This window comes from Psychrobacter sp. CoH-33_TS_01, assembly GCF_058189395.1.
This window is the reverse complement of the sequence record NZ_JBVGQI010000003.1, coordinates 230,687-286,198: the sequence shown is the minus strand read 5'-3', so window position 1 is coordinate 286,198 and position 55,512 is coordinate 230,687. Positions and strand designations below refer to the sequence as shown.

Below are 55,512 nucleotides of genomic sequence, written 5' to 3'. Positions count from 1 at the left end.
CCAATACCCATTCACCGAGGGCGGAATTGGCAGGGTTGCTTTGAAGAATGGTTCGGTCATTTGGTGACCTCGCTATCTGTGCAAACATACATTTTCTTGCCGTACTTAAACTTGCCATAGTCATCACAGTCTGATGCCGCTGAATGCCTTCCAAGTGAGAATCCATACAGCAGCCCCACAAGCAAACAAATCAGCATGAAGAACATAGAACACCAAAAATCACCCATCACCTACCCCCTAATAATCTGCTCATAACTCTTACGGCTCATAGTCTCTTTAGTCCCATCGTGATATGTCAGCACCACCGTATCGCTCTTAATCCACTCTTCTCTTTTGACCGTCTTCTTGTTATAAACGTTTGTTTTCATACACTCACCCTCGCCCTACACCGGTTCTCATCCCAATCAGCATCTTTGTTGCTGCCCATAATAAAATCCCCTGCTTCTTTGATTGCGTGCCATGCCTTGTGTACCGTGTCCGGCTTAATCATCACCGCACTGGCTTCGATGTAGTCATTGGTGCCAACCTGGTACATACGCACTGTGATTCTAAAATTCCGCTTTTTCCTCATGACTTGACGACCCTGTGTTCTCCAGTGCCCGGTAAAAAGACTTGCTGCTCGCATCTCCTCAAAAGTCTCTTTGTTGAGCGGTACTGTTAGCGAGCCTTTTTTGGTGCAAGGTGGTAGCTCCTTAACCTCTTTTGCTGTCAGCCATCTAAAATTTGATATATCGAGCAGCGCAAAGGCTCGTTTTAATTCTTGGTCTAGTGTCATGCTTGCTGCTCCTTGCGTCTAAACTTATTCAAAAAGTCGTCAATCTCAGCGGACTTAGGACTATCTGGCTTAACTGGGTTATGGCTGTGCTCAATCTGGTGTGATTCAGGGATAACAAACGTTGCCCCTGCTTTGTGCTCGCTGATAACTTGCTGATAGATACTGTCAAAGTGTTTGAGGTAGTTGTAATCAGCGTTAGCCAGCTTTCCCCACCCTATTCTTGTTGCTGTCTCGTAGATTGTCCCGTGTACCCAGTCTCGCTCTACCTGTCCTCTCATGCCGCAACACTGGCAAGCTGTGTCGAAGGCGGATTGTGTGCTGGGGTAATCTAAGCTGCTATCGGTACGGGCTAAGGCCAAGAAGTCAGCTGGGGCTGTTGGTGGCCATTGCAAACCTAGTGACTTGCGTTTTGCTGTACCAAACTCGCTTGCAGTGATACCTAAGTCATTCAATGCGATGTGCCAGACGATTACTGTGTCTGTGTCCCAATCCTCGTCTTTCATCTTCGATCTAAACAAACGCTTCCAGCCGTTAAACAGGCTTGCAATCTCTAGCTTCGTAATAGCCGTCTGGTGCTGCGAACTCGTCTGGGAATCGCTCTGCAAGCTCTGCATTAAGTTTTTCTGCGTAGATGTCGGCTTGTGAGCGTTTTGGCTGATTGCTGCTGTTAGCTGGTTGATTGTTTGCATGGCTGTGTCCTTGATAATTTGTTTGCTGTGGTTTTGGTTGTGCGTTTAAGTACCAGTCAGCGTTAAAACCTTTCCAGTCTTTGGTTATCCAAAAGGCGATGATTTGATCCAATGTGTGACCAGTTGCCTGTTGAGCTTTCTCCAATGCATTGAAAATCGTTGTCCAAGCGGTTTTAGTGTTCGAGGTCTTTTTGTCTTTTCTGAGAATTAACAAATCATTCCAAATCTGATCAGATACCGATTCAGGTTTTTCAGGTGAGTAAGATTTCGATGATTCTTTTTTTGGTTTATTTTTTTCTATATTTTTCTTTAAAGGTTTTTCTTTGTTTTCTTTATTACGTCCCAAATTTTGGGAGCTAACTAGGTCAGATTTTGGGAATCTAATGGTCATATTTTGGGATGCTAAATTTTGGGATGCTAAATTTTGACCATGTTTTTTAGCGTCAAAGTTGGCGATATTTCCATAATTTAAACTGTAAATAGTCGTCGTTCTCTGCTGTCTTTTTTGATCTAAAAAACCAAATTCGATCAACTCTTTTACGGCTTTTGAAACTGTGTTTTTGCTCATATTGCAGTTAGACTGAAGAAACGTATTAGACAGCCCTTTGTCATCATTTCCGTAACCATCAATCATCCTTACCATTCGCATTAACACGCTAAACGCGACTGGCGATAAGAACGGCTGCGCGTCAAATATCTTATTGTCTACTCGCGTGTAACCTGTCTCTTTCATTGTTTGCCTCTTAATTGCTTGCATTACACACCCCCAGCCACTCTTCCATTGTCTTTGTGCCCTTGCTGCTATTGCATGACCGGCATAGTGTTTGTAAGTTCTCTAAGGTCGTTCCCCCTCCCTTAGATTCGGGGTGAATGTGGTCTACCGCTAAATCTTTATATGAGCTACAGTTGATGCATCGATATGCGTCACGCTCAAAAACCTGCGTCCTAAGTGACTGTGTTATAACGTCTTTTCGCGGGTAGGATGGTTTCTGGTATTCATCTCCTACGGTCCATGTGGCAAATTTATCGCGCCTCAAATGGGTGTAGACATTCGCTATGTAGTCAGCGCATAGCACACACAGCATAAAACCAGTATCGTAAAAATGGCCGCTAGCCTCGTTTGTGCAGATTTGACACTCATAGCAGCCATCACTACCAATTAAAGGTCTTAGGTCGCCTTGCTGGATAAAAAAGCTTGACTGAGCTTCTAGTTGAATATCTTTGTAATTCATGGTTAAATACCTTTGTTGATTGGATTTGGTTTCGGATTAACATCGACCGACTGTTTACGCAGTCGGTTTTTTTACGCCTGCAGTTTGTAGTAATCGACTTTTAGAGAGCCGTTGATTTTCTCTCCATCTTGCAGCTCGACTCTCACCGTCTCTATGCCCTTGATGCCAGCCGTTCTAAGCTGACCGACCGCCTGACTAATCTGCTTTCTGGTAAACCCACAATCGCCCTCTCTTATCTCTTTGTGCTCCAGTAAGTGTTGATATACTGTCTTGGCAGTGGGCCCATAAGTGGGCGGTTTTGCTGCCCGTGGTTTTTTAAGATACTTGGGCTTAGGACTAACACCTTTGATATAGTCCCGATGTACCGGTCTTGGCTTAGGTGCAAAATCTCCCAACCTTGTAATACCCTTCTTTTTGTCAAACTCCGCAACCTCTGCTTCGGTCGTTATGTTTTGCCTTGCATAACGTGGCATGGCCGGAAAATTAGGCTCTCTTTTCATTTTTGCGTCGCTCCTTGTCCTGTTCTACTTTTTCAAATTCACGTTTGATTGATAACTCGTCGCCTACCACCTCTGTGCGTCTTCGTACTTCGTGGCGGCAGGTGCCGTTGGTTTGGTTTGGGCAGTCGTTGCAGGTCATTACGCTACCTCCTTAACTATTGCGAATATCTCAGCTAATCGAGCTAAACCCTTGGGCGTAAACATTGCCTGAGTGGTGGCTTTTTTGGTCCCGTCCCTGCCGTCATAAGTCACTGGGCGCATGGTCATGTAGCCCTGTTGTATGCGGTCACTGTGCGGCTGTAGGCGCTCTTGCGAGTCTCTATACATCCAATTGCGCTTAATGGCCCATGTATTAAACTTGCCAGGCTTGATACCTAGTGTTTTGGCTGTGTCCCGAGCATTTAGACTGCCCTCTGCCGCTGCAATCTCGTCTAGTGCGGCTGCTTTAGGTGCCGCTATAGCCAACTGCTCTTGTGCAATCATCTTGGCTTCGTACTGGTCAGCAAAAGCGCGTGCTGCTTCGACTGGATTAGTGAAGTCCGGCAGTGCCATGACTGATTGCTGCGCCTTACGCTCGCACTCTAAAAAGTAATCTCTAACCTGTTCGCCTTTTTCAGTGCGTACTTGCATCGCTAGCTTTTTGGCAAAGTCGATTGATAGCAGGTAGTTGGTGGTTGGTCTGCCGCCTTGGGTATTCGACATTAAGTCGTAAACCCCGTAGTCCGTACCTTTAAGGGCAAAAGGATTGTCCTGAATATTCTGCTTTGACCATCTCGCCCACTGAGTGCTGTCCAGTCCTAGCGCCTGATATAACTCTTTAGCATCGACCGCTTGCTGCAAGTCTTGGTTTTCGTGAATCGTTAGTAATTCCATTACTTAACACTCCTCCAAGTAATAAATTCCAACTCTATGCTTGGCGCATAGCTCAAAAAGTTTATGTCGCACTTCATATTTAAAGGTGCTGCTATCAACGCCATTGAGCACTTGCGATACTCGCCCCTGACTAACGCCAATTGCGTCACCGATTTGTGCCTGTGTTACAGCCTTGCTATCTAATAAGCCTTGAATGGCTTTCTGATAGTCAAAAGCAGGTATTAAAGTAGTTGTCATGATTCCCTCATTAGTTAACTATTAACTTGACACCGCTATATTAGCAAACTAATATACAAATTAAAAGCTATCTATTATTTTTTTGTTGTAAATTATTAGGAAATTAATAATCTTATGGGTATCTTTATGCAAAATAATCTTGGTAAGCGCGTTAAATTTAAACGCGAACAGAAAGGCTGGTCACAGTCCCAACTAGCTGACAAGGCCGGAGTTTCGCAAGGTGCTATAAGTCAATTAGAGAAAGGCATGTCAGAAAGTACACGCCATTTATCTAAGATAGCTAAGGCATTGGGTGTAACCACCGAGTACCTGACAGATGGCAAGGAGTTAATCGCCGAGCAAATGCCAATATTTGATGAATTTGTGATTGTTGGTGGTGATAATGCGGGCGCAACGCCTGACCCTGACGAATACGTTATGATTCCGCAGTACGATGTGCATGGTAGCTGCGGGAATGGCAATATGATCGGGGATGTGGCAGTAAAGGGAGGTCTGGTCTTTAAAAAGGACTGGGTTGCCAAGCTAGGCAAGCACAGTGGCAATCTAGCGACTGTTTACGCACAGGGAGATAGTATGTCACCCACCATTGAGGAAGGGCAGGTATTGCTAGTAGATACCAGTGAGATAAAACCACAGTCATCTAAAGTGTATCTAATATGTATTGATGAGCAGTTGTATATAAAGCGGCTGGTTAATATGTATGACAAGTGGGTTATGCGCTCAGATAATCCTGATAAGTCCAGCTATCCTGATGTAGAGTTGTCAGCAGAACGCATGGCACAAGTAGACATACAGGGTCGCATCGTTTGGCAAGCTGGTCTGCTCTAACCTAACCTAGTTCCACTAAGCCGCCTTAATTGGCGGTTTTTTTGTGCCTGTCTATATCAGCAAGCTACTAAAATCAGTTATCTAATAAATTATTGTAAAAATAATAGCATTATTATTAGATAGCTATTGACATTAATTATTAGATAGCTAATAATATACACATGGAAAGGCAAACAAGGTTAGGACGACTAACCCAGTGATTGCTAAATCAGAATTTAAGTCGAATGGAGATGCTTATGAAAGCTAAAAACTTAAGAAAAATGCACAGAGCTATCGCTGCTAATAAGTCACGTAAAAGCAGTGATGTAGCTCGCATAAGCAAAATGCAAGATAAAGTCGCTAGTAATTACGACATCCACAAAAATTTGGAGATCGTAGTTTTTGACTCAACTGCATGGGCTAATAGATAAATAACGCCCATAAAAAAGCCCTGCTCAACCGGACAGGCGACAGGGCTTAACTTAAAACGTACTAAGGAGGCAAGTATGCCACACACATTAAGCAAAACGCAAATCAAGATAGACCCACGGGGCTATGACTATGAGATTAACGAGTTTACCTACCACAAGTACGGTTACTTCTACTTTGAAACAAAAGAGCTGCTGGTAAAGATTGGGTTTAGCTCAGACGAGTACGGCAATATCACAGGGTTAGAGGTTGGCGAAGCGCTAGATGAGAATGAAGAAGCCGCTGAGTACGTTATTGATGACAGTAACTACAAGGTGATAGCTGACCAAATCGAGCCGCTACTCTGGGGTGAAGATTACTACGACGGCCATGCTGAGCACGGCATGAGAAACAGCGATTTTTTATACGGCTACTACGCTTAGGAGAACAACATGAAAAAGTTTGAAGTGAATTTTATTCAGAAGAAAGTTTATATGACTGTTTACGTCAACGCTGATTCAGTGGCTCAGGCTAAAAGCATCGTTGTTAGTCATGAAGGCAAGGTCAAGTTTGATTCGGTTAGAGAGGTGGCGTAATGATAGACAAGATCATCGACATTATTGAGCAAGTAATCATCGGCGCTATATGCGTTGGTGTATTACTGCTAGCAATGGCTGTAACCGGCTGTCATAAGCCGCTGTTAGCTCAGATTGAGCAAGACGTAGCAACTAGCACAGTTGAGCCGCTAAAGAGCTTTAGAGCTGACACCAAACACGCTAATGATTTTTTGGCAAAGAATAGAAAGGATGTGGATTATGAAAATTACTAAAAATCAGCGTATTGAGACGCTGGAGCGCAAAGTAGCAGGACTGACGACAATGTTAACTATGTTGCAGGTATGGTCAGACCATGCAGATAACATGCTGACAGAGCTAAATCACGCACTGCCAGACCCTGAATATGACGCTAAGTGTGAGGCGCAAGAAGCTGATATTGATGCGTCGCTAGATAGACATCGTGAGCGCCTAGGCTTGAATAAGCCACAGCTCAAGCAGCTAGACCAAAGTGTTTTTGACGATCAAGACAGTGAATGGCAGTGGGCTGCGACTGATAAAGATGGTGATGTTTGGGTGTATTGCGAAGAACCTAAAATCGATAAAGGGGATAACAGGTGGTCGCCAAGCAATAAAACGCCAGCAAAGGTTGGCGAAGGCTACGACGCATCAAACTGGCAAAACTCGCTAATCGAGCGTGACGACATAGCTAAAAAGCTTGCAGAGGTTGATTTGAGTAGTGAGCTGACGGGTAGTGATCTTTGCAAGGCGATGTTGGCAAGGGGTGATAAGTACGTGCTCTGCTATGCGTCTGACCTTGGTGATAAATACGCAGTAGAAAACCGTGGAAGAATAAACCTTATGACGCACACAGATGGCGATGGTATTTTTTCAAATCGAGCGCGCTGGAGGAATGCAGTGCCAATCAATCAGCGCACAGGCGAGCCGTTGACAGCGAGCGAAGTCGGTTTATAACTAATAAGGAATAAGACAATGGCTAATCAACGTGACGACATGGACGACAGACAGCAAGAAGAATGGTATCTGCTAGAGCTGGATTATGAGTACGAGAAATGGCTAGAGCAGCAAGCTGAGGAAATGGGGAGCAAGTGATATGAGCGACAACTTAAAGATATGGAATAGGGTTAATCAAACTCCTAATCACTTCTTAAAAAAGATTGAGTTTGGTTACTTAAAAGGTAAGAGCGACATTAACCCTCAGTGGCGATTAATGGCGATGACGCAAGCGTTTGGAGTGGTTGGTCATGGTTGGACTTATCGCATTGTCAAGATGTGGTCAGAGGCAGCCCCAGACGGCAGTGTGATGGTCTTCGTTGAAGTCGCTGTCAAAACAAAGTTAGACGGTGAGTGGGGCCAAGAGTTTAGCGGCATCGGTGGCTCAACTATCGTGGATAAGAACAAAAACGGATTGCAGCCTAATGACGAGGGTTATAAAAAAGCGACAACTGATGCGCTGGGCGTGGCATTTAAAGCGGTGGGTGTAGCAGCAGACATCTATCTAGGCAACTTTGACGGTAGTAAGTACCTGTACGACTACAGCGCAGCTTACAACGAGCCACAGCCGCCGCAGCGCAATCCTAGCTGGGCTTACAACGACAACGGGGTAAGAATACTACGTCCTAATGAGTTTGACGCAGCGCTAGCGGCAGTTGCGGCAGGTAAGTACGACAAAAGGGACTTGCTAGACCCCAATAAAATTGATTTATCAGCAGAGCAGCGAAAAGTAGCGGAGGGAGCATGAGTAGCATTTATCAACTAACAGACGACTACCAGCGTCTATTTGATGATATTGCAGCAGCCATTGAGGACGGTGATGAGCCGTCTCTTGATGCAGCATTGGCAGCGTTAGAGCTGCAAGACAATATCAAAGATAAAGTTGTCAATATCGGCAAGTATTTAAAAAATATCAGCGGCTCAATTGATGGGTTATCTAAAGAGATCGCAAGACTTAACGCACGTAAAAAGAGTCTACAGCGTCAAGATGAGCGACTAAAGGCAGCGTCATTAGCAGCGTTGCAGATGCTCGGTATTGAGCGCATTGACGATGACATTATGCCGGTGCGCATACAGTCAAATAGCGCATGGTCGGTGCAGATTGAGAGTGTAGAGCGATTGCCTGAGCAGTATCGACAAATTGAGTACAGAGCAGACAAGCGCAAGCTGATAGCTGATAAAGACCAGTTACAGCTAGACGGTGTGCAGTTTATCAAGGGCAGCCATGTGAGGTTTGGGTAATGACAGACACCGAAAAGACACCGGATAACATCGATGATGCTTTAGCTGATTTTGACAAGCAAAAAGAAATCGAGCGAGATAACAAAGAGCTACCAACGTCAGGAATGGACGCTTGGAATAACATACCTTTTTAATAGTGGAGTAATGAGAAATGGCCAACCAAAATCAAGTAAATATCACCGGCAGATTAGGTCAAGACGCTGAGTTTAAAGCCTTTAACAATGGCAGTGGTGTGTGCAACTTTAGCGTTGCGGTATCAGAGACTTGGATGGATAAGAACAGCGGTCAAAAGCAAGAGAAAACTGAGTGGATTCCTGTTGCGATGTTTAGCAAAGGCGCTGAGAAACTAACCCAGTACCTACGCAAAGGTACTCAAGTCCGAGTTTGCGGCAAGTTTAAAACACGATCATGGGATAACAACGGTACTAAGCAATATAAGACCGAGGTTGTGGTTGATGGGTTTGGTACTGAGGTCGAGCTACTAGGCAGCCCTAGCGATAACAATGGGCAGCGACCTAATAACGGTCAGCAGCAGAGCTATAACAATAATCAGCAGAGCAATCAACGCCCTGCCCCTGCTCAGCATAACAACGCTATGAATGGGAGCGCACCAGTAGACGATGATATTCCATTTAACAAGCATTTTGACGGTCAGTTTTAACAATTAACTAGACCCTGCTGACGGGGCTAATAGTCAGATGCGTCAAGGCTTGATGATGATGCAGCTAAAAGAATCGCAAGCAGCTAAGACCGAGCATTTCCTTTCGCATTAACGTGTGGCGTGTAATGACGCACTTGGGGCAAAGCCGATTGACTGACGTAATCAGTCGCTTTACTTGAGCTAATTGGCTGATGTGTGGGTGTCAGTTAGCTCAACTAAAGTAATCAACAACAAGAGGATAGATCATGACAAACAATAACGGCCACAGTCTAAAAATAGGCAATCGCTATCACTTGGAGCTGCAGCAAAACAGATTAGTGAGCTTCGAGCTGCTAGAGATTGAGGGTGACATGGCTAAGATTACTAAAGACGGGGAGGATTTTATGGTGGTGACTATTGATAGTTTGGTTTTGGAGGATGCAGCGTGAGTAAGATACCGTTAAGGCCGCTAGTTTGGATTGAGCATAGAAGTCCTTTCACTGACCAACTATGCTCGGTTGCTACTCGAACAATGACGCATGAGTATATTATTTGCAGAAACCCAGTTGATTTAGGGTGGTGTGTGCAGATAACAAACTTTGCAGAGCAGAGGGCGATGACACGTAAAAAAGTAGTTGATATTGCAGATGGTAAAGCATGGGTAGAGAGCGACCACTATCCCCTAAATATGAGCGAGTGGGTGCTAACGATTGACGAAATCAAAAGGGAGTTGACGCAATGACTAATGACGAAATTAGAGAAAGGGCACTAGCTGAGGGCTTTAAGCGCAAGCTACAACCTGATGGCGCGATGGATTTAAGCCCGTATGTTTTTAACGCTATCCGAGCCTGTCAGCCGCAATGGATTAGCGTTGATGAGCGGTTGCCTGAATACCAAAACACATTATCAGAAAAGGATAAGTGTCTAGCATTAACCAAGTGCGGCAAGGTATGGATGGGGTTTTACAGCGCAGACTTTAAGCCTAACGAGTGGTGTTTGTATGGTTGGTTTTCAAATGATGGTTGGCATCCCTTTGAAATTACACACTGGATGCCGCTGCCTGAGCTGCCTAGCAAAATAAGCGGTACTCGCTACAAGGTGTTTTTACGAGACATTCCAGATGTTAGGGGCGGGCAAAATGAATCGTTTATTGATGCCGTAATTACAGCCGCTGATGCTCTAAGGGAGTATGCAGCTAGTGGTCAAGGGTTGCCGGAGCCAAGCGAGCCTGAGCATGGTGATGTGATGATTGAGTTACGGACGGGAGATTGAGATGAAGAAATTGACGCAAGCGGTTTTTGATGGTGCGCCTGCCTGGGTTAGGAGTACAGACCTAATAAGCAGTGGTCATGGATTCTATCGCAGCGTGACTAAAGACAAGATGCAGGCGGTTGGATTGTGGCGCAGCTTGATAAGCAAAGAGGATATTTGCGGCTATCGGTCGCAGATGATTGAGCAAGGTTATTTCGACAATCACGGCAAGTACGTGTCAGCACCCGAATTTGACCGTACAGACTGGCAAAACAGCGCAATCGATAGAGAGGTGTAAGGTGATTGAACATAACGATTTAATAGAGGGATTGCATCCCGATGGCTTTACGTCACTGCCAAGTGCTGCCAAGTTGTATGATGTTAGTACGGCAACTTTGAGACGCAGGTGGGATAACGGTGATTTCCCCAAACCAGTCAAGCTAAGAGGTTGTACTAAGAATTATTTTAGGAATTCAGATTTATTAGAATATAACGCAGATTTAGAACAGACGGAGACCGCTTAGGCGGTCTTTTTTTTGGCTAGTGGCTACCTAATTGGCTACCTAATTATATTCAGATTCGCTACAGCCCAATGAAATCAAGGAATTTTAGGCAAAAAAAAGCGACTTCACCAGCACATCCTCGGCACACACTGTATCCACTACCGTTGCTACCTTCCGGTCCTGGCGGGGTTTGCAGTACAATGTTGCGAGGCTACCAATGAAGCCACCATGGCGTATTATACCGATGTTTATCTGAATTACAACCCCAGCGCTAAATTATCTGCTTATAGCTGCCTACTCCCATCCGCAACCGCCCCATACAATCCCATCTTTAACTTATCTAGCCTATCAACGTTTTTGATATAGCATTCTGACACTTATCGCTATAACAGTATCACTATGCTCCGTCCTGTTTAAAACAGGCACCTAGCACACAATAATAAGCCAGAACTGTCGATTAATAATATTTTGTTACAATTGCTTGATACCGTATACAGGTAAGCCCAACCAGCTCACAAAACAAACCTATTATCTGCTCCGTAAATAGATAAAAATAGAGCCTACATAGTACCTGCTGCTCCTTTCAGCATTAGAAAGCTCGACAGCAAGCTATGACCCTACACAATAAAAACTGAGGAAAATATTATGAATAATGTCATGAAAAACAGCTCTAAAAAAGCCACTAAAGGTCTAATCGCTTCTGGCGCCGTTTTATCTCTTTCCGCTTTAATGGCACTGGGCACTACGGCTCATGCTGAGCCTACCGGCTATAATCAGGTGACTTTTAACACCGAAGTCAAATCGGAAGTGGCGAATGACGAAGTGCGGGCTACGCTGTATAAAAAAGCCCAAGCCACTGATGCCAAGACTTTGGCTAAGACTCTAAATACTGCGGTCAATTCTGCTGTTGCTATTGCCAAGCGCTATCCTAACGTGACGGTGAAAACGGGTCAGCAAAACACCTATCCACGCTACGATAAAAACGACAAAATCATCGGTTGGACGGGTCAGGCGAATATCGAGCTAAAAAGCACTGACTTTGCTGCTACCAGTCAATTGATTGCGGATCTGCAAGAGACTTTAGTGATGGACAATCTGTCTTTTGGCGTATCTGAGCCGAAGAAAGACGAATTAGAGCGTCAGCTTATGGTACAAGCCTCAAAAGCTTTTCAAGAGCAGGCTAAAACTATGACTACTGCTTGGGATGCCAAGGGCTATCGGGTCATTAATGTTAATCTAAACACTGGCAACAACTACCCTCGCCCAATGTATGGCGCGATGATGAAATCTGAATCTATGGATTCATCTGTGCCTTCGCAGAACTTTGAGTCGGGTAACAGTACTATCACCGTAACGGCCAATGGTACGATTGAACTCGTTAAATAAGTCTTACTAGTGGCTTATTGGCTAAGCTAGCTAGCTTACTCATTGCATGACCTTAAATAAGTTGGCTTAGTCATAAAAAAAAGCTGTTCCTAATCATAGGGACAGCTTTTTTTATATTTAAATTTAGTCTGGATTCTTCTTAATAACACTTTTGCTATTTAAAGGCTGAACTGGTTTTTACAGGGGTTTGTACGGCGCTTCCCTGTCCACCAATAGCTTGCGAGGCAGCATCTTTAATTTCGTCACTGCTCTTATCTTTATGCAATTTTGGTAGCGCCGCTTGAGGTAAATGCTGCTGTTGCATCTGCAAATAAAGTTTTTGTGGCCATGATAACTTTTCATAAGCCTTTAGCTGCTCGATCAGTTGCTGCTCTCTCAATTTTTTCTGTTGCAGTACCAAGGTATTTTGCAAGATATAAATGGTCTGACTGACCTCAGCAATCACAGCCCCTTGCTCATTGCTAATTTTTCCCGAGATTTGGTGTTCACCGGGTAACATATCAAGCGTAGGCAGCTGTGCGGTCACCCCTTGCGCTACTTCATTACCGTCCAAATAGATGGCTATTTTATCCGCTGCTTTTAATGCTGGCGAGACCGCCAACTGAATATCGATACTTTGTGCAGGCCGGCGATACGCCTGCGAGCTTGCTGGCGTGGTCATAGCTAAGCGATAAGTGGCTGACGTAGAGCTAGCCACTGCCTTGGTATTTAGCTCAGGTGCCGTATTATTTTGCACAGCTAGCGCTTGCCCAGCAGTGCTATTAGTGCTCGGTGCAGAATATGCTGGGGCATTGGTCCCCGAAGCAGCAGCGCCTGGACGAGCCGTAGCGATATGGGTATCACTCACCTGTTTACTGTTATCTTGTTGATAGCTGTCAGGACGGTCGGTAAAGGTAATGCGTCCTGTGTCTTTATCGACGACTTTATAAATAGACGCAGCTTGCCCCGTTCCCGCTGTCAGCGCTAGGACAGAAAAGGCCAACGTAAGGCTAGCAGATAAATAAGTAAGGGGTTTCATCATATCTCTTTGTCATATCAAGATGGGGCTAAAGTGAGGTTACTATAGCAATTATCCCTACTTTGTACCATTGCGACAGCGCAATAAAGATAGAGGAGTAAAAATAGCTTTCTAAATAAGAACTACTGGGTAAATAAAAAATCCAGCCAAAATAAATCTGGCTGGATTTCTTGAAACAAGAGGCTTAGTGATAGGACTGCTATTTAGCGAAATACTATTTAGCGAATTGTTATGCTATTAGTCAATCCTATCCGCTATGGACTAGCAGCTGTAGTACATATCGAATTCGATAGGATGAACGGTGATGTTCAAGCGGTCGACTTCTTCTTGTTTTACAGCAATATAGGCATCTAGCATATCTTTACTGAACACGTCGCCTTTAAGCAAGAATTCGTGATCGTCTTTTAGCGCTTGTAGAGCCACTTCTAAGTTTTCAGCCACTGTTGGGATTAGCGCTTCTTCTTCTGGTGGCAAGTCATACAAGTTTTTGTCAGCCGCATCGCCAGGATGCATTTTGTTTTGGATGCCGTCAAGGCCAGCCATTAACAAGGCAGCAAAGGCTAAGTACGGGTTAGCCGTTGGATCAGGGAAGCGAGCTTCTACACGGATACCTTTAGGGCTACTTACATGAGGGATACGGATAGAGGCTGAGCGGTTACGGGCTGAGTAAGCCAATTTAATCGGTGCTTCGTAATGGGGTACTAGACGCTTATAGCTGTTGGTCGATGGGTTCACGATAGCATTTAGGGCGCGCGCATGCTTGATGATACCACCGATGAAGTATAGGGCGCTTTCAGATAAGCCCGCATACTCGTCGCCAGCAAAGGTATTGACGCCATCTTTAGAGATTGACATATGCACGTGCATACCTGACCCATTATCACCCACTAGTGGCTTAGGCATAAAGGTAGCCGTTTTGCCAAACTGGTGCGCGACGTTATGCACGATATATTTAAACTGTTGTACTTCGTCCGCTTTACGAACCATCGTGTTGAATGACACGCCAATTTCAGACTGGCAAGAAGCCACTTCGTGATGATGCACTTCGACGCGATCTGGACCCATAACGTCTTCTAAACGTTGGCACATAACCGCACGTAGATCTTGTGAGCTATCGATTGGTGGTACTGGGAAATAACCGCCTTTAACGCGTGGACGGTGGCCCATGTTGCCCCACTCGTAGCTTTCATTCGTCGACCAAGCGGCTTCTTCAGCCGTAATCTTCGAGCTTGAACCTGACATATCGACCGACCATTTTACATCGTCAAATACGAAGAATTCTGGCTCTGGACCGAAATAAGCGGTGTCACCGATACCGGTAGACTTGAGGTACTCTTCAGCACGGCGAGCGATTGAGCGTGGGTCACGGTCATAGCCTTGCATGGTCATGGGCTCGATGATGTCACAAGTCACAACCACGGTTGGTACGTCAAAGAACGGGTCAAGGAAAGCCGTTTCTGGATCTGGGCGTAGGATCATATCTGACGCTTCGATACCTTTCCAGCCAGCGACTGATGAGCCATCAAACATTTTGCCATCTTCTAAGACATCTTCATCAATAGTAGAAGCCGGATAGCTGATGTGCTGTTCTTTACCACGGGTATCGGTAAAGCGAAAGTCTACCCATTTAGCACCAGTTTCTTCGATGAGATCAAACAGTTTATTCGACATAAAACACTCCAGTATAGTGATCGTTTAATTAAATATTGCGGTAATCTTGCGTTGCTATTGTTTAGAGATTGTCTAAAGAGCATCATGCTCGTTATTGGTTATCTTGCTTAAATACGGGTGGCGGCTACTCATTTTAGTAGCAGCAAATGCACAGTACTGCAAGGCCAATTATCCATAAAATATTATCAATAGTATGAGGTCATATTCTGCGCCTAAGTATAGGTGAAGACGCTATAAAATCATAGACTCGATTACTAAGCGGCTACTCCCTATTCATAATCTATAGAGATAAGATATAGAGAAAAACGCTGTAGACATCGCCATAATTTTATCCTTAGCCTTACCTATACTAGTGGTGCAAACCCTATGCCATCTTTTACAACCACTTAGATAGCGTTGTTTTTTATGGTCAGCTTATTGTCAGCGCTAGATTATTGAATAATTGCACCAATATAGAACTTTATAATCTCAATAAATTCACTAAAACAGAGCAATCATAGTTTATATTAAAATAATTGCACCAAATTGGTTAGATTAATTCAAAAAAGGTATGGTGGTAAGTTTTAAAGCAGCTATTAGCAGTATCTAGCTGCGTTTTTCCTAATTCACCGATCCGTCAGGCCCTTATATTTAATCCCTAAGTAAATGATGCTAAGATGATCTGCCAAAATGACCTCTCAATAAAATCCTAGCAACTGCTTAGTGCCTCTATATAATGACTGAATCCACACAAGTATTGATGATCGATAACCACGACAGTTTTACGTATAACATCGTGCAGTATTTAGAAGCCCTGCAGCAGGATGTGGTGGTCTGGCAGAACGACGCTTTTGCTTTAGCCGATATTGCGGCGCTGGGACCAAAGGCTATCATCATTGGTCCCGGGCCTTGTCGACCTAGTGACGCTGGGCTCTCCCTAGCCGTGATTGATACCTATAAAGGGCAGATTCCTATTCTGGGTATTTGTTTAGGTCATCAAGCTATTGGGCAAGCTTTCGGTGCCCAAATTGTGCATGCCCGCGAGATTATGCATGGCCGCTTATCTCAGGTGTACCATCGCCAGCAAGGGGTATTCACAGAGCTGCCTAGCCCCTTTAATGTCACGCGTTATCATTCGCTCGTTATCGAAGCTGCTAGCCTACCTGCTTGCCTTGAAGTGACAGCATGGACGCAAGCTACAGATACCGTAGATGAGAGTCGCATTGATGAAACTCTTACTGATGAAACTCTTATTGATGAGATTATGGCCGTGCGCCATCGTCATCTGCCTATTGAAGGGGTACAGTTTCATCCTGAATCTATCTTGAGTGAAGCCGGCTATCAGCTATTAAATAACTTCTTGCAGACCTATGATTTAGCTGTGTTAGACAAGGACGATTTGCCCAGTGTAGGTTAGCGGTTTTTTATATTGCAGCGACTTTTTTTGCAGCAGCTTTATTTTAAACAGCTTTATCTTTAATAAAACGACTACCCTTATTTATATTTATCAATAACTACTATTATGTGAGCCTTTATGTCGACTTCTCCAGAATTTTCTCATGACCATACTTCAGACGCCATTCAAGCGATGAGCGATGAGCAGATCTTCGGCATTTTGACCACTGCTCTCACCCATCTGTTAGAGCGCATTGATCTCACTTATGAAGAAATGCGCAACGTGATGCTGATTATCATGCAAGGCAGATGCAGCGAGGCTATGATGGGGGCAATTTTGGCTGCCCTACGTATGAAAAGCGAGTCAATTATCGAGATTACCGCAGCGGCCAGTGCCATGCGTGAATTGGCCGATACCATTGCCCCACGTGACTGTAATCATTTGGTGGATATCGTCGGTACGGGCGGGGATGGGGCCAATCTATTCAACGTCTCCACCGCTTCTGCCTTAGTAGCCGCCGCCGCTGGCGCACAAGTCGCTAAACATGGCAACCGCGGGGTCTCTACCAATTCGGGCAGCTCCGACTTATTAGAGCAAGCAGGGATTAGCTTAGGGCTAACCCCTGCTCAGGCGCTGACCTGTATTGAAGATCAAGGCATTGGCTTCTTATTTGCGCCCAATCACCACAGTGCCATGCGCCATGCCAATCCAGTGCGCCGCGCTCTCAAAGCCCGTACTATATTCAATATCTTGGGGCCATTGACCAATCCAGCTGGCGTACCGAACTTAGTGATTGGGGTTTTCACTGCGCAGTTGTGTGAGCCCCTGGCCAACGTTATGAAAAACTTGGGCGCCAACCATGTCATGGTAGTTGGTGCCAAAGACGGCTTAGATGAAATCAGCCTAGCCACCTCAACGACTGTAGCAGAATTAAAAGACGGTAAAGTCAGTGTGTATGAGCTGATGCCGGAAGATGCCGGTATTGATTCACAGACCTTGATTGGCTTAGATGTCAACTCGCCAGCGGAAAGCTTAGCGCTAATTCGTGCCGCTTTGTCTGGAGAAGAGACGACTGAGCGTCGCGTGTTAAAGGCTCGAGATATGATTGCCCTCAATGCTGGAGCGGCTATCTATGTGGCCGGTTTGGCTAGCAATTATGCCAATGGCGTCAACCGTGCCCAAGCCGTTATCCAAAAAGGGATGGCTTTAGCGAAACTGGAATCATTAGCGGAATTTACGCAAACGCTCAATTAGCCTATTAGGGTTATCATTTAGCGACCTACTCTTTTACTATCTTAATAACTACTGTTAATAACTACTCTATTAACCACCGTTTATATTTTTGCTGAGAGCATTATGACCACGAGCCCTGAAATTCCGTCTGTGTTACAACGTATTGTTGCTACTAAACATGAAGAGGTCGCTGCGGCGCAAGCTGTCTTGTCATTGGCTGAATTACAAGCGCAGGCCGCTGCTATTACCACACCACGTAGAGGCTTTGCAAACGCCCTACGTAATGCCGATATCGGTATCATCGCTGAGATTAAAAAAGCCTCACCTTCTAAAGGCATCATTAACCATAACTTTGCTCCTGCTGAATTCGCTGCTCAATATGAAGCGGCCGGTGCCACGTGTCTTTCGGTATTGACGGACCAACAATACTTTCAGGGTCATGACGACTATTTACGTGAGGCGAAAGCGGCATGCTCGCTGCCTGCACTGCGTAAAGACTTTATGGTCGATGTCTACCAAATCTACCAATCGTATGTATTAGGTGCCGATTGTATTTTGCTGATTATGGCCTGCTTAGATGATGCGACTGCCCTGGCGCTACACCAAGTTAGTATAGAGCTCGGTATGGATGTGTTGATTGAGACCCATACGGAAGAGGAGCTGCTACGTGCTCTACAATTGCCACATTCAGCCCATAATATTTATGGGATTAATAACCGCGACCTAAATACCTTTAGGGTAGATTTGCAAACTTCGGTCACTCTTAAGCAAGTGTTACTGGATGCCTTTGCAGATGATGAGGCAGCCCCACTATTAGTCACAGAAAGTGGCATTCATAGCGCAGACGATATCGCCTTAATGCAGTCGCATGATATGCACTTGTTCTTAATTGGTGAGCAGTTTATGAAGACCGAGCACCCCGGCAATGCGTTACAATCTTTACTTGCGAGCGTTTCCGCAAACCGCTAAGGTAACTCCCATATCGGTCATGCAGTGACAGAGCGCTATAGGCTCCTAGCAAACGGTAACCGATGACCCCTCACTTAACCAGATTATTCAGACGATATTACTCTTATGGCAAATTTATTCTCTAAAGAAATGCAAGACCAGCTCAAAACCCTTAAAGGCCAACTGTCTACCGGTCGTGATACCTCGGCGACAGATACTGAAGGCGGCAAACCTACTGAGTCTGTAAGCCTACCTACCCAAAAACAAGTCAAAAAGACCGTTAAAAAAATGGGTAGCGAGCATGTCGATGACGATAAAGTCCTATTTATGCAAGCTATGGCTGGCGTCAAGCAAATGGAAGATAAGAACGTAGTCTCTCCAGTTAAATCGTCAAAGAATACTAAACCTGATGCTACGACTTTATCCAAACGTGCCGCGGCGCAAGGCAGTGACGAGCAAGGTCTTGGCGCTGGACTATCTGATATGCAAGCCCTGCTAAACCCAGTCGCTGGTGATGCTTATCTTAGCTATAAGAACCCTACCATCCAAACCAAAGTATTTAACCAATTAAAGCAAGGTAAAATGCGTTGGTATGATGCGGTCGATATCCATGGCTGCTCTATTGAACAAGCTCGTGAAGCGATGACCACGCTACTAAATCAAGCCAAAAACAATAACGAAACGGTCGTAAAAATTGTCCATGGCAAAGGCACAGAAGCTATCTTAAAAACTTGTGTGAATGGTTGGTTGCGTCAATTGCCTGAAGTCTTAGCCTTTGTTTCTGCCCCACCTAAAGATGGTGGCAATGGTGCGGTATTGGTGTTATTGAAAAAGACTAAAACTGACAAAGATAAAGAAGCTAAATAAACACTGCAGATTTTGTCCCCTCCCTTTTGTAAAGGGAGGGTTAGGGAGGGATTTAGAAAATCCTCTCAAATTCAGGCTGTAATAACCCGCACTAAAAAGACCACTAGCCTGATGCTAGTGGTGTTTTTTTATGGAAAAATTAATAACGCTAATGGCTTAGCTATAATCTGTATTGCCCCTATTAACTGTCTTTTTGCTGTCCTTCTTTACTGTCCCTATCAGGCGCATCGTCTGCAGAGGCTTTACTCAATGCTACAGCGCCCTTTTTATTAAAGTCCACCCGCTTGTCGCTAGTAGTCGCTGAGACATCATCCTGATGTACGATTAATTGCTGGGTTGGCAACGCCTGCTCAACATCAAACTTATCCAGCTCTTTTAATAGATCAGCGAAGATAATGTCCTGCTTACCATAGAACTCTGCTGCCCCACTAGCATTCACATAGGCCTGTAATTCAATGACATAGCAATCCTGACGCAACTCAGAGATATGCGCTTGGTTCCACTCTTGGTTGGTCAGCTCGTGCTCATTTAAACACTCATCGAGGTGCTTATTCAGAGCAAAAACGGTATCGATATCAGCCGTACGTTTGAGGTAAATATGATGGTAAAAACGGAACATATCCCGCGAGGTAAAGTTCTCAATCTGCATAGAAGAGAAATCACCGTTTGGAATCGTCACGATAGTACGGTTTAAAGTACGGACTCGGCTCGAGCGAATACCAATATCGATGACCGTACCCTCATAAGTCCCAAACTTACAATAATCGCCGACGCGTACGGGCGAATCTGCCACCACAACCACGCTACCCACTAAGTTTTCGATGGTCTTTTGCGCACCCAGTGCTAAGGCCAAACCACCAACCCCTAATGCGGCAATACCTGTGGTTAAATCAAACCCTAAGTTGCCAAAGATGACAATCACTGCAAAGATGAGCAGCAGCGCTTTGGTCAGTTTCCTTAGCAGCCCTAAAATAGAAACCCGTTCGGTATAGTTCTTTTTATAGCTTAGGTGCTCAGCGCGTTTGAATACTGCATCGATAACGCGTAATAACAACCAAGTCATGGCCAACCACGACGCTATATCCGTCAAACGATTGACCGGCTCACGTACTGTGACTGAGACTCCAGCGTACACCATAATCTCAGACAGAAAACTTGCCATGATGACTACGGACAACGGTAAAATCACATTATCAGTAAGCGGTAAGGGCTTATTACGTAACTTAGGGTAGAGGAAATTGGTAAGGTGATAGAAAAGCCATACCAACAGATAGGCTAGAATAAAAGTGACCAAGGCTAAAATCACTACCGCAGTCATATGCGAGATGTCATAGCCCAATACTTTTTTATCATTTAAGAAATCTACAGTGTAGCGATTGACCAAAGTCGGCTCTACATTTTCTAAGACATCCGGTACTGCCTTTAACGTCTCTGCAGCAAACTGCCAATACTGATCGCCACTACTCGTGACCACCCGCTCTAGGATTAGATTGACACTTTTGTCAGCGACATTAATGCTACCGACTTTTTCTTGGCTCGGCGGCAGTTGGTCATTAAGACTGCCCTCTGGGGTATTATTAATCTGCAGCTCTTGTTGAAAACGGCCACCCGCATCCAAAGCCTGCTTTAATTGACGCACAGCTGTGGTTGGGTTATCAGATTTAGAGAGGTTTAAATAATTACTCGCCAGCAAAGTATCGTTAGCAGCCAGCGCACTAAGAAACCCTTGGACGGTATGACGCGGCGTATCGCGACCAAAGGGGTCTTTTGCCTCAGAACTTTCTTCACCTTCCGTACTGCCCCCTACCCCTGTATCTATTGGTGCTATGGCCAAACTGGCCTGTAGCGTCAATAAACTCAATGTAAAGGCTAATAACCCACGCAGCAGCCACACACTAGCTTGTCGCCAATACATTCGCATAGCCCGGGTGCTATTCTTTAGCGGTGGCTTGGCGGCAACATCACTGAACACGGTTACAGAAGAATTGGCATTACGATTTTTTTGGGACGGGCGGGCAATATTTTTTACGGTCATAAACAACTCATAGCTCATTGCTAGGGGTAAGATAATGGGACAAGATATAAAACTTGAGAGAAACTACGAGAAATAGGCGCTACATGCTACTGAAGTTTCGTGTCGCTATGATAACAATTTTAGGTAAACAAGGTGACCTTGTGTCGGTTTATCTATGCGCATTTTTCAAGATTATCGCCAGCAGCTTTATTATTATTCAATAATTTAATCCGTGTGGTCCTTCACTAATCCCTTGAAAATTTATAATAAATTCTAGCGCCACGCTAAATTGCATACGGAATGGTGCCAGATAAGGTGTTGAGAATGGCTAATAGCCTATTCTAAAGTTAAGCTGAATTACATTCATGTTAAGATGAGCAAACATACAGATAAAGAGGTTTATTAACTTATGTAATTTTAAGATAATAGCCCCATTAATTTTGTGTCTTAATCTTACGTTAGCCTTACTAAGGTCTGTTATGTCTATATCTACTCGTATCACCACGCCCTCTACCCTGCGTTTATGCTTACTGACCGCCATGGGCCTATGCGCTCCAGCCATCAGCCAAGCGGTTCTACCGTCTGTAGTGAATGCAAAAGCGGTGATAAACGCTGAGACCTCGCCAACGACTGAACTCGATGAGCTGGTAGTTACGGCCACGCGTGCGCCTACTAAAGTGACCAATACTATTGCTCAGACTAGAATCGTTGATAGTCAGGATTTACAACGCTATCGCGGTCAAACGGTATTAGAAGTACTCAAACGTCAACCAGGCTTTAGTATTAAGCAGGATGGTGATTTAGGCGCTAGTAGTAATCTATATATTCGTGGCTATGACAGTAAACGTATCTTAGTATTAATTGACGGCATTCGTTATGGCTCTATGTCTACTGGCCAACCGGCCCTAGGCCTATTGCCTGCTGACCAAATCGACCGTATAGAAATCGTGTATGGCGCTTCAGGTTCTAGTGTATATGGTTCTGATGCCATGGGTGGTGTGATTCAGATATTTACAAAAGGTGCAGAGGCTGCAGACAATCAGTTCTCTGTTACTGCAGGTGCAGGCTCGCATGACCATTATATATATGGGGCTACAGCACAGTTTGCTAATGAGCAAGGTGCAAGACTAAGCTTATCTGCTAACCGCAATCAAACGGATGGGATTAGTGCTCTTGAGTATCAAACGGGTATTAATAAGGATGATGATGGCTTTAAAAGTAATAATTTCTCTTTAAATGCTAGCATTCCTTTAACTAATAACGTTACGGTAGGTGCTAGTGGCCTACTTGCTAAATCTACCTCTGAGTTTGATGCTTATGGCGGCACTCCTAACGCAGAGATAGATCAGAAAAATGGCGCAGCATCTGCTTTTACACAATTCGAGAACGATAAATTAACACTGCGTTTAAGCGGTGGTGGAAGCCTGGATAAACTTGATAATAAAATTGGTGATGAGTTTGAAACTAAGCAGAAACAAGCTAATCTTTTAAGTATCTATAAGCTTCCTGTAGGTCAAATGCAAGCAGGCGCTGAATGGCTAAAGCAGCAGGTTGATTTAACTGATAATACCCCTAGCAATGGCTTAGACAGCTTTAAAGAAAATGAACGAACGATTAAAAGTGGCTTTGTCGGGTATCAGATTGCTCAGGATGCTTATGATTTACAAGCTAACGTCCGCTATGATGATAACTCTCAATTTGATAATGAAACCGTCTATAGCTTAGGCTTTGCTGCTAACTTAGCACCAACCTTACGTCTTGGTACTAGCTTTGCTACCGGTTATAGAGCTCCTTCGCTCAATGATCTTTATATTGAAAGCGCCTATTACGTGCCAAACGAAAATTTAAAAGTTGAGAAAAGTAATAACTTAGAAGTATTTATTGAATCTAATACTAATAATCAGATTACTCGTATCACCGGCTTTAATAGCAATGTTAGTGATCTCATTGACAATATTTATGATCCAGTAACTTATAAATATAAAGCCACTAATATCGATAGAGCTAAACTGTCAGGTTATAGCGTTACTTCAGATTGGCAATTTAGCAATGTCTTATTAGGCGGTCAATATACTTATACCAATGCTGAAAACCGTTCTGGTCCTAATAAAGGCAAGCAACTAGTTTTTCGACCTGAGCATACGGGATTAGCTTATATAGGCTATCAAGCTACCAAATTTGATGTTAGAGCTGAAGCAGAATATAGTGGAGAACGTTATAATTCAGCAGATAATAGCACTTCTATTGAAGATTACACCTTATTTAATTTAAGCGGTAATTATTACGTAAATCCCAATTTGACCTTAACCAGTCGCATAAATAATATAACCAATAAAAATTATACGACTAATGAAGCATTTGGTGATCGCTACAGCCAAGACGGCACCAACTTCTTTACCTCGCTAACGTACAACTTCTATTAATTAGCCTTGCAAATTTAGCCTTGTATAGCTAAATCTAGCTAACAGACAGGCTGAACACAAAACGTCACTTTAGGGTGGCGTTTTTTTATATCCAAACTTAGGCAGTTTGCTCAATACAAACTGTTATTTGATAGTAGCGTAATGAAGTTAATACCTAACAATACCACTTCAGGGAATGACAAAAACATCGACTTGCATTACAATAACCTCCGCCGAGAGGTGTTGCACCATCTCCCAAATAAGCCAAATTACTGTGATAAAAATAGTAATTTGGCCTATCTGTTTATACCCATTTTTGCGTATAGGCACAGATGTTAGGCTCGGTATGCATTAGAGACATGGGGTTTTTAATCGCAAACAACGGCACCTGCGTTATTATTCTTTTTATCACTTAAGCTTTTGATAGGAGCATATTATGGACGCAGTGTCTAATGCTGGCTTGACCGCATCTGCCCATACCATCGATCCCTCTTTCACCGATTATAAAGTAGCTGACATCAGTCAGGCTGACTACGGTCGTCGTGAGATTTCTTTAGCCGAAGCTGAGATGCCTGCCCTAATGGGTTTGCGTCGTCGCTATGAAGCTGAGCAACCATTAAAAGGTGCTAAAATCGTCGGTTGTATCCACATGACGATTCAAACCGCTGTTTTAATTGAGACTTTAATCGCCCTAGGCGCTGAAGTACGTTGGACTTCGTGCAATATTTTCTCTACCCAAGACCATGCTGCTGCTGCTATGGCCGCTGCTGGTATCTCTGTCTATGCTTGGAAAGGCGAGACTAATGAAGAGTATGACTGGTGCTTGCGTCAGCAAATCCACGTGGGCGGCGAGGCGTCTGGCCAATTGTGGGATGCCAACCTAATTTTGGATGACGGCGGCGACTTAACCGCATTGATTCATAATGAATATCCACAAATGTTAGAAAACATGCATGGTATCTCTGAAGAGACTACTACGGGCGTGCATCGCCTCATCGACATGCTGAATAAAGGCACGCTAAAAGTACCGGCTATCAACGTTAATGATGCGGTAACTAAGTCTAAAAACGACAATAAATACGGCTGCCGTCATAGCTTAAACGACGCTATCAAACGCGCTACCGATATGTTACTAGCTGGCCGTCGTGCCCTAGTCATCGGTTATGGCGATGTGGGTAAAGGCTCAGCACAAAGCTTGCGTCAAGAAGGTATGATTGTACGCGTCTCAGAAGTTGACCCTATCTGTGCTATGCAAGCTTGTATGGATGGCTATGAAGTGGTTTCTCCTTACAATGCTGGCGAGAATTCGGGCACTGCAGAAGCTATCAATACGCGCCTATTACAAGACACCGACTTAATCGTTACTACGACGGGTAACTATCACGTTTGTGATAAGCATATGCTAGCGGCTCTAAAGTCAGGTTCAGTAGTTTGTAACATCGGTCACTTTGATACTGAAATCGATACTCAATTCATGCGTGATAACTGGCGCTGGGTCGAGATTAAGCCGCAAGTGCATCAAATCTATCGCTCTGAAGCGGAAGGTGATTACCTAATCTTGCTGTCTGAAGGTCGTTTGGTCAACCTAGGCAATGCTACTGGTCACCCATCACGTATCATGGATGGCTCGTTTGCCAACCAAGTACTCGCGCAGATGTATCTGTTCGAAGAGAAATTTGCTGAGTTGCCTGCCGATCAGCGTACTGACAACCTCTATGTCAAAGTCTTGCCGAAAAAGCTTGATGAAGAAGTGGCTGCCGCTATGGTCGCTGGTTTTAATGGCGTTATGACTAAGCTTACTCCAGAACAAGCTGACTATCTAGGCGTCTCAGTCGACGGGCCGTTTAAGCCTGACGATTATAAATACTAAGGAGATAGGCGTGTCTTTACATAAGCCCAGTATCTCTTTTGAGTTTTTCCCGACGCAGACTGACCAAGGTAAAGAGAAGCTACTGACGACATTTGATGAGCTAAATACATTGGCGCCTAAGTACTTTTCAGTGACCTATGGGGCTGGTGGCTCTACGCGTACGCGTACTCTCGATATCGTCGATAGTTTATGCGCGCGTAGTGACACCCCTATTGCGCCACATATCTCTTGTATCGGCGATAGCAAAGCACAGATTGCTGAGCTGTTAGACCGCTATCAAGAGCAAGGTATTAAGCGCTTGGTCACCCTACGTGGCGATTTGCCTTCGGGACAGGTCGGCATGGGTGAGCTACCTTTTGCTCTCGATTTGGTTAAGTTCATTCGTGAGTATTCTGGGGATCACTTTCATATCGAAGTCGCGGCTTATCCAGAGATGCACCCGCAAGCGCGCAGCTTTGAATTTGATATCCAAAATCTAGTAAACAAATTCAATGCGGGCGCCAATACCGCGATTACGCAGTTCTTCTATAATGCGGACAGCTATCTCTACTTGCGCGATGCCTTAGAGAAGAGCGGTATCGATACCAATGCGCAGCCTTTAGTAGCTGGTATAATGCCTATTATTAATGCCAGTAACTTGATGCGTTTTGCTGACAGTTGTGGTGCTGATATCCCGCGTTATATTCGCAAGCAATTGGCCGACTATGGCGATGATCGTACGGCCATTCGCCAGTTTGGTTTTGATGTGGTACTGCGTCTGTGCGAGCGTCTCATTAGTGAAGGCGTGCCAGCTATTCATTTCTATAGCATGAATAAAGTGCAGCCTAACAAGCGCTTAGTAGAGGCATTAGCGCTTTAATCAGTCTGAATGTTATTAATAGAGGTTCTATTAATATATTAGATATTAATGCCCCTAGTAGTAATATGATTGTTATAATAGTGCGTTTATTCTGTTATAGAATAATAGACTTTAATGTATAGACGTTAAAACCCCGACACTGTCATAACAAGTGTCGGGGTTTTTTGTTCTAGAAAATTATAGATATTGTGGGTAGACTAGTGCTCTGCAAGCTTTGTATCTAAAGGTTTTATTTACTAAACCTACTTTTGCAGATTTATTTTATAATGTTATAACAGTAGATTATTAGCATAAATTTCAATTTAGACTGATGTTTTTATTAACATTTGTCTTTTAATTGTCGTATGATGTTATTTACTGCTGCAACTTTTACTATACTTTTTATTGTATTAACCTTATTTCCCATGCTTGCTGATAAGTTCTACTCGCAAGACTATGGTCCGTAAGGTCTTAATTCTTGAGTACCCTGTGCATGCGTAGATTTTATTTTGATGTTACTTCCTCACTCACCGCCCCCGTAAAAGCTGAGCAAAAGCCGCAGTATGCTACTTTGGCTGATTATGGTAACGAGGACTTAGTGCCCTTGCCTGAGAGCGTCGTGCATCACTGGTGCCGGGTACTAAGAGCAACTATCGGTGATAAAGCCGTATTGTTTGATGGTCATGGCGGCGAATATATCGCAGAGTTGACCGAGGTCAGTAAAAAACACGCTAGCGTGAAACTATTAGGCTTTACCGCTGTAGAGCGCACACCGACTACGCTCACCACTATTGGCCTAGTAATGAGCCGCGGTGACCGTATGGATTATGCCATTCAAAAGGCGACTGAGCTTGGGGTAACGGCTATTCAACTATTGACCAGCCAGCATGGTGAGGTCAATTTAAAAGCCGATCAGGTCGCTAAAAAGTTGCTGCATTGGCAGCAAGTCGCCATCTCCGCTTGTGAGCAATGTGGCTTAAATCGTCCGCCCCTTATTCTAGCGCCGCAGTCTGTTGAGCATTGGCTCAGTATAGGTATTGAGCACACGCAATCTGGTATTCATAGCGAGCAAGTCAGCGCCATGGTAGCTCCTTTATTGCTGCAACCGTTTTACGAGCCCCTAACCGCACCTTCTGCGTTACGTTTACTATTAGCTGTGCCCAAAGAGCAAACCGCCACTGATATACCGATAGCAGCAAAAATAGCGCAAACGACCCAAGCTGCGAGTCCACATATCCACTTCCTAATTGGCCCTGAAGGAGGATTGAGCGCTAATGAAGAGCAATTGGCCTTAGACAATGGTTTTATCGCTTGGCAAATAGGGCCGCGGGTCTTACGCACTGAAACCGCACCCGTAGTGGCCTTAGCCACGCTACAGGCGCTAAGCTGCTAAGCACACTGGACGTTGACGACTTCAACGCATTGTCTCCATTGGCAGCCACCCTGTATATTTTGACGTAAATAGACGTTAACAAACCCAGAGCAGTCTCTACTTTTGATCACTAGTGAGTTCTCTTATGACTAAAATCCCTCCCATTTTTGACAAGATTATCATGAGATTGAGCACTAAATTTTGTCAGCTTTCTGAAGAAGGCATTTTTGCTTTAGATGCCAACTTTGCCTATATACAAGCGAATGAAAGCTTTATAGAAATGATGGGCTTTGAACGTAGCGAACTTCTAGGTAAGCTGCTGGGTAGCTATCAAGCTGACTTTGTTCCCATCACGACCTTAAAACTGGTTAAGAAATCGATTCGGCGGCTGCCGCCCAACCACGTCTATCGCAAAGAAGTGTTGGTTATGACCCGCTATGGTCTAAAAATACCGTTAAGCTTCTCCTTTTGGCATATTATTGTTGATAAAGAGAGCTACTATGTCGGCCTAGTACGCGACATGAGCTTAGAACAAAGAGATCAAAAAAAGATCCAGCACCTACAAAATTACAGTCAGGTGACCAATTTACCTAATCGACAATTCTTTTTACGTCATCTTAGTGATTTATTGCTAGGTAGCGAACATAAAATAGCCGTACTGCGGCTGTGTGTCGACAGCTACCGCTTGCTGGTAAGTGGCCTTGGGCAAGATACTGTAGATAATGTCATGCGTCACTTTGTGAAGCGTATTACGGATTTAAACTTTCATGGCCTGCAGTGCTTTGCCCATTTTGGCGGAGAAGACTATGCGATGTTATTTGATGTGCAAGATGCCAATATGCTCCGTAAGCAGCTTGATAAGCTTATGCAGTTGTGTGAAATGCCTTTTAGCGTGAACGGCCATACCTTATATCTACATATGTCGGTAGGCGTTAGTAACTTTCCAGGCAACGAGCAGCCTATGAATGTGCTCATTAGCAACGCTGAAAATGCCTTGGAGTATGTCAAAAATCAAGGTGGCGATGAGGTATTTTGGTTTGACCCCAAGCTAAATTATAATCATCTGTTAGAGATTCAACTCGAAAGCGATTTGCGCAATGCCTTTGAGGAGTCACAGTTTATTGCCTATTATCAGCCAAAAGTTAATCTAAAAGATGGCTCTATTGTCGGCTTTGAAGCTTTGGTTCGTTGGTTACACCCCACCCGCGGCTTGCTGACTCCTAATGCTTTTATCACAGCGATTATCACCCATAAACTGTCTTTCGAGCTGTTCTTTCAGATGGCTGAACAAGTCATGATTTTACTGGCCCATTGGCAGAAACTAGGGCTTCAGGCTCATTTAGGGCTGAACGCAGATGCCGCTGATTTTAGTAAACAAAATTTCTGTGCGGGGATTGACGATTTATTACATGCTTATAATATCGCCCCCGAAAAGCTGCATATCGAAATTACTGAATCCTCACTTATGCTGCGCCAAAAATCGATCATAGATCAATTGGATGCCATTAAAGCGTTGGGGGTTAGTTTGGCATTAGATGACTTTGGTACCGGTTATGCTTCGCTAAGCTATCTACAAGAGTTCCCCTTTGACTTTATTAAAGTGGACAAGAGCTTTGTGGATAATATTACAACGCAGCCTACCCAGCAGCATATTGTCAGAGCGATCAAAACCCTAGGCAATGCCCTAAATATGCAGATTGTCGCTGAAGGTATTGAAACTCAAGAGCAGCAACAGGTCTTAACCAGTATTGGCTGCGAATACGGGCAAGGCTATCTGTTCGGCAAACCTATGACAGCCGTACAAGCCACTGAGCTGTTAAAGTTACAAGCGGCTAAAGCTACAAGCAGCTAAAATTAAAGGCGGCTAAGCTATAGGCGGTCCACTCAAGTTTTGCTATAAGACCTCAGGCCTAGCTTTATACTTACTGAAATTGCTAATGTTACACCCCCTCTTCTTTAGCCTATGATCATGGCGCCACTGTGGTAGCTCTACCATAACTGTAAGTATCTTTTTATTGAATTCTAATGACTTATCAGTTATGCAACAACACTTGTATAATGATGGCTGAACCTCTATCTTTTACTGCGGTTAGCAGATGACTCTTACCTTTGCGAACTCGCTTAGCACCCTATTACTAGACAAATATCTGCTTTAGTAGCTTGCCTTAAAAATAGCGCCGCATCATTAACTTGTACTGTACAGTATATTTTTATTATTCATTTTTATGCGCTAGCCCTTTAATATAGTTCTATTATCTATCACTTAGTTGCCATAGTGCGATAAGGCTCAGTCTTAAACAGAGCACTTTAAATAGAGTGAGTCTAAAATTAGCCACTAAGCGGTGATAGCTTTCGCTGCTATTTTTTTAATTATTTTGACTTGTTTGATTTGAGGCGGTATTGCCTCGCCCATCATGCCTTTTAATAAGAACCCAAGAATTTTAATCTCACCTCCTTCTTTAAAATCCAAATCTATAAGGAAAAGTTCCATGCAATATAAAGCCCCTTTACGTGATACTAAATTTGTTATGCACGAGCTCTTAGACAGCGCGGCTCATTACCAAACTATCCCAGCTTTTACTCATGTTGAACAAGATATTATCGACAGCTATTTAGAGACCGCAGCCAGCTTTGCTGAAAACGAATTGTCTCCATTAAATATGTCTGGTGATGCAGAAGGCTGTCATTTTAATGAGGGTGTGGTTACGACGCCAAAAGGTTTTAAAGAAGCTTATAAGCAGTATTGCGAGCTAGGCTTTACCGCTTTAACCGCTGAAGAAGAGTTTGGCGGTCAAGGTATGCCAACGTCATTAAACTCTGCGGTCAACGAGTTTATGGGCACAGCAAACTGGTCGTTCTCTATGTATCCAGGCCTATCAGAAGGCGCTATCTCTACCCTAGAGCACCATGGTACAGATGAGCAAAAAGCGCAGTATCTGCCTAAATTGGTTAGCGGTGAATGGTCAGGCGTTATGTGCCTAACTGAACCGCAGTGTGGCTCAGATTTGAACTTAGTGCGCACCAAAGCTGATCCTAATGGCGATGGCACTTATAGCATTAAAGGCAATAAGATTTGGATTTCAGCTGGCGAGCACGACATGTCAGACAACATTATCCATATCGTCTTAGCCCGCCTACCAGATGCTCCTGCAGGGACTAAAGGTTTATCATTATTCGTAGTCCCTAAATTTATGGTCAACGAAGATGGTAGCTTAGGCGAGCGTAATGGCGTCTCTTGTGGCTCTATCGAGCACAAAATGGGGATTAAAGCCTCTGCCACTTGTGTGATGAACTATGATGGCGCTAAAGGCTTCTTAATTGGTCCTGAAAACCGCGGTCTTAACTGCATGTTTACCTTTATGAACGTTGCGCGTATTGGTACTGCTGTCCAAGGCGTGACTGCTTCAGAATATGCTTTCCAAGGCGCCTTACCTTTCGCTAAAGAGCGCTTAGCTCTACGTGCACTAGGCGGTGCGAAATTCCCTGAAAAACCGGCTGATCCTATCATCGTGCACCCTGCAGTTCGTGATATGTTATTAACTACTAAAGCTTTCGCTGAAGGCGGCCGTGCGTTAGTATGCTATATGTCACAATTTGCAGACATCGTAGCTAAAGGCGAAGGTGAAGCGCTGGCCTATGCCGACCAAATGCTGTCTTTCTTGACGCCAATTGGTAAAGCTTTCTTGACTGAAACGGGCTTTGAATCTGCTAAGCATGGCGTCCAAGTACTAGGTGGTAGCGGTTTCTGTACCGAGTATGGTCTTGAGCAAAACATCCGTGATACCACGATTGCTTGTATCTACGAAGGTACGACCCAGATTCAATCTTTAGACTTATTAGGTCGTAAAGTATTGGGCTCACAAGGTAAATTATTGGCCAACTTCAGTAAAGTCGTCCATAAATTTTGCCAAGAGCACCAAGACAATGCAGATATGGCCCAGTTTATCGCGCCACTTGCGGACTTAAATAAAGAATGGGGCGAATTGACCCAACGTATCGGCGCACAAGCCATGCAGAACCCAGAAGCCGTTGGCGCTGCAGCGGTCGATTACATGTATTTCAGTGGTTATGTGACCCTAGCTTACTTATGGGCACGTATGGCGCTAGTAGCGCAACAAGCTCTAGCTGGCGATACTACTGAAACAGGCTTCTATGATGCCAAAGTGAAAACCGCTAAATTCTACTTTAGCAAAATTTTACCGCGTACCCGTACGCACGTTGCCCGTATTGACGCCGGCCACGAACCGTTTATGGACATGGACATAGACCAATTCGTCTACTAAGTCATCTGTACTACTGAGCGACTAATTAGCCGGTTTATTCTGTTATATTTAGCGGACTAAATCGGCCACTCATTTTGTAATATTAATGATTCACTATAAGGAAGTACTATGGCAGTTTATAACGCTCCATTAGACGACATGCGCTTTATCCTCAATGACGTATTCAAGGCCGAGAATTTTTGGCAGAATAACGAAAATCTAGCTCACGTTGATCTTGATACCGTCAATATGATCCTAGAAGAGATGGCTAAGCTGTCTAAAAACGTCCTATTGCCATTGAACCGTACTGGCGATGAAGAAGGTGCAACTTATCAAGGTGATGGTGTCGTAACCACGCCTGCTGGCTTTAAAGAAGCGTATAAGCAATATGCTGAGTCTGGTTGGATTGGCCTAGGCGGCGACCCTGAATACGGCGGCCAAGGCTTTCCAAAAATGGTCACCATGCTGACCGAAGAGATGGTCTTTACTACCAACCAAGCTTTTGCTCTATACCCGAACCTAACGGTTGGCGCGACTTTATGTATGTTAGCTTCTGCTTCAGAAGAGCAAAAGCAAACTTACCTAGAGAAAATGTACTCTGGCGAATGGTCGGGCACTATGTGTCTAACTGAACCGCATGCGGGTACTGATTTAGGTATCATCAAGACCAAAGCTATCCCTAATGACGATGGCAGCTACAAGATTTCTGGTACTAAAATCTTCATCACTGGTGGTGAGCATGACCTAACGGATAACATTATCCATTTAGTCTTGGCTAAAACGCCAAACGCTCCAGAAGGCTCAAAAGGCATCTCTCTATTCTTAGTGCCTAAATTCATGGTCAATGAAGACGGTAGCTTGGGCGAGCGTAACACCCTATCTGCAGGGTCTATTGAGCACAAAATGGGCATCAAAGGCTCAGCGACTTGTGTCATGAACTTTGATGACGCCAAAGGTTGGATGATTGGTGAAGAAAATACCGGTCTGGCCTCAATGTTCGTCATGATGAACTATGAGCGTGTGACTATGGGCCTACAAGGCCTTGGTGGTACTGAGCTGGCGTATCAAAACGCTGCCCTTTATGCCAATGACCGTGGTCAAGGCCGTAGCGATACTCAGCTACAGAGCCCAGAAAAACCTGCAGACGCTATCGTGCATCACGCCGATGTGCGCCGTATGCTATTGAATGCTCGCGCCAACTCTGAAGCGTCACGCTGCTTTGCTATGTATGTCGCCAAAAACCTAGATGAGCAGAAGTTCAGTACGGATCCTGAAGCAGCTAAAGCGGCAGCAGCGCGTGTAGCACTATTGACGCCTGTAGCTAAAGCATTCTTAACCGATAAAGCTTTGGAAGCCACTGTTGATTGCCAGCAAGTCTTTGGTGGTCATGGCTATATCCGTGAATGGGGTATGGAGCAAATAGTCCGTGATACTCGTATCGCTCAGATTTATGAAGGCGCCAACGGTATCCAAGCTCTAGATTTACTAGGTCGTAAGATTGCTCGTAACGAAGGCAAATACATGCAGAATTTCTTAGCTGAGATTCGTGATTTTGTCGCTAACATGCAAGCGGATCATGCTATCAAGCAAGCGACCTTAGCTGCCGCTGATACTCTTGAAGAGTTGACGCAAACTGTCCTAGCGAATATCGGCCAGCGTAAGAATGAAATCAATGGTTGTGCCGTTGACTATCTGCACGCTACTGGTTACTTATGCTACGCTTACATGTTTGCCATGATGGTCGAAGCGGCCAATGGCAAAGAAGGCGAGTTCTATACCAATAAAGCCAAACTTGCCAACTTCTTCGTCGGTCGTATCTTGCCACGTATTGACGCGCATGCGCAGATGGTCAAGTCAGGTAGTGATCCAATGATGGACTTTGATTTGGCTTATTTTGAAGTACCAGCGAGCTAATTTCGCGCCGTTAAGCTGTGCCACATCAGTGACTCTATATAGTTGCTATTAATAATGAAGTACAAAAAAAGGACAGTCATACTGTCCTTTTTTATTTGCTAACAAAAAAGTTATCAACACTTGACCATATACGATTAAAATAGCGAACATTATATTTATGGCTGCCTAGCAGACATTAACTTTGAGGATGCGCCTTGTCAGAATTAAAACGCATTTTGCAGCAAATTACGGCACTCAGCGAAGTGCCAGAACCCTCCGTATTAAAAAAGCTGATTGATACACTTAGAGCTGATGAGGGTGATGCTGCTAAGTCTATTGAAGTGGCTAATGAGAATATTCAAGCGCTCATTACCTTACTACAAACTCATCCTGAATATGGTTCAGGACTCGCCGCTTTTATTCTAAAATTGCTGAACCAGTATCAGCAAATCTCTTTATTTACCGAAACCGGCATCCTGTCTGACCAAGGCTTTATGACCAGTTTGAACCGCTTGATTGGCCATAGATTTTTGCCGATATTACCGCAAGAGGACTCTGTGGTTGAGCTGGTCGATTTTCTATTTGACCACCGCCATGATAAGCGTTGGCTTATGGGGATTAACGAGCAGCTTTGGGATACGCTAGTCAATCTCATTACTGTGGATGTTGCCCATGCTGATTTGGTAGCCACGGCCAAAAACAACCTGCTAAATGCGATGGTTATTTTATCTTACCGTATCACCGGTATTGGCCTACATCCTGAGCTAATGAGCGCCTATCCGCAAGTGCTGGGCTATTCAGCAGCTTTTGTCGCGCAAAACCAAGAAGCCGTGCTATTCGTCAATCAATATCGCCAAGCGCATGAGCTGGATGCCTTAAAAGACGTTACCCCAGAAAATGCCATCTCCACTGCCCCCTTAATGGTGATGCTTGAGCAGTGCGAAGATATCGTCACGAATATTCGCAAACGTATCTATAAGACGGGCATCTCGATTCGCATGACCAATATGATGCTGCGCCTTGAGCAAAGTTTGCGGCGTATGCGGATTTTATGCGAACTGCTAGCAGACAATCATAAGAATCGTGACCGAGCCATCATTGAGCTGACCTCCACGATTATTAGCAGCAGTAAACGCCGCTACAGTATTGGCTATTTGATTAATAACAATACGAAACTACTATCGCGTAAAATCACTGAAAACGCCAGCCGAGTGGGTGAGCACTATATCAGCACCAACAAAGCGGGCTATAGAAACATGTTTAAGAAGGCCTCGATTGGGGGCTTCGTCATTGCTTTTATGGCGACCTTAAAGATTTTATCTTACAGCCTAATCTTAGCGCCTATGGGTCGGGCGTTTGTTAACAGCATGATTTATGGTTTGGGCTTCGTTTTTATTCATATTATCCATGGTACGGTAGCGACAAAGCAGCCCGCCATGACTGCTGCCGCTATCGCCTCCACTATTTCTGATGGCTCCGGTAAAAAGACCAAACAGCTCAATAAACTATCCGAGCTGATAGTGGATATTCTACGCACGCAGTTCGTCGCTATTATGGGTAACGTCCTCATAGCCATGCCGGTCGCCCTGCTCATCTCTTTATTGTGGCTGCAATTTGGTGGCGAGCCCATGATTGGGGTCGATAAAGCCGAACATCTACTGCATGAACTCGATCCTTTTCACTCGTTAGCCCTGCCCCATGCCGCCATTGCCGGAGTGTTTCTGTTCCTATCGGGGCTGATTGCTGGCTACTATGATAACTTGGCGTTATACAATCATATTGGCGCTCGTATTGTCCGTCATAAGACGCTTAAACGTATCCTGCCAAAACCTTGGTTAGAACGCCTTGCTCAATTTATCGAGACCAACCTTGGCGCTATTATGGGTAACTTCTTATTTGGTGTGTTCTTAGGCAGTACAGCGACGATTGGCTTTATTTTTGGCTTACCTATCGACATCCGCCATATCGCCTTTGCCTCTGCCAACTTTGCTCACGGCCTCATCAACATGCCGGCGGATTTAGTGACGGTTAATCTCGTATTAGTCTCGCTATTAGGCGTAGCGCTCATTGGCTTAGTCAACCTACTCGTGAGTTTCTCTTTAGCGCTTATCGTAGCACTGCGCTCCAAAGAAGTTCAGTTTAGTGAGTGGGGTCGCTTAGCTAAGCTGCTATTTACCCATTTATGGACCAATCCTAAAGACTTTGTCTTACCGCGTGCAGAACCGATGAAATACGCCGCTATCGACAGCCAAGGTCAGATGATCTTTGAAGAGGTAAACAGTAAAAAAGGTGGCAAGCCTCTCCCAACAAATTACGTCATCCGCCGCCTCTCCCAAGTCAAAGTCATGCCTGCCACTGCTCAGGCTAAAGAGAAAAAGGCAGCCGAAGCTACAGGCTCAGACGAAAATACAATCGTAGTATTAGATGATGGCTTGATTGATACACCGATGCCGCAAGATGCCCCTACCAGTGATGATAAGACTGCGAATGCTAAGATTTCCTTACCGAAACCTACCAAACCGCCCAAGCTACCTAATTAATAAGTTGCCTAATTAACATCCAATCTAATTAGTCAGTCGCTTAATGGCAGACCTTTGCTAACCATCCCTGTAACCAACAAAAAAGCCCTTAATCATTAAGGGCTTTTTTGAGACTATTTTTTCTATTGCTATGGCGGTTAAGGCACTAATCACATTTGGCAGAAGACTCAATGACCTTGCCATCTGCTAGACGATACGCCAGTAAGCTGCCGCCCCAGACACAACCGCCATCCAGAGCTCTAGCGTGGGGTAAATCCACCTCGCCCTTCAGAGCAGCCCAATGACCAAATAATATCTTACGGCGTCGCGGCACCTGCCATTCAAACCAAGGGCGGAAGTCCGTTGGCATATGGTCATCCAAACTTGATTTAAACGAAAACTCTAAGCTACCATCCGCTTTGCATAAGCGCATCCGGGTAAAATAGTTGGCAATCGCTCGCATTCGAGTATAGCCATGCAAGTCTTCGCGCCAATCGTCCGCCGTTTTACTGTATAAGTTGGGCAATAAGCGATCGAGTTGCATCAGACTGCTCTGCAGTTGTGCCTCTAACTCACGAGCATAACCGCGAGCTTGCTTAATACACCAATGCGGCGGAATACCGGCATGGACCAAGACCGTATGTTTATCCGGGAAGGCTAAGATAGGCTGACGACGCAGCCAATTCAGCAGCTCATCGCAATCGTCTGCTGCGAATATAGGCGCGGTCTTATCTTTCTTCTTGATCTCCGTAGCACCGCGCCACACCGCTAGTAGATTAAGGTCATGATTGCCCAAGACCGTCGCGGCCGCCCCTTGTTCACATAGCGCTTTGACATCGCGTAAGGTATGCAAGGAGTCCTCGCCGCGCGCCACCAAATCCCCCGCAAACCATAACTTATCTTGTTTCGGGTCAAAATCTAGCGTTTTTAGTAGCTTTAAGAATGCCGTATGGCACCCCTGCAAGTCTCCAATTACATATTGGTGGCGATAGCTCATAATCCCTCAAATACTAATTTATTCGATCCTAATCCTAGCCAAGTTGGGTAGGACTAGCCTTCTAAGTCACCAATCTGATTGCTTAAAGCGACGAATTGCGCCACGCTTAAGACTTCAGGACGGGCTTGCGGATCGATATCTGTGGCCGCAAAATCTGCCTCGGTCAAGGTCGGCAAAATAGACGAATTTTTAAAGATGGCGCGCATGGTCTTACGACGATGGTTGAATGCTTCTCTTACAATAATGGCAAATTTCTTTTCATCACTTGCTTGTACCGGCTTGGTAATATGCGGCGTCAAACGAAACACTGCGCTAGTCACTTTAGGCGGCGGATTAAACGCCCCTCTAGGCACGGTTAAAAGATAATCGGTGTCACAGTGATATTGCATAATGATTGAGAGACGACCATAAGTCTTGCTGCCCACCTCGGCGGTAATGCGCTCCACCACTTCCTTTTGTAGCATAAAGTGCATGTCTTTAATCACATCAGCGAATTCGAGAAGATGGAATAAAATGGGCGTAGAGATGTTATACGGTAGGTTGCCCACGACACGTAATTTATCCGCATCCGCTAGCGGAGCTTTAACAGCAGCGGTCTCGCTAGGCTCAATACCGGTCACTTGCGCATGCAACTCGCGATAATCGACGGTCATAGCGTTACTTTTGATAATAGTAAACGCCTCATGACTGTTGGCGCCAATACGGATACGCAAACTGTCTGCCAAATCACGATCCAACTCAATCACCGTCATAGCATCCACTTCGGCTAATAATGGCTCGGTTAACGCCCCCATACCAGGGCCGATTTCTACCAAATAATCGCTGCGTTCTAAGCGGACACTTTCTACGATTTGGCGAATGACGCTACTGTCATGCAGGAAGTTTTGGCCAAAGCGTTTACGCGGTTGGTGTTGGTTTTTTAGAGCCGTGCGAACGGAAGCTGGATTTATACTCATAAGGGGTCTTTTTTAATCTTAATAAAAGGTTAACTAGCGCTAAAGCAGAAATATAGTAAGTCAACTCAAGATTTGACACAGAGTTACTGGTATAAGTTTGCGCCTGCCTTGAGTCTATAATGACTTCTAGCCAGAAAATTTATATCAGTGACTCGCTAAGTACCAATTTCAAACAGGACTGACTATATTCGGCTTAAAATAGGCTTTAGTAAGGTGGCGGCAGTATATCACAGCGGTAGCTTGGCACTTAAATAGCAATGCGTAACTATTTTTTTACCTGGCCGTTTTTACCTTACTGTTCTTCTGCCTCACCACGCTGACTGGTCTTTATCCTAGGGTATATCGTTAGCAATTAGGGGCTAGTAGGCATCAGGGATTAACGATTGGCGGCCATAGACTGCGCCATAGTGAGCGCTTGCTTTAGGCTACTGGCACTCGCTTTCCCTGTACCGGCTAAGTCTAATGCCGTACCATGATCGACCGACGTGCGGATATAAGGCAGCCCCAAAGTTAAATTAACGGTATCGCCAAAGCCGTGTGACTTTAACACGGGTAAACCCTGATCGTGATACATGGCGATGACCGCATCACAATCGGCTAAATGTCTGGGCGTAAATAACGTATCGGCGGGCATGGCTTCTGAAATATCAACACCCTGTACTCGGAAAGTGTTTAAGACGGGGTTAATAATCTCAATCTCTTCCATGCCTAAATGACCACCCTCGCCTGCATGCGGATTCAGACCACAGACCAGCACTTTAGGCTGCGACAAACCAAACTTACTGCGTAAATCCTCTAATACAATCTGTACCGTCTGCTGTACATTTGCTTTCGTAATGGCCGCTGGCACGTCTCTTAATGGTAAATGGGTGGTCACGAGGGCGACCTTCATAGCGTCATTGGCGAGCATCATAACGACTTTATCACAGCCACTTTTTTGCATAAAATATTCGGTATGGCCACTGAACATAGTGCCATCATCCAGACGAATATCCGCTTCGATCAACGCGGATTTTTGCAGCGGTCCGGTCACAATAGCGGCGATTTTATTTTCTATCGCCAATCGATGGGCTAAAGCCAGTTGCTCTGCCACCATAGCCGCATTGGCGACATCAATCACGCCCGCCTGCGCCGGGTTGGTTGCCGGTACATCAATGACGAGGAAATCGGCAGTATGAGCCGATTCCGTAGAGACATCGGCTGCTAAACGCAGTAAAGCGCTATCAATAGTGGCTTGAGTATTCTCAATAACTCGCCAAGTCGGTTTCTCGGTTAGCGAACCGTTTGCTATTAACCTTGCTGCGCGGTCCTCTAATGCCTGCGCATCCGCCGTGACCCAAATGGGTTGTGTGCTACTGGTCAACTCGCCATTGGCCGCTAAGCTCAACACAATATCCATACCAATCCCTGCCGGCTCGCCCGTCGTAATCAATAAGGGTTGTCTGACAGACTGTAGAGACGAGGAGGATTGTGCTAAGTTCAACGACGCGGATAATAAAGACATAAGGCTCTCATTATTATAAATAAGGGTATTGAATTTTATGAATTAAGGCTGCATTTAAAGAGTCGAATGAAAAGAAAATCTCATTACTTTGAGCAGAACCTTTGAGCTAGACTATGGTAAACTTTACCACACTATAACCGTCATATTTGACGGTTTTTAACGTCTACCCCCTTGCACAACTTATCGATACTAGCGTCACGCGACTTACCCTATTTTTGTTATTTTATTTGAGACTTTGAGTACCCATGGCAGAAACGAATAAAACCGAAGAGCTCTTAAACCAGCAGCCCCCGCATAATATCGATATCGAAAAAGCGCTATTAGCCTCCTTGATGAGTATTGAAGAAGCCTACGATAAAGTCTCAGAAATCGTGACCAAAGACGACTTCTATGCCGGGCGCCATCAACATATCTTTTCCGCTATCGCGCATTTGGCCAGTATTGGCGAGCCTTACGATACGGTCATGGTGCATGACTGGTTGGATGCGCAGAAACTGCTCAAGTCAGCGGGTGGTGATACCTATTTGTCTGACATTTTGAGTCAGAGCCCAGCCACGCTATTTAACTTGACCGCCTATGCCCAACGGGTACGTGAGCTCTCTACCTTACGCCAACTGATCACTACCGGCAATGAGATGTTGAGTCTCGCCTATAACCCTAAAGACAAGGGCATTAGCGATATCTTGGATGGGATTGAATCCAAAATTTTCTATATTAATGAGCAGCATAATAAACGCGCTGAGCAACGTGGGCCCGTCGATGTCAACTCCGTATTGTCCAATGTCATGGAGACTCTCGCCGAGCTAAAATCCAACCCTGATGGCATGATTGGTCTACAGACCCCTTTTATCGAGCTCAATAACCGCACTCAGGGCTTGCAGGGTGGTGATTTAATCATCGTCGCCGCACGTCCTTCGATGGGCAAGACGACTTTTGCGATGAACTTAGCAGAGGGCGTGTTATTTAATGAAGACCTGCCTGTGGTCGTCTTTTCTATGGAGATGCCCGCAGAGTCTATCGTCATGCGTTTGCTGTCCTCCTGGGGAGCAATTAACCAAACCCACCTACGTTCCGCACAAATGAACGAAGATGAGTGGGGCAAAATGATGAATGCGGTGCAACATCTGCAACAAAAGCATCTGTATATCGATGACAGCACGGCGCTACCCCCTTCCGAGATGCGCTCGCGTTGTCGCCGTATTGCCAAAAATCATGATGGCAAGTTAGGCGCTATCATTGTCGATTATCTACAGTTGATGAAGGTGCCAAGTTTAGAGGGCAACCGTGTTGGGGAAATCTCGGAGATTTCACGAAGTCTTAAGGCGCTAGCCCGTGAGCTTGAGTGTCCTGTGATTGCCCTATCGCAGCTTAACCGTAGTCTTGAAAACCGTCCGAATAAACGCCCTATCATGTCGGATTTGCGCGAATCAGGCGCCATCGAGCAGGATGCGGATTTGATTATGTTTATCTATCGTGATGAAGTCTATAACGAAAACTCTGATCAAAAAGGTATTGCTGAAATCATCATCGGTAAGCAGCGTAACGGCCCTATTGGTACGGTACGTCTTGCCTTTGAAGGTCAATTTACCCGCTTTACCAACCTAACGCCTGAATTCTATCAAGCCAACAGCTTCGAGAATGATGAATAAGCGTTATATGAATTTAACCCTAGTTACTGTCACCCTTCCCTCAATCTGATAATGTTATTAAGTTGATTGCCATGCGTTCTGCTACCGTCACTATTAATACTGGCGCCTTACGCCATAACCTAAATCAAGTCAAAAAACTCGCCCCAAACTCTAAAGTGCTCGCCATGGTCAAGGCGGGTGCTTATGGTCATAGTGTGGCCGCTTGCTTGCCGGCGCTACAGGATGCCGATGGGGTTGGCGTGGCGACTTTTGAAGAGGCACGTGATGTCCGCGATCTCGGCTGGACCAAGACCGTGGCGATGATTGAAGGCGCGTTTAGTGAAGCAGAATGGCTAGCCGCTATCGACTATAAAATGAACTGTTTAATTCATCAGATGCCGCAAGTTGACTGGGCGCTTAGCCACCGTCCCGACTTCGAAAATGAGCCTAATCACCCCACGCGTACTGTTTGGCTCAAGCTAAATTCTGGTATGAACCGCTTAGGCTTTGAACCCGATGAAATCGTTGCGGTGGCGACCGCGTTACATGACGCTGGCTATCATATTATTTTGGCCAGTCATTTTGCCAATGCCGACCTGCAAGACCACCCTTATAATGAGCAACAAATTACGCTGTTTAATAGCGTCCTAGCACAATTGCACGAGCAAGTTTCCCCAACTATTGGCGCCTCGCTCTGCAATTCAGCAGGCACGATTAATTTCCCCGACTGCCATTACGACTGGGTGCGCCCTGGCATCATGCTTTATGGCAGCTCGCCATTAGACGGCGTAACCTCGCAAACGCTAAACCTGCAACCTGTCATGACATTTAGTACGGCGCTGATGGCCATTCACGACCTGACCATGGGGGCTGCTATCGGCTACGGCAGTCGCTATTTGGCTGAGCAACCGATTAAAAAAGGCATCATCAGTATTGGCTATGGCGATGGCTATCCACGCGTAGTCAGCGAGGCCGCTTGGGCCAGCTTGCAACAGGGGGATACCTATTATCACTGCCCGATTATCGGCCGGGTGGCCATGGATATGATTGCCATTGATGTCTCTGCCGTTCCAGAGCCGCAGCTGGGCGATACCATTATCTTATGGGGCGATGCGCAATCTACTCCCTCACATGATGACCGTCTTGGCGATGCTGGAAAATCACCGAATGCAGCTACAGCAACTGCCTCTGCCCCTAACGTTGATGACGTGGCGGCATGGGCGAATACTATTGGCTATGAGTTGCTGTGCCGCATGACGCCACGGCCTACTCGTAAGATAATCTAGCGGGCTCTTAGCTTAGTGTCACAGGCTTTGCTGCATAACTTTAGTACCAAGCTCGCTAAAATAAAGCTGAAAACGTATAGCCAAATAAGCGCTAAATAGGTTACCTTATGGTACTGTGCTAACACGCCTTGTTAGCCGTTTACAACGGACCATTTTTCGCTATACTGGATTTTTAGTCTATATAACTTCACCGTTTTACCGCAATCGACAGAGATGACCATGAGTGTGCGCCATTTTTTGACCTTACTTGATCTATCGCCAGCCGAACTTGAACAGCTTATCAAACGCGCGTCTGAACTGCGTAGCATGCAACATGCTGGCACGGTGTATCAGCCGTTTGTAGGCCGGACTTTGGGCATGATTTTTGAGAAGTCTTCGACGCGAACGAGAATCTCTTTTGAGACCGGTATGGGACAGTTTGGTGGCCATGCGATTTTCTTATCGCCTAATGATACGCAGTTGGGTCGTGGCGAGCCAGTAGAAGACTCTGCCCGCGTCATCTCTAGTATGGTCGATATCGTGATGATTCGTACTTTTGAGCACGAAAAGGTTGAGAAATTCGCTGAATATTCTTCAGTGCCTATTATCAATGCGCTGACCGATGAGTTTCATCCTTGTCAGCTATTGGCCGATATGCAGACCTATTACGAGCATCGTGGCAGTATTCGCGACAAGATCGTCACTTGGGTCGGCGATGGCAATAACATGTGCTCTTCGTTTATGCACGCGGCCCATCAGTTTGGCTTTGAGTTACGCGTGGCTGCCCCTTACGGCTTTGAGCCTGATCCTGCGCTCATGGAAAAATTCAGCCATTGCGTCAGTTGGGTCGAAAACGTCCAAGATGCTGCGAAAGATGCTCACCTTATCGTCACCGATGTTTGGGCCAGTATGGGGCAAGAAAGCGAGCAGAATACCCGTGCCCGTCGTTTCTCCCCCTACCAAGTCACACCTGCTTTGCTAGATAAAGCCGACCCTGAAGTGTTGTTTATGCACTGCTTGCCAGCACACCGTGGCGAAGAGATTTCCCATGATATGTTAGACGACCCACGTTCAGTCGTCTGGGATGAGGCCGAAAACCGCCTACATGCCCAAAAAGCGCTAATGGAATTTTTACTACAAGATAAAATTAAAATTTAACCACGTCTGAGTGACAAAGGCTGATTTATAAGCTAAATAACAGCGGGCTCATCCTAGTTGAGGGTTAGCCCGCTTTTTTTTAAATTATTAGTATTTACTTTATTAGAGTCCGTTGTTTTTATAAACAGCTATTTCTCACTAAAGTCATTTAACTTAAGAAAATTCTCCATAACCTGATTGACCGCTTTAGGCTCTTCAACCGTAGAGCTATGCCCTGCCCCTTTGATTATTGCCAATTTAGAGCCTTTAATAGCAAAGTGCAGCCGTTCCGCTTTGGCATACGGAGTCGCGACATCTTCATCGCCCACGATAACCAGGGTCGGAGTAGTAATTTTTATTAACTGGTTATAAATACCCTCGCGCTCAATCACACCTTGGGTCGCATAGACTGCGCCTTTCTTATTATTTTGATTTAAGCGCGACAGCCACATTAGATACTCAGCTTTGCGCGACTTATCGTTTAAAAAGCTCTGTCCAAACATAATGGGCATGACTTTTTTACTGACTCTTTTTACCCCTAGCCATTTGATAGCTTTCATAAGCTTGCTGTATTTTGGGATGTTATCAGGGCTTTCAGGATCTGCTGAGGTGTCTAAAAGGATGAGCGACTGTAAGCGCTTAGGATACTTGATAGCGACACGTTGACCCACGAAGCCGCCCATAGATAGCCCAACATAATGGCAGGAGTCAATCGCTAAGGCATCAAGTAAGCCAATAGCATCTTCAGCGAGGGAGTCCATGTCGTAGCCGGATTTAGTGACCTCAGACTGCCCCTGACCACGAAAGTCAAAAGCAATACAACGATAGCGGTCTTGGAAATAAGCCACTTGTTTATCATAGAGCTGGGTACTCCATAATAAGCCGTGGGCAAATAGCATGACAGGTTTATTAGAGTTGGGCGCGCTGTCCTCGTAGTGCAGCTCAGCATCATTGATAGTAATTTTCGGCATAATATAACGTCCTTGTTAGTGTATTAAGCTATAAGTAGCTATAAGTAAAGATGAGTAGCGATGAATAGTATTAAGCTGATCATCGCTTACTCTAGCACTAAAATACGTCATTTATATGAGGAGTTATATTACTTAGACTAACAGACCTGCAACGCTGTCTTGCACAGCCGTTGCCCTAGTGATCCCTGATAATCTTACGGTCTAACGCAATAAGGTTTCGATACCCGTTTCTTTAGCAATCAATAGCTTATCTGCTTGATTGGCAGCGAAGATACCGTTACAGACTACGCCGACGATATTATTTAAGCGCGCTTCCATCTCACTGGCACTTTGCACATCTAAGTCATAAGTGTCTAAGATAACGTTGCCATAATCGGTGACGAAACCTTCACGATAGACCGGCTCCCCACCAAGTTTCGCCAGTTCCCGAGCCACATAAGAGCGGGCTTGCGGTAATACTTCGATAGGGACTGGGAATTCACGACCTAGTGTGGTTACCCATTTGCTCTCATCGACTAAGCAGATGAATTCTTTAGAGGCTGCCGCGACAATTTTTTCGCGTGTTAATGCGCCACCGCCACCCTTAATTAACTGTAGATTTGGATTAACCTCATCAGCACCATCAATATATAAATCCAACTCACCCACGAAGTTTAAATCCATGACTTCGATACCGAGGGCTTCTAGTTTATCTTGCGTCACTTGCGAGCTGGCCACCGCCCCTCTTAAACGCACTTTGGGTAATAATTCAATCAAGCAGTTGACCGTACTGCCAGTCCCCACGCCTAAAATCATATCATCTTCAATATAAGTTAAGGCAGCACGAGCCACCTCTTGCTTTAGTTGTTGCTGACGGTTTGCTGGGCTGGGCTGCTGACTCATAAAGGCCTCTAAGGACTGAAGGAAAGAAGGATAAAAGGGATGCTTAGCAGTAATTTTACCCGATTCTGAGAGAAAAAGGATATTGGATTAACTCATAACCGCTGACAGTTCATTTTATCGGGTCGTAAATCTAGGTGACCCATAAAGCAAAGGGTTGCCCTATGAGGCGTCACTAAGCTAAAAAATCATATAAAATTCCGGCTTAAACCTTGCACGACTCTGAAAAAGAGCATAGGCTTATTGGTCGTAAAAACTTAATCCCGTTAGTTTTCTTTTACCGCAAATAAAACCTCGCTAGGACATTCTATGCTATCTCATTGGGTTCGCGCTATTTTGCAAGCCACCGTTTACGACGCTGCTATCCAAACGCCTCTAGATCGGGCGCCTCGACTTTCTGCTCGTTTTAATAACGATATTCGCTTTAAACGTGAAGATCTGCAGCCGGTCTTTTCTTTTAAGCTGCGCGGTGCTTACAATCGAATTAGCCAACTGAATGATGAGCAAAAAGCCCGCGGGGTCATTTGTGCCTCTGCTGGCAATCATGCCCAAGGCGTTGCCTACTCTGCGGCCAAACTCGGCATTAACAATATTATTGTAATGCCTACGACTACTCCAGATATCAAAGTCAGTGCTGTCAGAGCTTTGGGCGGCAACGTGGATTTATTTGGGGATAGTTTTGATGAAGCCAATCGCTACGCTATTGATCGTGCTGAAAAAGAAGGGCTAACCTTCGTACCTCCCTATGACGATGAATTGGTTATCGCCGGCCAAGGAACGATTGCCCTTGAGCTTACGCAGCAGTGGCGCGATATGGAGTATGTCTTCGTTGCGGTTGGCGGTGGTGGTTTAATCTCTGGTATCGCAGCCTTTTTAGGGGAAGTAGCCCCGCATGTTAAAGTTGTCGCTATTGAAGCTGAAGGGGCGGCCTGTCTCAAGGCTGCCCTAGCCGCTGGCGAGCGCGTTAAGCTTGAGCAAGTGAGTCTATTTGTAGATGGTGTGGCAGTCGGTCAAATTGGTGAGATACCTTTTGACGTAGTGCGCAGTCAAAAAAGCGATGGCTCAGGCATGGTTATCGAGCCTGAAGTAGTGACTTGTAATAACGATGAAGTCTGTGCTGCCGTCAAAGATGTCTTTGAAGAAAACCGCAGTATCGTTGAACCTGCCGGCGCGCTAGCTATCGCAGGTATGAAAAAGTATCTGACTGAACACAATATTCAGGGTAAAAACTGCGTGGGCATCGTCTGCGGTGCCAATATGAACTTTGACCGCCTACGTTATATCGCAGAACGTACTGAAATCGGTGAGAAAAAAGAAGCAGTATTTGCCGTCACTTTACCAGAGCGTACCGGTGCCTTCTTAGAATTCTGCCGCGACCTAAAAGGCCGTAATATTACAGAGTTTAACTACCGCGCGCGTAGCCATACTGCCCCTGACTCCCTGCAACCTGCTGCTATCTTCGTCGGTATCGCGCTAAAAGAAGGCGAAAAAGAGCGCCAAGTCATCGCCAATACGCTCGTTGAGTCGGGCTATGCAGCGCATGATTTGACGGATGACGAAATTGCCAAGACCCATATCCGCTATCTCATTGGCGGTCATGCCGGATTGGCTGACGAACAGCTCTTTACCGTGGCCTTCCCTGAGCGTCCAGGCGCTCTATTAAACTTCCTAGAGAAGCTTGGCCAAGACTTTAACATCACCTTGTTCCACTATCGCAATCATGGTGCTGCCGATGGTCGCGTTTTAGTAGGCTTGCAAGCCTCAGCCACCAATTCACGTGCCCTGCAAGACACTCTTAACGATATTGGCTATGACTGTTCAGCGGTAGAGAATAATATTGGTTATCAGATGTTCTTACAATAACTATTTCATTGAATTGGGAATGACAGTATTCATTTATAGATACTTGTTATTTTCAATTCAACCTGATGTAATTTGAGACAGTCATGAAAAATATTTTTCTTATTTTAATGCTAGTAGCAATATTCTATGGCTACCAACAATTCAAAGCTCAAGAAGGACCTTTTGCACCACAAACTACCATTCAAAGTCTTGAATCTGAAAGGCTGTTTAGTGAAGAAACCCCTACTCTATCCACTAACAATCAAGTCTTTTCCTGCGATGGTAGAACACATTGTTCGCAAATGACATCTTGTGCAGAGGCTACTTATTTTATTCAACATTGTCCTAACACTAAAATGGATGGCAATAATGATGGCGTTCCATGCGAAAAACAGTGGTGTAAGTAGTTTATTAATTAATTAGCATTGGAAAATTTAGTAATTATTTTATTGAATATATTTTTAAACTAATATGAATAAGGTGGCCTAAGGTCACCTTTTTTTATGGATTTGCATTTTGGGTAAAACACACCATATAAGTAAGACCTTTTATACCGTTTTTTAGGATAGCGCTTGATATCAAAGGGGCTGTCACTATAAGGAATATTATTACGCTATGACTGAAAACAATAACAACGCTGCAGCGAAAGTACGTCTGGATAAATGGTTGTGGGCAGCCCGATTTTATCGGACCCGCAGCCTATCTAAGCAAGCTATTGAGGGCGGCAAGGTACATTTTGCGGGCAGTCGCGTCAAAACCAGCAAAGAAATCAGTGTGGGCGACGAGCTCACTATTCGCCAAGGCTCAGCGACCGCTATGACTGAAAAGACTATCGTGGTCAAAGAGCTCTCGGTGCAACGCGGCAATGCCACTATCGCTCAGACTATGTACGAAGAGACGGAAGAGAGCATCAAGCGTCGCGAGCACTTTAGTGAGCAGCGTAAACTGGCTAACTTAGCTCGGCCTGACTTTAAGCCTAATAAAAAGCAACGTCGTGACTTACAGCGTTTTAAACATTCCCAAGATTAGCGTTAGGGTTTTTGTTTAGTCTTATCAATAGCTAGCGATGACTGGCGTAGGGCGACTGCTCCCTATCGTTTTGGCACAATCATTGATAGAATAGCGCGTTAAGTTTGTAGCAGTTAGCGTATTGACTACTGTTTTGCTAGCTTGTGTTCTGACTTGTCGCTTTTTATTAGTTTGCTAAGGTATCCCATGCCCATCAAAACCTCCGCACCACGTTCTGTGTTAATAGTCTGTCTAGGCAATATTTGTCGCTCGCCCACTGCAGAAGAAATCCTACGGCAAAAAACAGCGGTCGCCGGCATGAGTATGAGCATTGACTCAGCAGGTACGGGTGATTGGAACGTAGGGAATAACCCTGACCCGCGCTCACAAAAACACGCCAAACGCCACGGCTATAACATTAGCAAATTGGTCGCGCGCCAAGTGAAAGCGGATGATTTTACTAAATTTGACCTGATTCTCGCTATGGATCAACAGAATCTCCAAGACCTGCAAGCTATCAAAGACCAATTGCGCCAAGATAGTGACAGCGACCTTAAACTGGCCAAGCTGGCTTTATTCAGTGAAGAAGACCCTACGTATTGCGGTGAAGACGTGCCTGACCCTTATTATGGCGAGAGAGATGGTTTTGAGAGCGTCATTGAACAGATAGAGTCTTCTGTTGATGCTTGGATTGAAAGTTGGAAAACGGATTAGGGTAGCTATATTTATTCCTAGCTAGAATTGTTCCTAGCTAGGCGCCTAATTTTTTCTACTTAGCATTCCCTTTTTATTTTATTCGCTATCACAGGCACGCCATGACTGCTTCTTACCTTTCGCAAACCTCAGCTGATTTGTCGGCTTTAAACACTATGGCGCTGGCCTGCCAAGCAGAGCAGGTTATTACGCTTAGTGACGAGGCACAACTTGAGCAAATACTGCAGGATAAAGCTCAGCACGAGCCGTTATTCGTATTATCAGGAGGCAGCAATATCCTGCTACCGCCTAAGTTACAGGCGACCGTATTACGTCCTCTGTTAAAAGGCGTTACGGTAGTTAGGGACAGCGACGAGAGCATTCATATCGAGGTTATGGCCGGCGAAGATTGGCACGAGCTAGTCTTGCACACCGTCACTAGCGGCTGGTATGGCTTAGAGAATTTAGCCTTAATCCCAGGACTTACCGGCGCGGCTCCAGTACAAAATATTGGTGCTTATGGTGTACAACTGGACGATTGCGTAACCCATGTGCGCGCGTGCCATCTCTCTACTCAGACTTGGCATGACTTTGATAAAGCCGCTTGCCAATTTGGCTATCGTGACAGCATCTTTAAGCAACAAGCTGGCGAATGGCTCATTACTCGCGTGGGTTTTGCCCTCCATAAAGATTCTACTCGCGTGCAGGCAGGATATGGGGATGTGCAAGCGCAAGCCTTACAATTGGCTAATGACGCCTCGCGCCAACACATTACCCCAGTCGATGTTATGCAAGCGATTATTGCTATTCGCCAAAGCAAGCTACCTGACCCGAAAGTCTTGCCCAATTGCGGCAGTTTTTTTAAAAACCCGGTAATTCCTACTGAGCAATTTCAAAGCTTACAGGCGCGATTCCCACAAATGGTGGGCTACCGAGTCGATGAGCACTATACCAAGGTGGCCGCAGGTTGGTTAATTGATCACGCAGGTCTTAAAGGCGGCGGCATTGCGCCCATACTTAGCCATGAGCAGCAGGCTTTAGTACTCACCAATCATAGCGCTACCCTTGGCGCTACCAAAGCCTCCCAACAGGATGTCGCAGCGACCCAACATTATATCCAGCAGCAGATATTAGCGACCTATGACATTATGCTCGAGCGTGAGCCGGTTTGGATAGATAGTGACGGGCAGATTAATCTAAACAACACCACCTTGTAATAGAATTAATGCCATAGCAGCAACTTAAAACAGTGACTTGAAGCAGCAAGCTAGACTTTTTAACCTTGATGGCGAATATCATGTACAGTATTTGGAAAGCCCTAATCGACTTGCTAAAGTGGCTATTTGTGATGGGCATTCTAATCGCTATCGTCTCTGCAGTGAGTTTTCTTACCCCGCTTTTTTCCAAGGTCGGCTTATATTTTTTGCAGCACCTGCCTATTCCTAAAGTTCCTAATCTGGTAGTGAGCGAGCCTACCGCCTATCTGTTATTAGGCGGTGGGCTAACGAAAGATGCTGAAGGTACTATCGTCGTCAATGACTTTAGCCGCAGCCGCCTCCAAACCCTACTCGACCGCTATCATAAACACCCTATGCCCGTTATCTTGACGGGGGTAGAGTCGCCGTGGATGTATGAGTGGCTGGTCAAGCATGATGCCAACCCTAAATCTCAGCCGTATCATGCAGACATTGCTGGTCAAATTATTAGTGAAAACGCCAGTATGAATACCTGCGAGAATGCGCGCTTTACAGCCAAACGCTTAGACATACAGCATGTCTACCTCATCACTGGCGCCTATCATATGACGCGGGCTCGCCGGCAGTTTGCGCTCAATGGTATAGCTACGACTCCTATCAACGCGCCGCTACCCGAACCCAGCAGTTGGTATAATATAGCCGCCAACTATCGTCATTCCAAACGCACTTTATATGAGGTCGGCGCCTACTTAAGGGACATACTGATACCGCAGCAAGATTGTCGCTCTAGCGAAGAAGTGTCTTTAGAGACGCTAAAGCGCAGCCGTAAACCACTCGCGTTAAAGACCTTTTAGCTGGCTGCTATTTTTAATTGCCGACTAACTGGCTAGTATCATCCGCCCTTAGTTATAACGCAGAATCTGTAAGGCTAGTAACTTAGACCCATAACCAAACCTAGTAAATAAGCCTAATAAATAAGGCTAGCGTTTCTAAATAACGCACGGGTTCATGACCCTAATAGGCAAAACCTACCGCCGACCCCGCGTAAAATGTTAAAATAGCCTTATCCACCGTTTCTTATATTCAAGCGTCATTACCCCCTGAGGTATTCAATGGCCAGTATTTTTCTATTAATTCCCCTTAGCTTAATGTTATTCGTCGTCGCCATCTGGGCGATTCGTTATGCGGTCAAGTCCGACCAATTCGATGACTTAGACAATGCTTCACAGCGCATTATCTTAGAGGACAGACAAGAGCGTCGCCAAGTCTTACAAGAGCAAAATACTCCTAAACCTACTGTTTCTCCCGCATCGGAGACTATTGACGCTGCCAAAACTCCTAAGAGTGCAGCGACCACTAAGCTCGATTAATCACTTTCCCTGTCCCGAGCATTCATTTTAGCCCGCTATTTATTCATTCCAGCCAGCTTATCGGTAGCTAGCCTTTGAGGAATCTGTATCATGACCTTAGCTTTATTAACGGCCGCTTTATTAATGGGGTTTTTAGGCTCCCCGCATTGTTTAGGCATGTGCGGTGGCCTAGTGGCGGCCTTTGGTCTATCGATGCAAGAGGTCAGCCCCAGTAAGCGCAGAGCTTTGATTGCGACTTATCATTTCGGTCGCTTAATGAGCTATTCATTGTTAGGTCTGATGGCAGGTCTGGCAGGTACGGCTCTATTAGCTCCCTTTATGCAAGGCAATAGCTTACCGCGAATATTATTGGGTCTCGTGTTTATCTTTATTGGCGTGACGATGTTAGGCGCGCCATTTTTAAACCACTTAGAACGCGTCGGTATGCGTTTTTGGCAGTATCTAACCCCATTGCGCAAAAAAGTATTTCCACTGACTACTTTCCCCAGAGCCTTGATGGCCGGTTTACTGTGGGGATTCCTACCTTGCGGCTTGGTTTACGGGGCTTTGTTAATGGCGGTGGTCGGTCATAGTGTGACGACAGGCGCTATGCTGATGTTTGCCTTTGGTTTGGGGACTATTCCTATGTTGGTCGCCACCCATACCACCGTTAACTGGATTCGCAATCATATTGGTCGCTTACGCTTGCGTCAAATTAATGGGGCGGTCATGGTGCTCTCTGGGCTGGCCGTGATTGCCCTGCCTATCATAATGAGTACGATGCATGGTGCGGATCATGGTGGCCATATGAACCATGGTGGCGCTCCTATGCAACACGCTATGATGAGTGACTCAGGAGAAGTTATGAGCCATGATATGGCAAATATGGGTGCCATGACTGAAGCGGAACATGCAACGCATAAACAAGATATGGGTACTGGTAGCGAGCAGCCTAATAATCAGCACAGCGATATGGCGATGGATACTGAGCACAGTCATTAATTCTGCCCACTCTGTCATAGCGAGGCGTATAGTGGTAATAGCCAAATAATGGCACTAGCTAAACAATGACGCTAGCCAACGTAAAAAAGCTTACCAATCTTTAAGGATTAGTAAGCTTTTTTTAGGACATGACTCCGTTAGTTTAGCTTAGCGTCTTACCACTGCACCAGCTTCAGCTTGCTGCCTAAGTGTTTTTCTAAGGCGGGCAAGTTAAAGGCATCATCCTCACTGACGAAGCTAATGCTAATCCCCGTCTGCCCCGCTCGGCCTGTACGACCAATACGATGGACATAATCGTCTGGTTGGTCTGGCAAAGTATAATTGACCACATGGCTGACGTCATCGACATGAATCCCGCGACCCGCCACATCAGTAGCCACCAAAACTTTGGCCTGACCATCTTTAAACTTTTGCAAATAACGCTCGCGCTTTTGCTGAATAACATCGCCAGATAACATAACGACTTCATAGCGACTGCGCAGCTTATCGTACAAGCGCTTGACCTGATCTTTACGATTAGCAAAAATAATCAGCTTATCCACTTCTTCTGAGGCAATAATTTCCTCTAACACGGCGAGCTTCTGATCTTCTGCCAACATATAAAAACGCTGCTCGACCAAGTCACTCGTCTTATGCTCAGGCTCGATTTCTACGAATACCGGCTCATGTAACCACTTATAAGCTAAGCTCATCACATCTTGGTTAAAGGTCGCCGAGAACAGCAAGCTTTGCCGATCGGTATTGGGGGGCATACGACCTATCAGACGTTTAATATCCGGAATAAAGCCCATATCCAACATACGGTCGGCTTCATCCAACACCAAGACTTCTAATCTGTCGAGATATACGAAGTTTTTATTAATTAAGTCAATTAAGCGCCCAGGCGTGGCGATTAAGATATCGATATAAGCGCGCTCTAGCTCATGGAGTTGGCTGTCATAGTTGACCCCACCCATAATGCAAGCACTGTGCAAATCCGTGTATTTGGTCAAGGCCACACAATCATCAAAGATTTGCTGCGCAAGCTCTCTAGTCGGCGCTAAAATAAGCGCGCGCGGCTCACCCAAATAACGCTCTTCATCCTCGGTAAAAGGCCGTTGTAACAGTGCTTCAATAATCGTAATCAGAAAAGTTGCTGTCTTTCCCGTACCTGTCTGCGCCTGACCGATAGCATCTTGGCCTGCTAAAGTATGCGGCAGTATCTGCGCCTGAATCGGGGTCAATTCCGTAAAGCCAAGGTCATCAATACCGCGCTGTACGGCAGCAGTTAACGATAACTGATTAAATAAGGCAAAATCACTCAATGAAAAGTCCCTTTAAGGTTAAAAAATAAGGTTAAACGAATATAGTTAAAATACAGGTTGCTCAAGTAAGTGCTTGTAGGTAGCCGCCTAATACAGCCAAGACTAGGATTTAACTATAATAGCTTAGGGAGTATGGCAGGATATGGCTAGGGTTACAGCATGACTATTCTAAAGACAAAGGTCAAGCTTTAGCGCTCAAGGCAACGATATCATTGAAAAACGGCGCAATGTAAAAGGGACAATGATTTTGGGCAACCGTTATGGCCATAGCACATGTCTGTTTAGAGGGGGCTATCTAGAGGGAGTTGATGTCAGAGACTAACCGTTGAATGGTATATGAGATGGCATTCACTGAAATACTAGAGGTTAAGAAGCTAATTTGCTAGCCGAAAAGATATAGGGATAAGCTATCCTTAGCTTCCTAAACCATGGTCAGGCACGACCCACTGTATATCACCTCTAAGGCCATATAAACAGTATGCAATATGGATACTTACTATGCTTCCTTGGATGACTGTCATGGGGCATGCGCAGTTGCTCATACGCTTAAGAGACAGTTTCTAAGTACGACAAAATCTATACCTGCTTAGCATCAAGCCATGCAGTTTTATAACGGCAGTGAGTCGTAAAATAAACAGCTGCTATCTAACAGCTCTTACATCTTACGCCTCTATCTTGGTCACTTCTTCAGCTTGTAAGCCTTTTTGACCTTCAACCACATTAAACTCGACCTTTTCGCCATCTTTCAGAGAGCGATAACCGTCTCCTTGAATAGCACGAAAATGGACAAAAATATCTTCGCCACTTTCACGTTGAATAAAGCCGAAGCCTTTAGAGTCATTAAACCACTTTACAACACCTTGTTCACGAGCTGACATAATCTTACTTCCTAAAAAAGTTCTTAAGCAATATCAGTTAAATACCAGTGTACTAACAGCGTATCATGGCAACTGACACCAAAGAGTTGAATATCATCACTGAAACACCTCCAACCCATTATATTTGTACCATAATAAGTGACATAATTCTAGATATCTACCGCAAGACTAGAGTGGTCGTTGATGTAATATCGACCTTTTAGACTTTGCCAGCTACCTGCCCGCTCGCCTGTGAAACTATCTTCTTATCAAGCTATCTGCCTGTCAAGATTTGCTCTAGCAGACATAAGGCGTTGAGCTGAGATATCCTTTATTTTGCGCTTATTATCGTAACTTATAATGCTATACCTTGATAACGATTGAATATGCTTAGCATTTATTATTGTTAGAATTCGCTAATCTTTCTAATGAATTGCTGTTAGTTACCTAGCAAAGCCTAACCTTAAGCAAGACTTGTTTCTAACAATAAGCGAGTAGTCCCGGTTAAGTTATAGGGAATGAAACTGTGAT

The 55,512-nt window shown here is 45.0% G+C and carries 58 protein-coding genes, 1 other RNA gene and 1 pseudogene (1 of these 60 running past the window's edge); 38 read left to right on the top strand and 22 right to left on the bottom strand.

Going from position 1 to position 55,512, the window contains the following annotated elements:
* From ACZ2XM_RS07200 to ACZ2XM_RS07155, 10 genes are all read right to left on the bottom strand, one after another.
* Nucleotides 1-60, bottom strand: partial view of a RusA family crossover junction endodeoxyribonuclease gene (locus ACZ2XM_RS07200; protein WP_490587719.1) — the start only. 306 nt of this gene lie to the left of the window's left edge; the window shows 60 of its 366 coding nt (coding positions 1-60); its start codon is at nt 58-60; its stop codon lies off the left edge, out of view.
* Between the two features lie 170 nt (nt 61-230).
* On the bottom strand, nt 231-368 hold the full coding sequence (locus ACZ2XM_RS07195) for a hypothetical protein (protein ID WP_490587718.1): 138 nt from the start codon (nt 366-368) through the stop codon (nt 231-233).
* Complete coding sequence (locus tag ACZ2XM_RS07190; RefSeq protein WP_490587717.1) at nt 365-775, bottom strand: hypothetical protein; 411 nt, start codon at nt 773-775, stop codon at nt 365-367. Before ACZ2XM_RS07190 ends, ACZ2XM_RS07195 begins: the two co-directional genes overlap by 4 nt.
* On the bottom strand, nt 772-1,278 hold the full coding sequence (locus tag ACZ2XM_RS07185) for a hypothetical protein (protein ID WP_490587716.1): 507 nt from the start codon (nt 1,276-1,278) through the stop codon (nt 772-774). Before ACZ2XM_RS07185 ends, ACZ2XM_RS07190 begins: the two co-directional genes overlap by 4 nt.
* Nucleotides 1,279-1,306: 28 nt before the next feature.
* A complete protein-coding gene (locus ACZ2XM_RS07180) occupies nt 1,307-2,197 on the bottom strand; it encodes a phage replication initiator YdaU family protein (protein WP_490587715.1) in 891 nt (296 codons plus the stop codon).
* 10 nt (nt 2,198-2,207) lie between these two features.
* Entirely contained in the window at nt 2,208-2,549 is a 342-nt protein-coding gene (locus ACZ2XM_RS07175; RefSeq protein ID WP_490587863.1) for an HNH endonuclease, read from the bottom strand.
* 218 nt (nt 2,550-2,767) lie between these two features.
* Nucleotides 2,768-3,196 carry a hypothetical protein gene (locus ACZ2XM_RS07170; RefSeq protein WP_490587714.1) on the bottom strand — a complete coding sequence of 143 codons (429 nt, stop codon included), beginning with the start codon at nt 3,194-3,196 and terminating at the stop codon, nt 2,768-2,770.
* Entirely contained in the window at nt 3,180-3,335 is a 156-nt protein-coding gene (locus tag ACZ2XM_RS07165) for a hypothetical protein (protein ID WP_490587713.1), read from the bottom strand. Before ACZ2XM_RS07165 ends, ACZ2XM_RS07170 begins: the two co-directional genes overlap by 17 nt.
* The gene (locus ACZ2XM_RS07160) at nt 3,335-4,069 is read right to left on the bottom strand and encodes a phage antirepressor KilAC domain-containing protein (protein ID WP_490587712.1); all 735 of its coding nucleotides are present in this window, start codon (nt 4,067-4,069) and stop codon (nt 3,335-3,337) included. The genes ACZ2XM_RS07165 and ACZ2XM_RS07160 overlap by 1 nt, the downstream gene beginning before the upstream one ends.
* Nucleotides 4,070-4,072: 3 nt before the next feature.
* Complete coding sequence (locus ACZ2XM_RS07155) at nt 4,073-4,306, bottom strand: hypothetical protein (protein WP_490587711.1); 234 nt, start codon at nt 4,304-4,306, stop codon at nt 4,073-4,075.
* A 126-nt stretch (nt 4,307-4,432) separates the two neighbouring features.
* Here ACZ2XM_RS07155 and ACZ2XM_RS07150 point away from each other — a divergent pair, with 126 nt between their 5' ends.
* The 14 genes from ACZ2XM_RS07150 (at nt 4,433) to ACZ2XM_RS07085 (ending at nt 10,520) form a co-directional block, all read left to right on the top strand.
* Nucleotides 4,433-5,134: an XRE family transcriptional regulator gene (locus tag ACZ2XM_RS07150; protein ID WP_490587710.1), complete on the top strand. Its 702-nt coding sequence runs from the start codon at nt 4,433-4,435 to the stop codon at nt 5,132-5,134.
* A gap of 236 nt (nt 5,135-5,370) precedes the next feature.
* Entirely contained in the window at nt 5,371-5,544 is a 174-nt protein-coding gene (locus ACZ2XM_RS07145; RefSeq protein ID WP_490587709.1) for a hypothetical protein, read from the top strand.
* A 75-nt stretch (nt 5,545-5,619) separates the two neighbouring features.
* Entirely contained in the window at nt 5,620-5,964 is a 345-nt protein-coding gene (locus ACZ2XM_RS07140; RefSeq protein WP_490587708.1) for a hypothetical protein, read from the top strand.
* A 9-nt stretch (nt 5,965-5,973) separates the two neighbouring features.
* On the top strand, nt 5,974-6,117 hold the full coding sequence (locus ACZ2XM_RS07135; RefSeq protein WP_490587707.1) for a hypothetical protein: 144 nt from the start codon (nt 5,974-5,976) through the stop codon (nt 6,115-6,117).
* Entirely contained in the window at nt 6,117-6,350 is a 234-nt protein-coding gene (locus ACZ2XM_RS07130; RefSeq protein ID WP_490587706.1) for a hypothetical protein, read from the top strand. Before ACZ2XM_RS07135 ends, ACZ2XM_RS07130 begins: the two co-directional genes overlap by 1 nt.
* Entirely contained in the window at nt 6,337-7,050 is a 714-nt protein-coding gene (locus ACZ2XM_RS07125; RefSeq protein WP_490587705.1) for a hypothetical protein, read from the top strand. Before ACZ2XM_RS07130 ends, ACZ2XM_RS07125 begins: the two co-directional genes overlap by 14 nt.
* Nucleotides 7,051-7,189: 139 nt before the next feature.
* Entirely contained in the window at nt 7,190-7,837 is a 648-nt protein-coding gene (locus ACZ2XM_RS07120) for a hypothetical protein (RefSeq protein ID WP_490587704.1), read from the top strand.
* Nucleotides 7,834-8,331, top strand: a complete 498-nt coding sequence (locus ACZ2XM_RS07115; protein WP_490587703.1) for a siphovirus Gp157 family protein — start codon at nt 7,834-7,836, stop codon at nt 8,329-8,331. The genes ACZ2XM_RS07120 and ACZ2XM_RS07115 overlap by 4 nt, the downstream gene beginning before the upstream one ends.
* Nucleotides 8,331-8,465 carry a hypothetical protein gene (locus ACZ2XM_RS07110; protein ID WP_490587702.1) on the top strand — a complete coding sequence of 45 codons (135 nt, stop codon included), beginning with the start codon at nt 8,331-8,333 and terminating at the stop codon, nt 8,463-8,465. The genes ACZ2XM_RS07115 and ACZ2XM_RS07110 overlap by 1 nt, the downstream gene beginning before the upstream one ends.
* Before the next feature lie 17 nt (nt 8,466-8,482).
* Nucleotides 8,483-8,992, top strand: a complete 510-nt coding sequence (locus tag ACZ2XM_RS07105; protein ID WP_490587701.1) for a single-stranded DNA-binding protein — start codon at nt 8,483-8,485, stop codon at nt 8,990-8,992.
* A 245-nt stretch (nt 8,993-9,237) separates the two neighbouring features.
* On the top strand, nt 9,238-9,420 hold the full coding sequence (locus ACZ2XM_RS07100) for a hypothetical protein (protein ID WP_490587700.1): 183 nt from the start codon (nt 9,238-9,240) through the stop codon (nt 9,418-9,420).
* Between the two features lie 167 nt (nt 9,421-9,587).
* Nucleotides 9,588-9,713, top strand: a complete 126-nt coding sequence (locus ACZ2XM_RS07095) for a hypothetical protein (RefSeq protein WP_490587699.1) — start codon at nt 9,588-9,590, stop codon at nt 9,711-9,713.
* Nucleotides 9,710-10,243, top strand: a complete 534-nt coding sequence (locus ACZ2XM_RS07090; RefSeq protein WP_490587698.1) for a DUF551 domain-containing protein — start codon at nt 9,710-9,712, stop codon at nt 10,241-10,243. The genes ACZ2XM_RS07095 and ACZ2XM_RS07090 overlap by 4 nt, the downstream gene beginning before the upstream one ends.
* A 1-nt stretch (nt 10,244) precedes the next feature.
* Nucleotides 10,245-10,520: a hypothetical protein gene (locus tag ACZ2XM_RS07085; RefSeq protein WP_490587697.1), complete on the top strand. Its 276-nt coding sequence runs from the start codon at nt 10,245-10,247 to the stop codon at nt 10,518-10,520.
* 328 nt (nt 10,521-10,848) lie between these two features.
* On the opposite strand, the gene ffs is transcribed toward ACZ2XM_RS07085, so the two are convergent.
* Nucleotides 10,849-10,945: signal recognition particle sRNA small type (gene ffs / locus ACZ2XM_RS07080), an RNA gene on the bottom strand.
* 425 nt (nt 10,946-11,370) lie between these two features.
* Between ffs and ACZ2XM_RS07075 the strand changes: the two genes are divergently transcribed.
* Nucleotides 11,371-12,111, top strand: a complete 741-nt coding sequence (locus ACZ2XM_RS07075) for an SIMPL domain-containing protein (RefSeq protein WP_490587696.1) — start codon at nt 11,371-11,373, stop codon at nt 12,109-12,111.
* Between the two features lie 154 nt (nt 12,112-12,265).
* Here ACZ2XM_RS07075 and ACZ2XM_RS07070 read toward each other — a convergent pair whose 3' ends face one another.
* Nucleotides 12,266-13,132, bottom strand: coding sequence for a DUF4124 domain-containing protein (locus ACZ2XM_RS07070; protein ID WP_490587695.1), 867 nt, complete (start codon nt 13,130-13,132; stop codon nt 12,266-12,268).
* Between the two features lie 258 nt (nt 13,133-13,390).
* A complete protein-coding gene (glnA, locus tag ACZ2XM_RS07065; RefSeq protein ID WP_490587694.1) occupies nt 13,391-14,800 on the bottom strand; it encodes a type I glutamate--ammonia ligase in 1,410 nt (469 codons plus the stop codon).
* A gap of 715 nt (nt 14,801-15,515) precedes the next feature.
* Between glnA and ACZ2XM_RS07060 the strand changes: the two genes are divergently transcribed.
* The 4 genes from ACZ2XM_RS07060 to ACZ2XM_RS07045 all read left to right on the top strand — a co-directional run bounded on the left by ACZ2XM_RS07060 (nt 15,516) and on the right by ACZ2XM_RS07045 (nt 19,223).
* Nucleotides 15,516-16,196 (top strand): anthranilate synthase component II, encoded by a 681-nt coding sequence (locus ACZ2XM_RS07060; protein ID WP_490587693.1) that lies wholly within the window; start codon nt 15,516-15,518, stop codon nt 16,194-16,196.
* 117 nt (nt 16,197-16,313) lie between these two features.
* Nucleotides 16,314-17,429, top strand: a complete 1,116-nt coding sequence (trpD, locus tag ACZ2XM_RS07055) for an anthranilate phosphoribosyltransferase (RefSeq protein WP_490587692.1) — start codon at nt 16,314-16,316, stop codon at nt 17,427-17,429.
* A 102-nt stretch (nt 17,430-17,531) separates the two neighbouring features.
* Nucleotides 17,532-18,377 carry an indole-3-glycerol phosphate synthase TrpC gene (gene trpC, locus ACZ2XM_RS07050; RefSeq protein ID WP_490587691.1) on the top strand — a complete coding sequence of 282 codons (846 nt, stop codon included), beginning with the start codon at nt 17,532-17,534 and terminating at the stop codon, nt 18,375-18,377.
* Between the two features lie 105 nt (nt 18,378-18,482).
* Nucleotides 18,483-19,223: a Smr/MutS family protein gene (locus ACZ2XM_RS07045; RefSeq protein WP_490587690.1), complete on the top strand. Its 741-nt coding sequence runs from the start codon at nt 18,483-18,485 to the stop codon at nt 19,221-19,223.
* 181 nt (nt 19,224-19,404) lie between these two features.
* Here the strand turns inward: ACZ2XM_RS07045 and ACZ2XM_RS07040 are convergent, their stop codons facing one another.
* Complete coding sequence (locus ACZ2XM_RS07040) at nt 19,405-21,258, bottom strand: mechanosensitive ion channel family protein (RefSeq protein WP_490587689.1); 1,854 nt, start codon at nt 21,256-21,258, stop codon at nt 19,405-19,407.
* A 458-nt stretch (nt 21,259-21,716) separates the two neighbouring features.
* Between ACZ2XM_RS07040 and ACZ2XM_RS07035 the strand changes: the two genes are divergently transcribed.
* The 5 genes from ACZ2XM_RS07035 (at nt 21,717) to ACZ2XM_RS07015 (ending at nt 29,571) form a co-directional block, all read left to right on the top strand.
* The gene (locus ACZ2XM_RS07035) at nt 21,717-23,660 is read left to right on the top strand and encodes a TonB-dependent receptor plug domain-containing protein (protein WP_490587688.1); all 1,944 of its coding nucleotides are present in this window, start codon (nt 21,717-21,719) and stop codon (nt 23,658-23,660) included.
* Between the two features lie 415 nt (nt 23,661-24,075).
* On the top strand, nt 24,076-25,509 hold the full coding sequence (gene ahcY, locus ACZ2XM_RS07030) for an adenosylhomocysteinase (RefSeq protein WP_490587687.1): 1,434 nt from the start codon (nt 24,076-24,078) through the stop codon (nt 25,507-25,509).
* Between the two features lie 10 nt (nt 25,510-25,519).
* Complete coding sequence (locus tag ACZ2XM_RS07025) at nt 25,520-26,368, top strand: methylenetetrahydrofolate reductase (RefSeq protein ID WP_490587686.1); 849 nt, start codon at nt 25,520-25,522, stop codon at nt 26,366-26,368.
* Nucleotides 26,369-26,840: 472 nt separating this feature from the next.
* Nucleotides 26,841-27,740: a 16S rRNA (uracil(1498)-N(3))-methyltransferase gene (locus ACZ2XM_RS07020; RefSeq protein ID WP_490587685.1), complete on the top strand. Its 900-nt coding sequence runs from the start codon at nt 26,841-26,843 to the stop codon at nt 27,738-27,740.
* A gap of 124 nt (nt 27,741-27,864) precedes the next feature.
* A complete protein-coding gene (locus tag ACZ2XM_RS07015) occupies nt 27,865-29,571 on the top strand; it encodes a putative bifunctional diguanylate cyclase/phosphodiesterase (RefSeq protein WP_490587684.1) in 1,707 nt (568 codons plus the stop codon).
* A 483-nt stretch (nt 29,572-30,054) separates the two neighbouring features.
* Here the strand turns inward: ACZ2XM_RS07015 and ACZ2XM_RS07010 are convergent, their stop codons facing one another.
* Nucleotides 30,055-30,210, bottom strand: coding sequence for a hypothetical protein (locus tag ACZ2XM_RS07010; protein ID WP_490587683.1), 156 nt, complete (start codon nt 30,208-30,210; stop codon nt 30,055-30,057).
* Between ACZ2XM_RS07010 and ACZ2XM_RS07005 the strand changes: the two genes are divergently transcribed.
* The 3 genes from ACZ2XM_RS07005 to ACZ2XM_RS06995 all read left to right on the top strand — a co-directional run bounded on the left by ACZ2XM_RS07005 (nt 30,209) and on the right by ACZ2XM_RS06995 (nt 36,414).
* A complete protein-coding gene (locus tag ACZ2XM_RS07005; RefSeq protein ID WP_490587682.1) occupies nt 30,209-32,002 on the top strand; it encodes an acyl-CoA dehydrogenase C-terminal domain-containing protein in 1,794 nt (597 codons plus the stop codon). The genes ACZ2XM_RS07010 and ACZ2XM_RS07005 overlap by 2 nt on opposite strands.
* A gap of 108 nt (nt 32,003-32,110) precedes the next feature.
* Complete coding sequence (locus ACZ2XM_RS07000) at nt 32,111-33,895, top strand: acyl-CoA dehydrogenase C-terminal domain-containing protein (protein WP_490587681.1); 1,785 nt, start codon at nt 32,111-32,113, stop codon at nt 33,893-33,895.
* 194 nt (nt 33,896-34,089) lie between these two features.
* Nucleotides 34,090-36,414 carry a site-specific recombinase gene (locus ACZ2XM_RS06995; RefSeq protein WP_490587680.1) on the top strand — a complete coding sequence of 775 codons (2,325 nt, stop codon included), beginning with the start codon at nt 34,090-34,092 and terminating at the stop codon, nt 36,412-36,414.
* A 145-nt stretch (nt 36,415-36,559) separates the two neighbouring features.
* Here ACZ2XM_RS06995 and ACZ2XM_RS06990 read toward each other — a convergent pair whose 3' ends face one another.
* The 3 genes from ACZ2XM_RS06990 to pdxA form a co-directional block, all read right to left on the bottom strand.
* Nucleotides 36,560-37,390, bottom strand: coding sequence for a symmetrical bis(5'-nucleosyl)-tetraphosphatase (locus ACZ2XM_RS06990; RefSeq protein ID WP_490587679.1), 831 nt, complete (start codon nt 37,388-37,390; stop codon nt 36,560-36,562).
* 53 nt (nt 37,391-37,443) lie between these two features.
* On the bottom strand, nt 37,444-38,346 hold the full coding sequence (gene rsmA / locus ACZ2XM_RS06985; RefSeq protein WP_490587678.1) for a 16S rRNA (adenine(1518)-N(6)/adenine(1519)-N(6))-dimethyltransferase RsmA: 903 nt from the start codon (nt 38,344-38,346) through the stop codon (nt 37,444-37,446).
* 376 nt (nt 38,347-38,722) lie between these two features.
* Entirely contained in the window at nt 38,723-39,745 is a 1,023-nt protein-coding gene (gene pdxA, locus ACZ2XM_RS06980) for a 4-hydroxythreonine-4-phosphate dehydrogenase PdxA (protein ID WP_490587862.1), read from the bottom strand.
* A 350-nt stretch (nt 39,746-40,095) separates the two neighbouring features.
* Here pdxA and dnaB point away from each other — a divergent pair, with 350 nt between their 5' ends.
* The 3 genes from dnaB to argF all read left to right on the top strand — a co-directional run bounded on the left by dnaB (nt 40,096) and on the right by argF (nt 43,901).
* Nucleotides 40,096-41,499 (top strand): replicative DNA helicase, encoded by a 1,404-nt coding sequence (dnaB, locus tag ACZ2XM_RS06975; protein ID WP_490587677.1) that lies wholly within the window; start codon nt 40,096-40,098, stop codon nt 41,497-41,499.
* Nucleotides 41,500-41,570: 71 nt separating this feature from the next.
* Complete coding sequence (gene alr / locus ACZ2XM_RS06970; protein WP_490587676.1) at nt 41,571-42,764, top strand: alanine racemase; 1,194 nt, start codon at nt 41,571-41,573, stop codon at nt 42,762-42,764.
* A 219-nt stretch (nt 42,765-42,983) separates the two neighbouring features.
* The gene (argF, locus tag ACZ2XM_RS06965) at nt 42,984-43,901 is read left to right on the top strand and encodes an ornithine carbamoyltransferase (RefSeq protein WP_490587675.1); all 918 of its coding nucleotides are present in this window, start codon (nt 42,984-42,986) and stop codon (nt 43,899-43,901) included.
* 128 nt (nt 43,902-44,029) lie between these two features.
* Here argF and ACZ2XM_RS06960 read toward each other — a convergent pair whose 3' ends face one another.
* Both ACZ2XM_RS06960 and rpiA read right to left on the bottom strand, forming a co-directional pair.
* Complete coding sequence (locus ACZ2XM_RS06960; RefSeq protein WP_490587674.1) at nt 44,030-44,851, bottom strand: alpha/beta fold hydrolase; 822 nt, start codon at nt 44,849-44,851, stop codon at nt 44,030-44,032.
* Between the two features lie 201 nt (nt 44,852-45,052).
* Nucleotides 45,053-45,733: a ribose-5-phosphate isomerase RpiA gene (gene rpiA, locus ACZ2XM_RS06955; protein ID WP_490587673.1), complete on the bottom strand. Its 681-nt coding sequence runs from the start codon at nt 45,731-45,733 to the stop codon at nt 45,053-45,055.
* Between the two features lie 306 nt (nt 45,734-46,039).
* On the opposite strand from rpiA, the gene ilvA reads away from it, so the two are divergent.
* The 8 genes and pseudogenes from ilvA to ACZ2XM_RS06915 all read left to right on the top strand — a co-directional run bounded on the left by ilvA (nt 46,040) and on the right by ACZ2XM_RS06915 (nt 52,820).
* Nucleotides 46,040-47,593, top strand: a complete 1,554-nt coding sequence (gene ilvA / locus ACZ2XM_RS06950; protein ID WP_490587672.1) for a threonine ammonia-lyase, biosynthetic — start codon at nt 46,040-46,042, stop codon at nt 47,591-47,593.
* A gap of 248 nt (nt 47,594-47,841) precedes the next feature.
* Nucleotides 47,842-47,979: pseudogene (locus tag ACZ2XM_RS06945) on the top strand (excalibur calcium-binding domain-containing protein); the annotation flags it as partial.
* 208 nt (nt 47,980-48,187) lie between these two features.
* Nucleotides 48,188-48,601, top strand: a complete 414-nt coding sequence (locus ACZ2XM_RS06940; protein ID WP_490587671.1) for an RNA-binding S4 domain-containing protein — start codon at nt 48,188-48,190, stop codon at nt 48,599-48,601.
* Between the two features lie 186 nt (nt 48,602-48,787).
* Entirely contained in the window at nt 48,788-49,294 is a 507-nt protein-coding gene (locus tag ACZ2XM_RS06935) for a low molecular weight protein-tyrosine-phosphatase (protein WP_490587670.1), read from the top strand.
* Nucleotides 49,295-49,395: 101 nt separating this feature from the next.
* Nucleotides 49,396-50,490, top strand: coding sequence for a UDP-N-acetylmuramate dehydrogenase (gene murB, locus ACZ2XM_RS06930; RefSeq protein WP_490587669.1), 1,095 nt, complete (start codon nt 49,396-49,398; stop codon nt 50,488-50,490).
* An 80-nt stretch (nt 50,491-50,570) separates the two neighbouring features.
* Entirely contained in the window at nt 50,571-51,323 is a 753-nt protein-coding gene (locus ACZ2XM_RS06925) for a YdcF family protein (RefSeq protein WP_490587668.1), read from the top strand.
* A 258-nt stretch (nt 51,324-51,581) separates the two neighbouring features.
* Nucleotides 51,582-51,839: a cbb3-type cytochrome oxidase assembly protein CcoS gene (ccoS, locus tag ACZ2XM_RS06920; protein WP_490587667.1), complete on the top strand. Its 258-nt coding sequence runs from the start codon at nt 51,582-51,584 to the stop codon at nt 51,837-51,839.
* Nucleotides 51,840-51,929: 90 nt separating this feature from the next.
* Nucleotides 51,930-52,820: a sulfite exporter TauE/SafE family protein gene (locus ACZ2XM_RS06915; protein WP_490587666.1), complete on the top strand. Its 891-nt coding sequence runs from the start codon at nt 51,930-51,932 to the stop codon at nt 52,818-52,820.
* A gap of 155 nt (nt 52,821-52,975) precedes the next feature.
* Here ACZ2XM_RS06915 and ACZ2XM_RS06910 read toward each other — a convergent pair whose 3' ends face one another.
* A complete protein-coding gene (locus tag ACZ2XM_RS06910) occupies nt 52,976-54,124 on the bottom strand; it encodes a DEAD/DEAH box helicase (protein ID WP_490587665.1) in 1,149 nt (382 codons plus the stop codon).
* Between the two features lie 662 nt (nt 54,125-54,786).
* On the bottom strand, nt 54,787-55,002 hold the full coding sequence (locus ACZ2XM_RS06905; protein ID WP_490587664.1) for a cold shock domain-containing protein: 216 nt from the start codon (nt 55,000-55,002) through the stop codon (nt 54,787-54,789).
* Nucleotides 55,003-55,512: the final 510 nt, after the last annotated feature.

Bases quoted from the DNA above. Each gene is read 5' to 3' on its own strand.
- ACZ2XM_RS07195 (WP_490587718.1), bottom strand. From the start codon at position 368: ATGAAAACAAACGTTTATAACAAGAAGACGGTCAAAAGAGAAGAGTGG.
- ACZ2XM_RS07190 (WP_490587717.1), bottom strand. From the start codon at position 775: ATGACACTAGACCAAGAATTAAAACGAGCCTTTGCGCTGCTCGATATA.
- ACZ2XM_RS07185 (WP_490587716.1), bottom strand. From the start codon at position 1,278: ATGAAAGACGAGGATTGGGACACAGACACAGTAATCGTCTGGCACATC.
- ACZ2XM_RS07180 (WP_490587715.1), bottom strand. From the start codon at position 2,197: ATGAAAGAGACAGGTTACACGCGAGTAGACAATAAGATATTTGACGCG.
- ACZ2XM_RS07175 (WP_490587863.1), bottom strand. From the start codon at position 2,549: ATGCTGTGTGTGCTATGCGCTGACTACATAGCGAATGTCTACACCCAT.
- ACZ2XM_RS07170 (WP_490587714.1), bottom strand. From the start codon at position 3,196: ATGAAAAGAGAGCCTAATTTTCCGGCCATGCCACGTTATGCAAGGCAA.
- ACZ2XM_RS07165 (WP_490587713.1), bottom strand. From the start codon at position 3,335: ATGACCTGCAACGACTGCCCAAACCAAACCAACGGCACCTGCCGCCAC.
- ACZ2XM_RS07160 (WP_490587712.1), bottom strand. From the start codon at position 4,069: ATGGAATTACTAACGATTCACGAAAACCAAGACTTGCAGCAAGCGGTC.
- ACZ2XM_RS07155 (WP_490587711.1), bottom strand. From the start codon at position 4,306: ATGACAACTACTTTAATACCTGCTTTTGACTATCAGAAAGCCATTCAA.
- ACZ2XM_RS07150 (WP_490587710.1), top strand. From the start codon at position 4,433: ATGCAAAATAATCTTGGTAAGCGCGTTAAATTTAAACGCGAACAGAAA.
- ACZ2XM_RS07145 (WP_490587709.1), top strand. From the start codon at position 5,371: ATGAAAGCTAAAAACTTAAGAAAAATGCACAGAGCTATCGCTGCTAAT.
- ACZ2XM_RS07140 (WP_490587708.1), top strand. From the start codon at position 5,620: ATGCCACACACATTAAGCAAAACGCAAATCAAGATAGACCCACGGGGC.
- ACZ2XM_RS07135 (WP_490587707.1), top strand. From the start codon at position 5,974: ATGAAAAAGTTTGAAGTGAATTTTATTCAGAAGAAAGTTTATATGACT.
- ACZ2XM_RS07130 (WP_490587706.1), top strand. From the start codon at position 6,117: ATGATAGACAAGATCATCGACATTATTGAGCAAGTAATCATCGGCGCT.
- ACZ2XM_RS07125 (WP_490587705.1), top strand. From the start codon at position 6,337: ATGAAAATTACTAAAAATCAGCGTATTGAGACGCTGGAGCGCAAAGTA.
- ACZ2XM_RS07120 (WP_490587704.1), top strand. From the start codon at position 7,190: ATGAGCGACAACTTAAAGATATGGAATAGGGTTAATCAAACTCCTAAT.
- ACZ2XM_RS07115 (WP_490587703.1), top strand. From the start codon at position 7,834: ATGAGTAGCATTTATCAACTAACAGACGACTACCAGCGTCTATTTGAT.
- ACZ2XM_RS07110 (WP_490587702.1), top strand. From the start codon at position 8,331: ATGACAGACACCGAAAAGACACCGGATAACATCGATGATGCTTTAGCT.
- ACZ2XM_RS07105 (WP_490587701.1), top strand. From the start codon at position 8,483: ATGGCCAACCAAAATCAAGTAAATATCACCGGCAGATTAGGTCAAGAC.
- ACZ2XM_RS07100 (WP_490587700.1), top strand. From the start codon at position 9,238: ATGACAAACAATAACGGCCACAGTCTAAAAATAGGCAATCGCTATCAC.
- ACZ2XM_RS07095 (WP_490587699.1), top strand. From the start codon at position 9,588: ATGACACGTAAAAAAGTAGTTGATATTGCAGATGGTAAAGCATGGGTA.
- ACZ2XM_RS07090 (WP_490587698.1), top strand. From the start codon at position 9,710: ATGACTAATGACGAAATTAGAGAAAGGGCACTAGCTGAGGGCTTTAAG.
- ACZ2XM_RS07085 (WP_490587697.1), top strand. From the start codon at position 10,245: ATGAAGAAATTGACGCAAGCGGTTTTTGATGGTGCGCCTGCCTGGGTT.
- ACZ2XM_RS07075 (WP_490587696.1), top strand. From the start codon at position 11,371: ATGAATAATGTCATGAAAAACAGCTCTAAAAAAGCCACTAAAGGTCTA.
- ACZ2XM_RS07070 (WP_490587695.1), bottom strand. From the start codon at position 13,132: ATGATGAAACCCCTTACTTATTTATCTGCTAGCCTTACGTTGGCCTTT.
- glnA (WP_490587694.1), bottom strand. From the start codon at position 14,800: ATGTCGAATAAACTGTTTGATCTCATCGAAGAAACTGGTGCTAAATGG.
- ACZ2XM_RS07060 (WP_490587693.1), top strand. From the start codon at position 15,516: ATGACTGAATCCACACAAGTATTGATGATCGATAACCACGACAGTTTT.
- trpD (WP_490587692.1), top strand. From the start codon at position 16,314: ATGTCGACTTCTCCAGAATTTTCTCATGACCATACTTCAGACGCCATT.
- trpC (WP_490587691.1), top strand. From the start codon at position 17,532: ATGACCACGAGCCCTGAAATTCCGTCTGTGTTACAACGTATTGTTGCT.
- ACZ2XM_RS07045 (WP_490587690.1), top strand. From the start codon at position 18,483: ATGGCAAATTTATTCTCTAAAGAAATGCAAGACCAGCTCAAAACCCTT.
- ACZ2XM_RS07040 (WP_490587689.1), bottom strand. From the start codon at position 21,258: ATGACCGTAAAAAATATTGCCCGCCCGTCCCAAAAAAATCGTAATGCC.
- ACZ2XM_RS07035 (WP_490587688.1), top strand. From the start codon at position 21,717: ATGTCTATATCTACTCGTATCACCACGCCCTCTACCCTGCGTTTATGC.
- ahcY (WP_490587687.1), top strand. From the start codon at position 24,076: ATGGACGCAGTGTCTAATGCTGGCTTGACCGCATCTGCCCATACCATC.
- ACZ2XM_RS07020 (WP_490587685.1), top strand. From the start codon at position 26,841: ATGCGTAGATTTTATTTTGATGTTACTTCCTCACTCACCGCCCCCGTA.
- ACZ2XM_RS07015 (WP_490587684.1), top strand. From the start codon at position 27,865: ATGACTAAAATCCCTCCCATTTTTGACAAGATTATCATGAGATTGAGC.
- ACZ2XM_RS07005 (WP_490587682.1), top strand. From the start codon at position 30,209: ATGCAATATAAAGCCCCTTTACGTGATACTAAATTTGTTATGCACGAG.
- ACZ2XM_RS07010 (WP_490587683.1), bottom strand. From the start codon at position 30,210: ATGGAACTTTTCCTTATAGATTTGGATTTTAAAGAAGGAGGTGAGATT.
- ACZ2XM_RS07000 (WP_490587681.1), top strand. From the start codon at position 32,111: ATGGCAGTTTATAACGCTCCATTAGACGACATGCGCTTTATCCTCAAT.
- ACZ2XM_RS06990 (WP_490587679.1), bottom strand. From the start codon at position 37,390: ATGAGCTATCGCCACCAATATGTAATTGGAGACTTGCAGGGGTGCCAT.
- rsmA (WP_490587678.1), bottom strand. From the start codon at position 38,346: ATGAGTATAAATCCAGCTTCCGTTCGCACGGCTCTAAAAAACCAACAC.
- pdxA (WP_490587862.1), bottom strand. From the start codon at position 39,745: ATGGATATTGTGTTGAGCTTAGCGGCCAATGGCGAGTTGACCAGTAGC.
- dnaB (WP_490587677.1), top strand. From the start codon at position 40,096: ATGGCAGAAACGAATAAAACCGAAGAGCTCTTAAACCAGCAGCCCCCG.
- alr (WP_490587676.1), top strand. From the start codon at position 41,571: ATGCGTTCTGCTACCGTCACTATTAATACTGGCGCCTTACGCCATAAC.
- argF (WP_490587675.1), top strand. From the start codon at position 42,984: ATGAGTGTGCGCCATTTTTTGACCTTACTTGATCTATCGCCAGCCGAA.
- ACZ2XM_RS06960 (WP_490587674.1), bottom strand. From the start codon at position 44,851: ATGCCGAAAATTACTATCAATGATGCTGAGCTGCACTACGAGGACAGC.
- rpiA (WP_490587673.1), bottom strand. From the start codon at position 45,733: ATGAGTCAGCAGCCCAGCCCAGCAAACCGTCAGCAACAACTAAAGCAA.
- ilvA (WP_490587672.1), top strand. From the start codon at position 46,040: ATGCTATCTCATTGGGTTCGCGCTATTTTGCAAGCCACCGTTTACGAC.
- ACZ2XM_RS06940 (WP_490587671.1), top strand. From the start codon at position 48,188: ATGACTGAAAACAATAACAACGCTGCAGCGAAAGTACGTCTGGATAAA.
- ACZ2XM_RS06935 (WP_490587670.1), top strand. From the start codon at position 48,788: ATGCCCATCAAAACCTCCGCACCACGTTCTGTGTTAATAGTCTGTCTA.
- murB (WP_490587669.1), top strand. From the start codon at position 49,396: ATGACTGCTTCTTACCTTTCGCAAACCTCAGCTGATTTGTCGGCTTTA.
- ACZ2XM_RS06925 (WP_490587668.1), top strand. From the start codon at position 50,571: ATGTACAGTATTTGGAAAGCCCTAATCGACTTGCTAAAGTGGCTATTT.
- ccoS (WP_490587667.1), top strand. From the start codon at position 51,582: ATGGCCAGTATTTTTCTATTAATTCCCCTTAGCTTAATGTTATTCGTC.
- ACZ2XM_RS06915 (WP_490587666.1), top strand. From the start codon at position 51,930: ATGACCTTAGCTTTATTAACGGCCGCTTTATTAATGGGGTTTTTAGGC.
- ACZ2XM_RS06905 (WP_490587664.1), bottom strand. From the start codon at position 55,002: ATGTCAGCTCGTGAACAAGGTGTTGTAAAGTGGTTTAATGACTCTAAA.